The following is a 55,928-nucleotide window of genomic DNA, read 5'->3' on the forward strand; positions in this document are numbered from 1 at the left end:
CTTGCCACGGGAATACCCGCCTTCGCGGCCCGTCAGCTCGGCCATCACGCCGTCCGGGTTCATCCCGCAAGCCAACATGTGCCCGTGGTCGCGGTAGGTGGTGATGCGGCTGTCGCCGTCCTTGGCCGAGGCTTCAAGCCCGACAACCACGGCTTCTTGCCCGATATAAAGGTGACAGAAGCCCCCGATCAGGCCCATGCCGTAGAGCTGGCCGGCTTTTTCCTCGAAGCGCCGGATCAACAGCATATCGCGGTAATAGGCCTTGAGCTCTTCAGCGCTGGCGTTTGTCTTCTTGGTCGGTTTCTGGGCAGCCATGGGGCAATTCCTCCGTACAGTTGTCCCGCGCACGCGCAAAGTAGTTTAGTGTTAAACTATCTCTTATCGGATTCGACGATTGTTGGCGAGAGACATTTGCCGCGTATGGAAAAGCCCTGCCGAAAAGGGGGCAAATCTAACGTATCGCGTAGGGGGGCCATTGAAGGTCGCGCCGCTATTAACGGATGACAATCTCGTCTGCGCGGATCATCCCCAGCACCTTGCGGGTTTGTTCATCCAGCAAATCTAGATCAAGATAATCGTCAGACAAGCGATGGGTCAGGTTTTCCATCCGCGCTACGTCAATCTGGACCTGAGCAAGCTGCACGCGCAGGTCCTGCGTCTCGGCTACGATCTCAGCACGACGGAACAGGCCAAAGTTGCCCTGAATCGCAGCGAAGGCGAAATAGAGGCTTAGCGCGAAGGCGATCGCGAAAAACAAAAGTGTGCCGAATGCGGGCTTGCTGCTGCGGTTCATGTCTCTGCCTTTAATCGTCTCTTAATGGACGTTTCCCCAGTATGACACAGGTGATTCGCAAAGGGAATCCCTTGTCTTCTGATTGGTAGAAAACTGCTTAATTTTTTAGGTGGGGCTTATGCGTTATATCTAGCCCCCGGCAGCTGGCAGTATCACTGCCACCGCCGGGGAAGAACATTAGGCGTCCAATGCCGCGACGCCGGGTAGGGTCTTGCCCTCCATCCACTCAAGGAAGGCCCCGCCCGCGGTAGAGATATAGGTGAAGCTATCGGCAGCACCCGCCTGGTTCAAAGCCGCGACAGTATCGCCGCCCCCTGCGACAGAGATCAACGCCCCGTCCTGTGTCAACGCGGCTGCGGCTTTGGCGGCGGCGACCGTTGCGGTGTCAAAAGGGGCAATTTCGAATGCACCCATGGGGCCATTCCAGATGAGCGTCTTCAACCCGCTAAAGGCGTCCTTGATCAGGTCGACCGTCTTGGGGCCTGCATCCAGAACCATCTGGTCAGGTTCCAGTACAGTTTCCGCCCCAAGGGCAATCGTATCATGCGCGGCACCGGCGGCGAATTCACGCGCGACAAGCCCATCGACGGGCAGTAGCACGCGGCAACCGGCCTTTTCAGCTTGGGCCATGATATCCTTGGCAGTGTCGTAAAAATCGGGCTCTGACAGGGACTTGCCCAAATCTGCCCCCTGCGCGCCCAAAAACGTATTGGCCATGCCGCCGCCGATCACCAAAAGATCCAGCCGGTTGACGAGGTTTTCCAGCAGCTCGATCTTGGTTGATACCTTCGCACCGCCAACCACCGCGCCTACGGGGCGTTTGGGCGTCGCCAAAGCGGCCTCGAGCGCGGAAAGCTCGGCCTGCATCAAGCGGCCTGCGCAGGATGGCAACAGCCTTGCCACGCCTTCGGTGGACGCATGGGCACGGTGCGCAGCGGAAAACGCGTCGTTGCAATAGATGTCACCCAAAGCGGCGAGCCGTTTGGCGAATTCAGGATCGTTCTCTGTCTCGCCAGGGTAGAAGCGAATGTTTTCAAGCAACAAAACATCGGCGGCGTTAATTTCTTCGGTGCCGGTTTCGGCTGCTTCCAGTGTTTCGGCCAGCACAACCTTGCGCCCCAACGCGGCCTCGAGCGCGGGGAGCACGACACGTAGGCTTAGATCTTGCACGCGCTTGCCTTTGGGGCGGCCAAAATGTGCGAGCAAAACGGGCGTGCCGCCTTTGGCCAGAATATCGCGCAGGGTGGGCACGATCCGCTGGATGCGGGTGTCGTCCGTGACCTTGCCGTTTTCAACCGGCACGTTGATATCCACGCGCACCAGAACCCGCTTGCCGCGCAGGTCCATGTCGTCCAATGCTTTCCAGCCCATCTTGTCCCTCGTGTAGATCCACAATTCCCGTCGTGTTTTGCCGTTATTGCCGTCAGGGTCAATGGACCCGCTTGGCAATTGCGCTTGCACGCCCTAGGTAATTGCCAACGAAATTCTTAAAGGAGACCGGCATGGCCGAGATCAAAGACCCCGAAAACACGATCCTCATGGAGCTTAAGGGCGGGACTGTCACCATTCAGCTTTTGCCCGACATTGCCCCCAAGCATGTCGAGCGTATGAAAGAACTGGCCCGTGCTGGTAAATACGACAACGTGGCCTTTCACCGCGTGATCGAAGGGTTCATGGCGCAGACCGGCGACGTGGCAAACGGCAACATGGAAGAGAACTTTAACCTGCGCGCAGCAGGGACGGGCGGGTCCGACTTGCCTAACCTGCCGGCAGAGTTCTCGAAAGTGCCGCACGCCCGTGGCAGCATTGGTGCCGCACGGTCCGCGAGTCCGGACAGCGCCAACAGCCAGTTTTTCATCAACTTCAAGGACAACGACTTCCTGAACGGTCAATACACCGTTTACGGTCAGGTCATTTCCGGGATGGAACATGTCGATGCGATCACCCGTGGTGAACCCGCCGCGAACCCTGACCGCATGATCAGCGTCAAGGTTGCTGCAGATGCGTAATCTGGTCGCAGCAGGCGTCGCCTCGGCCTTGATGGCTGGGACTGCCTTTGCCGATGGGCTGGCAATCACCGTCGACGGTGAGGCACAAGGCACGATCAAGATCGATCTGGCCGAAGACGTCGCCCCCGCGCATGTGGCCCGCTTGAAAGAGCTGGCCACATCGGGTGCCTATGATGGCGTGGTGTTCCACCGCGTGATCGACGGGTTCATGGCGCAGACTGGTGATGTTGAATTCGGCAAGGCTGGCGGCGACACAGGCCGTGCGGGTATGGGCGGTTCAGATCTGCCAGACCTGCCTGCCGAATTCTCGGACATCGCGTTTGACCGGGGCGTTGTTGGCATGGCGCGCAGCCAAAGCCCTGACTCTGCGAACTCGCAATTTTTCATCATGTTTGACCAAGGGCACTTCCTGAACGGGCAATATACCGTTGTGGGCAAAGTGACCGAAGGGCTGGACGTGCTGGACGCGATCAAGCGCGGAACCGGCGGCAACGGAGCCGTGAGCGGCACACCTGACCGTATGGTCGAGGTCAAAGTCACCGAATAATCATGGCGTCGGGCAGGGGCGTTTGCGCCTTTGCCCCGCTTTGCCCGCTTCGTGCTGGGGCAGTCAAAGGCTTTGAGTTCAAAACGAAAAGGGCGTCGCACTACTACGACGCCCTTTTTAATTCATCACCCTTTGTCCGATCAGGAGGCGGGGTTTGGCTTTTGAGCTGGTGCGGATTTCGCGCCGGGGGTTAGCGGGTCGTCCTGTCGCTGAACCGAGCCTTCGAAATGGGCGCCAGATTCGATCGCGATTGTTTTGTGGATGATGTCACCTTCGACGCGGGCGGTCGATGTCAGGCGCACTTTCAGGCCACGCACGCGGCCCACGATACGGCCGTTGATGACAACGTCATCGGCAATCACTTCGCCTTTGATGGTCGCTGTTTCGCCGATGGTCAGCAGGTGGGCGCGAATATCGCCTTCCACGGTGCCTTCGACTTGGATGTCGCCGGTCGTCTTTAGGTTGCCGGTGATGTGCAGATCAGAGGAAAGCACGGAGGCAGGTGGTTTTGCCTTGGGCGCGCTCGCCTTGAATTCGCTTTGCTTTGGGGCAGCCGGTGCAGAGTGTGACGGTGCAGCAGTGCTGGACGTGTCTGCGTCGGACTTATGAGCGGGATCATTGATTTTGCTTTTAGAAAACATCGTTTGCAGCCTTGATAAAGATCATTGGATTTACAGCATTGCCACCGACACGGACTTCGTAATGCAGGTGGACGCCAGTAGACCGTCCTGATGTTCCCATATCACCTATCCGCTGTCCGCGCGATACCCTTTGGCCGACTTTTACGCGCAATTTGGATTGGTGCGCGTAACGTGTCTCGACCCCGAATTCATGTTGAATTTTAACCAACCGCCCATATCCCGAGCTCCAGCCGGCGTGGGTGACGACGCCCTCGGCTGTTGCGTAAATGGGCGTGCCCATACCCGCGGCAAAGTCGGTTCCGCTGTGCATTCTGCGCCCGCCCGTCTTTGGGTCCCGGCGATAGCCATAGGGGCTGCTGAACCGGAACGACGACTTGAGCGGGCTCGCAAAAGGCGCCTTTTGCGCGGCAATGCGGTACATATTCAGCTTGTCCATCTGGCTTAGCAGCCGGTTGGCACGCAGCGTATCAGGAGAGGGAGCCTCCCCCCGTGTGGAGAAGCTGAGGGGCATCAACGGGCCGCCTTGACCGGAATAACCGCGTCGCACCGTCGCCAGCATCCGGTCGGTGGGCATGCCCGCGCTGCGGAACATCTTGTCGAGCGGGGCAACAGAGACAGTCATTGCTTCTTCGAGTTGGCGGAAAATCGCGTCGTTCTGATCGCGCATCAAAGCCAATTTTTGGGTCAGCTCGTCGGCCTGAATCAAGGCGTCCTGTGCGTCGATGACCACCTGATCCCGTTGCGCGGCCGTGCGCTCAAGCGCCTCTGCGAGCAGCGAAATAGGGGCCGAAGATACACTGGCCTTTGTGGTCGTCTTACCTTCGCCGGCAGCGGCCCCTTCCAGTTCGGCCACCTGACTGCGCGCGGCTTCGCGGTCTTTCATAGTGTCACGCAGGGTGCTCTGGATCACTTCGATGCCGGTTTCCAGCTCGCGGCGGCGGGTTTCGGATTGAAGCAGTTCTGATTGCATGACCGAAATCTGTTTGAGCGCGGCGTTGAACCGTTCCTGCGCCGCCACGGCCTCTTCTGCGCGGCCGTTACGCTGTGCCGAAAGATCGCTGAGCCGCGCCTGATAGGTACGCTGGTCACGCTTTGCTTGCTCGCGGAAGTTGCCCGACCCGATGCTGTCCATCAAAATCACCGCGGTCGCCACGATGGACCAGGCCACAAAGAGTGAGGCTGCGGAAAACACGAAAAGCTGGGTAACGGGGCGCAACCGGATAAAACGTGTGTCGGCGTCGGATTTCAGAAAGACGCGGCGTTCCGGAAAGAAGCTTTCGAGCGTCGCATTAAATTTGATTGCCAACCTTGTTCGCACGCGTGGTATCCTTGTTTCGTCCCAGTCACAGCACACCGGGCCCCCGCCGCGCGCTGATAGTCACCGGTAGTGCTTAGCCATCGGGTGCCCCTCGGGCAACCCTTCAGGCTTTTTGACCGGCGGTTAATGAAACTTTAACGTTAAATTTGGCGATAAATTGCCGAAACAAAGGTTTAGCGCACGGCGTCAATCAAAGATTCTCGGTCAGGGGCCAATAGAAATCTGGCGGAATTCCCGCCTCGGCACGCTTTTCTTCGTTAAAGGGCGGCTTGAGCGCACCATGAAAATATTTACGAACCAAGCCGTGAAATGCTTCTTTTGGGTCCAGTTCATGGCGACCGCAGAGGAAATGGAACCACTTTGATCCATAAGCCACATGCGCAACCTCTTCAGCATAGATCGTCTCAAGCGCTTCAACGGCCTGCTTGGCCTTCGCACTTTTGAACACCTGGATCATATTGGGGGTCACATCCAGCCCGCGCGCCTCTAGGACCATGGGCACAACGGCAAGGCGACCCATGAAGTCATCCATCGTATCCTCGGCCGCGCGCCACATTCCAGCATGGGCAGGCAGGGCTCCATAGTGGCTGCCCAATGCTTCAAGACAATCGCACATCAGGTTGAAATGTTTGGATTCATCATCCGCGGCGCTGACCCAGTCATCATAGAATCCCATCGGCATTTTGATGTCGGTAAATCGCGCAATGATGTCCCAATGCAGATCGACCGCGTTCAGCTCTATGTGCGCCACGGCATGAAGTAAAGCTATCCGGCCCTCGGGCGAGCCGGGCTTGCGATGGGGCACATCGCGGGGCGATAAAAGCTCGGGCCTGTCGGGGCGGGCGGGACGCAGAGGCGGGTTTGATGTGCCAATCTCCGGCGTTTCTCCGGCAGCGCGCGCGGCACGCCATTCGGCAGCATATTGATGCGACAGCGCGGTTTTCTCGCGGCCATCGGCGGTACGCAGCACATTCTCTGCCATTTGGGCCAGCGCAATCATAGCGCGCGCACCGCGTCCAGTACCTCTTCTACGTGGCCGGCGACTTTCACCTTGCGCCAGATGCGAGCGATATTTCCATTTGCATCAATCAGATAGGTCGCGCGTTCGATCCCCATGGATTTCTTGCCATACATGTTTTTCTCGACCCAGACGCCATAGGCTTCGGTCACGGCACCGTCGATATCCGCCAGCAACGGAACGGTCAGCCCGTGTTTGGCTGCAAAATGGTCGTGCTTTGCCATCGTATCGCGCGAAACGCCCAAAACAACGGTACCCGCATCCTCAAACGCTTGCAGATATTCCGAAAAGCCGATCGCTTCCTTGGTGCAGCCCGGTGTGTCGTCGCGCGGATAAAAATACAAAACCACAGCCTTGCCCCGCAGATCGGAGAGCGAAATTTCGCCGCCGCCTGTAACAGGAAGCTTAAAGTCTGGTGCTGGTTGAGAAATCTCTGGCATTGGTTACTTTCTTATGTATTGGAAGCTTTTGTCTGCGCTGTCATACTAGTCGGGCTTGGCGAAACTTAAACCCCAAGACGCCCCAAAATCCGGACGCTCATGCCAAACACCAGCGCAGCCCCCCGCCACCCCAAGCGGAGACGACTTTGGCAGGCGACCAAATGGTCGCTGCTGGTTATTACGCTGATCGTCGCGGCCATCGCCGGCACCGCTATCTATCTGATCCGTAGCCCCATTGTGGTGCCAGAGTGGCTGGAGACCCGTATCGAGGAGCGCTTTGCCCAAGATATGCCACGGGCGCGGGTCGGATTCGGCGAGATGGTTCTGATCGTCGACAAAGGCTGGCGCCCACGCATCAGGCTTAGGGATGTAAATATCTCCAATCCGGACGGCGTCAGCTTTGCCGCGTTTCGTGAAGTGCAGGCCAGTTTTTCCGTTCAGGGGCTTTTGGCCGGCGAGCTGCAGCCCCGGGACATTTCAATGTTCGGTGTGGTCGCAAACCTGCGGCGTGACCTTGACGGCCGGGTCGCGTTGAGCGCGAGCAAGGGGGATGCGCCAGCCGAGCGGCGCGCGGCGACCATGCCTCAGCTGATTGGCCAACTGGATGCGGTGTTCGAGGCCAAGGCAATGCGCCGGCTGCGGTCGATCGAGCTGCGCGCACTGACGCTGCGCTACACCGATCTGCAGTCTGAAAGGATGTGGACCGTGGATGGCGGGCGCATGTTGCTGGATCGGGACGGGACGCGTTTGGACATCACGGCGGAGCTTGCAGTTTTGGGCGGTGGTGCCGATGTGGCGACGCTTTCGGCCAATTACACCAGCAAGCTTGGCGATACCGCGTCGCAGTTTGGTGTGAATTTCGACGGGGTGAGCGCCGCCGACATCGCGATCCAAAGTCCCGCTTTCGCTTGGCTGAATATATTGCGCGCACCCATCTCGGGTGCGGTGCGCAGCAGCCTTGACGAAGATGGAACCTTCGAGCCGCTGAATGCCGCGTTGCAAATTGGCGCGGGGGTCGTGCAGCCGAGCGAAAGCGCGACGCCCATTCCCTTTGACGGTGCACGTAGCTATTTCAGTTACGATCCGGACCAACGCCTGCTGCGTTTTGATGAACTGTCTGTCGAAAGTAAGTGGGTGTCGGGACGGATCGAAGGTGACGCAACGTTGGGCATCGACGCAAGCGGGAAGCTGGGACAGTTGGTGGCGCAAGTCCGCTTGCGGGATCTGGTCGCTGATCCTGCGGATCTCTACGTTACCCCTGTGTCGATTGAGGGTGCTGACGTCGATGCCAAAATAACGTTCAATCCGTTTCACATGTCTGTCGGACGCATGGATATCATCGACGGGGATACGACCCTGAACCTGTCGGGAGATTTGCGCGCCGGTACGCAAGGGTGGCAGGTGGCGTTGGATGCAGGATTGAACGCGTTGAAACCCGATCGCCTGCTGGAGCTTTGGCCGGAGAACGTCAAGCCAAAGACGCGCAAATGGGTAGCCGAGAACGTCTATGCCGGCGCGCTGAGCGACGTCGATCTTGCCTTTCGCCTGAAGCCGGGTGAGACGCCCCAAACCTATCTCGACTTTGATTTTCAGGGTGCAGAGGTACGCTTTTTGCGTACGATGCCAAACATTACGTCGGGCAGCGGTCATGCGAGCCTGTCGGCAAACCGCTTTGTGGTGAGTGTGGACAACGGCACCATCACGCCGCCTGACGCGACGCCAGTATCGGTTAACGGAACGTCGTTCATTATGCCCGATGTCACCGTCAAGGATGGCCCCCCCGGCATTGTCAGACTTCAGGCGGAGGCTAAAATCACCTCTATCCTGTCGCTGCTGAACCGGCCGCCGCTGCACGCAATGGACAAGGCGAACCTGCCCGTCGATATCGTTGATGCCGTGGCTGACGTGTCCGGGACCCTGTCGTTTCCGATGAAAAAAGGGTCTGACCCGAAGCTCACGATCTTTGACATTAGCGGGACGCTGGCCGACTTTAAAAGCGATCGCTTAGTCAAAGGTCGGTCGCTGCGTGCAGACGTGCTGACCTTGAATGTGTCCAACAGGGGCCTTGATATCAGGGGGCAAGGGCAGCTGGACGGGGTGCGCTTTGACGGGGAATGGGCCCAACCTTTTGGCAAACCGGGGGCTGCCAGCACTGTAAGGGCGGATATCGCGCTGAACGCACAGACGCTGGAAAGCTTCAACATCGCACTGCCCCCTGATACCGTGAGGGGCGAAGGTCGGGCTTGGTTCGCGATGGACTTGGTCAAAGGCAAGACGCCCAAATTTTCTGTCTCCTCCGACCTGAGCGGCCTACGTCTTTCGGTGCCGCAGATCGGCTGGACCAAGTCCCAATCGCAAACTGGCAAGCTTGAAATATCGGGGCGGCTCGGGCCGATTCCCGACATCGATACGTTGAAAATCAACGCACCGGGTCTGTCTGCGCATGGTGATGTGACGCTCAAACCAAGCGGTGGGCTGGATCGGTTGCGCTTGCACAGATTGTCTGTTGGTAATTGGTTGGACGTGCCCGTCGATTTGATAGGGCAGGGTGCCGGGCGACCCGTTCAGGTCATGGTGAAAGGCGGAAGCCTCGATCTGCGGAGGGCGAGCTTTGGCAAGACCAAGCCCAGCGGTGTCGCCAGCCCCCCCATGCGGGTGGCGTTGGACCGCCTGCAGGTGACGGACAAGATCGCGCTTACCGATATGAAGGGTGAATTTGACGTCGCTCGTGGCTTGGATGGGCAATTTATTGCAGCATTGAATGGTGGTACTGCGGTCTCGGGGCGCGTTGTGCCCAAGAATGGCCGTAGTGCAGTTCAGTTGACCGCAACCGATGCGGGCGGGGTTTTGCGCTCCGCTAATATAGCGAAACAGGTACATGGCGGCGCATTGTCGCTGACGCTGGTGCCGGTCGGTTCGGATGGTGCATTTGATGGGCATGCAGAGATAAAAGACGTGCGGATTAAAGATGCACCAACCATTGCTGCCCTTGTAAACGCTGTATCTGTCGTGGGATTGATCAACGAATTGAACGGCGATGGGATCTATTTTGATACGGTCGAGGCTGATTTCCGCCTCTCCTCCAATCGGGTGAATTTGACGCAAGCCAGCGCGACGGGCGCGTCGCTTGGCATTTCCATGGACGGGATTTTTGCCACTGATACCGGGCAGATGGCATTGCAGGGGGTGATCTCGCCGGTCTATCTGCTGAATGGAATTGCGAGCTTTTTGACCCGCAAGGGAGAGGGCCTGCTGGGCTTTAACTATACAATCGGGGGGACGGTACAGTCGCCGTCTGTCTCTGTTAATCCCTTGTCGGGTTTCCTGCCGGGCGCGCTTCGCGATATTTTTCGGACTGCGCCGAGGACGACGCCAAGTCAGCCAGGGGGCCTGCAAGCTGCACCTGTCGCACCCGCTACGCAAAAACCTGTTGCTGAACGCTTTGAGGGGCGCTAACCGGCGAGGATGAAACTCAGTGACTTTGACTTCGACCTGCCTGAACGCCTGATCGCCACGCGGCCCGCGGTTCCACGGACTGCGGCCAAAATGTTGGTTGCACAAGGCGATATCATTGTAGACAGCACCGTATCCCAGATCGCGGATTGGCTGCGCCCCGGCGATCGGCTTGTGGTGAACGACACCCGTGTGATTCCCGCGCGATTGACCGGGTATCGCAGCCGCGACAGCGCCCAAGGGCGCGTGCAGGCCCGTATTGAAGTGACCTTGTTGGAGCCGCGTGGCGATTCCGACTGGACAGCATTGATCAAACCTCTGAAAAAGCTGAAGCTTTCTGAAACGGTTGTCTTTAGCAGCGATCTTTCTGCGCGACTGGAGGGGATAGAGAACGGACAAGGCGTGTTGCGTTTTAACTGTTCTGGCCCAGATTTCGATGCGGCGCTCAATAGCGCGGGCGCGATGCCATTGCCGCCTTATATCGCGGGCAAAAGACCTGCCGACGCTCAGGATTTGACGGATTATCAAACCGTGTTCGCCAAGAATGCCGGGGCCGTCGCGGCACCGACGGCCTCGCTTCACTTTGATCAACCGTTGCTTGATCAGCTGGCCGCCATGGGGGTCAGTTTCAGCCATGTCACGCTGCACGTGGGGGCGGGTACCTTTCTCCCGGTTAAGGTCGACGATATTGCCGACCACAAGATGCATAGCGAATGGGGGCAGGTGAGCGCGCAAGCGGCTGCCGAGATTGTCGAGACCAAAGCCGCTGGTGGGCGGGTCATACCCGTCGGCACAACCGCGTTGCGGCTGGTCGAGACCGCGGCGCGATCGGGAATTATCCAACCGTGGGAAGGTGATACAGATATTTTCATCACCCCGGGGTTTGAATTTAACGTGGCTGACGCTTTGATGACGAATTTCCATCTTCCCAAATCAACTCTTATGATGCTCGTGTCGGCCTTAATGGGGCAGAAAACTTTACAAAACATTTACAAGCATGCGATTGAATCGAATTATCGGTTTTTCTCCTATGGCGATGCGTCCTTGCTGTTCCCTAAGACGTAAATAAGCGCCTGAACGTCGTTGAGGGGGGTGACACCTACCGTGATCGTCGTCAGGGAGGGATCACGTGGTGTTAAAGGATTCGTAAGATGCTTCAGGTACTGACCAGCGCATGGGCGCTTTTGTTGGGCATGTGTTTGCTGATGGTGGGCAACGGCATGCAGGGCACGCTTTTGGGTATTCGAGGCGGGATCGAAGCATTTTCGACGTTTGAAATGTCGATCGTAATGTCGGCTTATTTTGTGGGCTTTCTGGGGGGCTCGCGTATGGCACCGGGCATGATCCGTCGGGTTGGTCACGTACGCGTTTTTGCCGCGCTCGCGTCAATGATTTCTGCCGTCATGATTCTATATCCGACGTTCCCGAACGTCTTGGTCTGGTCAGCCGGGCGCGTACTGATCGGATTTTGTTTCTCTGCCGTCTACGTCACGGCGGAAAGTTGGCTAAATAACGCCGCGACCAACGAAAATCGCGGTCAGGCGTTGTCTTTGTATATGATCGTGCAGACGTTTGGCATCGTAATCGCCCAGGCATTGCTGCTCACGGCGGACCCGTCGGGCTTTGTGCTTTTTGTGATTCCGTCCGTTCTGGTAAGCGTCGCTGTTACGCCGATTTTGCTGTCGATCAGCCCCACGCCTGCGTTTGATACGACCAAACCGATGAGCCTACGTGAACTGGCCGGGTTTTCGCCGCTTGGCTGCGTTGGGATGTTCCTATTGGGCGGGGTCTTCTCGGCGCAGTTCGGCATGGCATCTGTTTACGGCGCTGAGGCGGGGCTGACGGTCGCGCAGATTTCGATTTTTGTAGCGACGTTTTTTGTTGGGTCGGTCATCCTGCAATATCCAATCGGATGGATGTCCGATCGCATGGATCGTCGCCTCCTGATTGTGATTACATCGGTGATCGGCGGTATCGGATCCATCGTCGGGATGCTGCTGGGGCATAACTTTACGATTCTTTTACTGACAGCCTTTGTTGTTGGTGGCATGTCTAACCCCCTGTATTCCTTGCTTATTGCGCATACGAATGATTTTCTTGAACCAGAGGATATGGCCGCGGCGTCTGGCGGGATGATCTTTATTAACGGGCTGGGGGCGATCTTGGGGCCTGTGATTACCGGTTGGATGATGGGTACTGCGCTTGGACCGGGGGGGTTCTATCTCTTTACGGCGGTCTTGTTTTTCGCCTTGTCCGTGTATGCATCCTATCGTGCGACCGTGCGACCGGCGATTCCTACAGATGAAACGGGCAACTACATTCCCATTTATCCCGCTGCGACGACCGTCGCGGTGGAGCTTGCGCAAGAATATGCCATCGAGAGCGAACAGGCTGCTGACGCCGAGGTGCCCTAGACGTTCTGCGAGGTCGCTATAGTTTGTACGTAGAACAGACCGAAGTGATCATCGCAGAAATAAATGAAAGGGTGCTAAAGTATGAAAACGGCAAAAGAGGTCCGAGAGTTCTGGATTGACCAGGTCGGACCGGAAGGCTGGTATGCCGTCCGGGATGAATTGGACGACACAATTCGCGCGCAGTTCTTAGATACGTGGGGGCTCATTGGGACAGGGCAATTGGACAGCTGGTTGACCGGTGCGGAAGGGGCCTTGGCCTACCTCATTCTGGCGGACCAGTTTCCCCGCAATATGTTTAGAGGGAGCGAACGCGCGTTTTCGACGGATGTGCGTGCCCTAAGAGCAGCGCAAACGTCTGTTCGTAAGGAATGGGACCAACTGATTGACGCGCCAGCACGGCAGTTCTTTTACCTTCCGTTCATGCATTCGGAAAGTTTGACTGATCAAGATCACTGTGTTCGCTTGATCTGTGAGCGGATGCCGGATGCTGGCGACACATTGCTGCATGCACAGGCCCATCGACAGGTGATCCGAAAATTCGGCAGGTTTCCCTATCGCAATGATGCCTTAGGGCGGCGATCGACCCCAGCCGAGTCCTCTTATCTGGACGCAGGCGGGTATGCGCACACTTTGCGCTCTATGGCGTGAATGCTGCGTTTACAAAGGCTGACCAATTCTCCGAGTTGCCGCCAATCGCAAGATAGTTTACCACTAAACTAAATTTCAATACGTGCTGCGAGGTTGCATAATGGCTGCTAAATCCTTTGATTTGATTGTGATCGGTGCGGGCCCTGGGGGCTATGTTGCGGCCATCCGTGGTGCCCAGCTTGGGCTCTCCGTCGCGATTGTCGAGCGGGAGCATCTAGGCGGCATTTGTCTTAATTGGGGCTGTATCCCGACCAAAGCGCTTTTGCGTTCATCCGAGGTGTTCCATCTGATGCAGCGTGCCAGCGAGTTTGGGCTTAAGGCGGATAATATCGGCTATGATCTGGATGCGGTGGTCAAGCGGTCGCGCAAGGTCGCGGGGCAGCTGTCGGGCGGTATCGGCCATTTGATGAAAAAGAACAAAGTCGCGGTGTTCATGGGCAGTGCGAGTCTGGCTGGCAAAGGCAAAGTCACTGTTAAGGCGAAAGAGGGCGAAGAGACGCTGATCGCCAAGAATATCGTTCTTGCGACGGGGGCACGGGCGCGGAACCTCCCCGGACTGGAGGCGGACGGTAAACGTGTATGGATGTATAAAGACGCACTCCAGCCGCCCCACATGCCGAAAAAGCTGCTTGTGATCGGCTCTGGCGCGATTGGCATCGAATTCGCGAGTTTCTACAACACTTTGGGCGCAGACACGACCGTGGTCGAAGTGATGGACCGCATTCTGCCTGTAGAGGACGAAGAGATCAGCAAATTCGCGAAAAAGCAGTTTGAAAAGCAGGGCATGAAAATCATGCAGAAATCTGTTGTCAAAAAGCTGGACCGTGCCGACGACAAGGTGACAGCGCATATTGAAACGGGCGGCAAAGTGACCAAGCACGATTTCGATACAGTGATTTCCGCTGTAGGTATCGTTGGAAACGTTGAAGATTTGGGGCTCGAAGATCTGGGTGTAAAGATCGACCGCACACATGTTGTGACGGATGAATATTGTCGCACCGGTGTCGACGGGCTGTACGCCATTGGCGATATCGCAGGCGCTCCTTGGCTGGCGCATAAGGCGTCTCACGAGGGTGTGATGGTCGCAGAGCTCATCGCCGGTCAGCACCCGCATCCGGTCAAGCCAGAATCCATCGCTGGATGTACCTATTGTCATCCGCAAGTTGCGTCGGTCGGCTATACAGAAGCGAAAGCCAAGGAGCTTGGCTTTGATGTTAAGGTCGGACGTTTTCCTTTTATCGGTAACGGCAAAGCGATTGCCCTAGGCGAACCGGAAGGCATGATCAAAACCGTCTTTGACGCCAACACCGGAGAGTTGCTAGGGGCGCATATGGTTGGTGCGGAAGTGACCGAACTGATCCAAGGCTATGTTGTGGGGCGTCAGCTGGAAACCACCGAAGAAGACTTGATGAACACGGTCTTCCCTCATCCGACCCTTTCAGAGATGATGCATGAATCCGTGCTAGACGCGTATGGGCGCGTTATTCACATGTAGGTGACGCTAGCGCATATGTGGTAGTCTCTTTTTGCAACGCCCGGTGACATCTTCAATGTTATCGGGCGTTTGGCGTTAAAAGGACGCATGAAAATGGACTGGGATACAGATGTTCCTCTTGTGTTCTTATTTTTCCGTTGGAGAATCCGTATCACGCACCTATGTACTAAGCGTTAACGGGGGTCCGATATGGCTGAGCTAAAGAACATCGAAGTGCGCGGCGCGCGCGAGCACAATCTTAAAAACATCGATGTGGATATTCCGCGCGATAAATTGGTCGTGATCACTGGCCTTTCAGGGTCAGGTAAATCGAGCTTGGCCTTCGATACGATTTATGCGGAAGGCCAGCGGCGCTATGTCGAGTCGCTGAGCGCCTATGCCCGCCAGTTCCTTGATATGATGCAGAAACCTGATGTGGATCATATCAGCGGCCTGTCTCCCGCGATTTCGATCGAACAAAAGACAACGTCGAAGAACCCGCGGTCGACCGTGGGGACGGTGACTGAAATCTATGACTATATGCGTTTGCTTTTTGCGCGCGTTGGCACGCCTTATTCCCCCGCGACCGGCAAGCCGATCGAGGCGCAGCAGGTGCAGGATATGGTCGACCGGATCATGACCATGCCAGAGGGTACGCGGGCCTTCCTGCTGGCCCCGATTATTCGTGACCGTAAAGGCGAGTACCGCAAGGAGTTCCTTGATCTGCGCAAACAGGGTTTCCAGCGCGTTAAGGTGAACGGTGAATTTTACGAGTTGGACGAACCGCCCACGTTGGATAAGAAATTCCGTCATGACATCGACGTTGTTGTCGACCGTATTGTCGTGCGCGAGGGGCTAGAGACACGGTTGGCAGACTCCCTGCGTACCGCGCTTGATCTGGCGGATGGCATTGCTGTGCTGGAAACCGCCCCGGCCGAGGGCGAGCCCGAGCGCCATACATTTAGCGAAAAATTCGCCTGTCCCGTCAGCGGCTTTACGATCCCCGAGATCGAGCCGCGGCTGTTTTCATTCAACGCCCCCTTTGGTGCCTGTCCGTCTTGTGATGGTCTGGGCAAAGAGTTGTTTTTTGATGAACGCCTTGTCGTTCCAGATCAAAACCTCAAGGTGTATGACGGCGCGCTGGCCCCGTGGCGCAAGGGTAAGTCCCCGTATTTCCTGCAAACTATCGAAGCTATCGCGAAACACTATAAATTTAGTGAAAATACGCGGTGGAAAGACCTGCCTGAAAACGTCCAGCAGGTTTTCCTGCGCGGTTCCGGCAAGGAAGAGATCAAGTTCCGCTATGACGAAGGCGGCCGCGTTTACGAGGTGAGCCGTGTGTTTGAAGGGGTGATCCCCAACATGGAGCGCCGCTACCGCGAGACCGACAGCAACTGGATCCGCGAAGAGTTTGAACGCTACCAGAACAACCGTCCCTGTGGCACCTGCAGTGGGTACCGTTTGCGACCCGAAGCGCTGGCGGTCAAGATCGGACCGTCCGAGGGAAAGCCCGAGACGCTGCTCCATGCGGGCCAGGTCGTGCAAATGTCGATCCGCGAGGCTTTCGATTGGTGCACCAACGTGCCCGATTATTTGACCGTGCAAAAGAACGAAATTGCGCGTGCGATCCTCAAGGAAATCCGCGAGCGGCTAGGATTTTTGAACAACGTAGGGCTGGAATATCTGACCCTTGCGCGGTCAAGCGGCACATTGAGCGGCGGGGAAAGCCAACGTATCCGTCTTGCCTCGCAGATCGGGTCGGGGCTCACGGGGGTGCTTTATGTGCTCGACGAACCGTCCATCGGCCTGCATCAGCGCGACAACGACCGTCTGTTGCAAACGCTGAAAAACTTGCGCGATCAAGGCAACACAGTGATTGTTGTCGAACATGACGAAGAAGCGATCCGCGAGGCGGATTATGTCTTTGATATCGGTCCGGGTGCCGGGGTGCATGGCGGGCGGGTCGTTAGCCATGGGACAGCCGAAGAGGTGGCGAATGACCCGAATTCACTTACGGGTCAGTATCTTACCGGCAAGCGGCAAATTGCGGTGCCTGCCAAACGGCGTAAAGGGAACAAAAAGAAAATCCGCGTGGTCAAGGCCACGGGGAATAACCTTCAGAACGTGACGGTGGACTATCCGTTGGGCAAGTTCGTCTGTGTGACGGGCGTGTCGGGCGGCGGTAAATCGACGCTGACCATCGAGACGCTGTTCAAGACCGCGTCAATGAACCTGAACGGTGCCCGCCAGACGCCCGCGCCCTGCGAAACCATCAAAGGCCTAGAGCATCTGGATAAGGTGATCGACATCGACCAGCGTGCGATTGGCCGTACGCCGCGGTCGAACCCTGCGACCTATACCGGTGCCTTCACCCCGATCCGCGACTGGTTCGCCGGTCTGCCCGAATCCAAGGCGCGCGGGTACAAGCCGGGTCGTTTCAGCTTTAACGTCAAGGGCGGGCGCTGCGAGGCTTGTCAGGGCGACGGTGTTATCAAGATCGAGATGCACTTTTTGCCGGACGTCTATGTCGAATGTGAAACCTGTAAGGGGCAGCGTTATAACCGCGAAACGCTTGAGGTGAAGTTCAAGGGCAAATCCATTGCCGACGTGCTGGATATGACCGTCGAAGATGCGCAGGGTTTCTTTCAGGCGGTGCCAAGCATCCGCGAGAAGATGGATGCCCTGATGCGCGTGGGCCTTGGGTACATCAAGGTGGGCCAGCAGGCGACCACGCTGTCAGGCGGCGAAGCGCAACGCGTCAAACTGTCAAAAGAGCTCAGCAAACGATCTACGGGCCGGACCCTGTATATTCTGGATGAACCCACCACAGGTCTGCATTTCGAAGACGTACGTAAGCTGCTTGAGGTGCTGCACGAGCTGGTGGATCAGGGGAATTCGGTGGTCGTCATTGAACACAACCTCGATGTGATCAAGACCGCCGATTACATCATCGACATTGGGCCCGAAGGCGGGGACGGTGGCGGTCAGGTGGTCGCCACTGGTACGCCAGAGCAGGTGGCAGAGGTAGAGGGAAGCTATACTGGGTATTACCTCAAGCAGATGCTGGCCCAACGCAAGGTTGCGGCTGAATAGTCGGCTTGTCGCGCCCATCATAGGTACGAGAAAAAATGCCCCGTCCTTCACAGGCGGGGCATTTTTATGGGTTATTTATGATCTTAGGCTCAGTTCAAAAGCCGAGAGGCAACGCCGATCAGCGCGAGAACGTCGTTGGTCCGGGGGTCGACGGCGTAGATATAACCGTTGTCCTGGACATAGCGATCATACCGCGTGAGGCCGTGGGTGTGGGGGCGTTCAACCACAACATAGTGGGTCAGCCTGTCGCCTTTGGCGTGCTTGTGCTTACTATGGCCTTTCGCCAGATGGCGCCCGTTGTCGCTGTAGGTCTTTTCGTGCTTTTTGACGGCTTTCTTATATTCTTTGACAGCCTTCTTATGCTGCTTGTCGTGCTTGTCATGACTGATCAGCGTCGCCTGTGGGGCAGCACCGATAAAATGCCCCTGCGAGCCATAGGTGGCAGCGCCAGCCTGTACAGCAGGGCTGAATGCCATCACGGCAAAGGCGCTTGCAGCTAGGGTAAGGGTTTTCATACTCGTTCTCCGTTCACTGTGTCGATACAGTAACGAACGAACGGGCATCGGGTTTCCGTCGCTTATTCTTGCAGCAGAAACCCGTTTGTCATGACGCGTGGTCAGCCGTTGCGGCCGCGTGTTTCAAAGCGCGGCAGCATGGCCGAGAAATCCTTGCCGTGGCCGTCTTCATTCTCGACAAACTGAGCGTAAAGCGCACGGGCCAGCTCCCCCATTGGGGTATCCGCGTTTGCCATCTCTGCGGCCTGCTGGGACAGACCAAGGTCTTTGAGCATCAGTTCGGCAGCAAATCCGGGCGTATAGCCGTTATCGGCAGGCGAGGTGGGGCCAACACCGGGCGCAGGGCAATAGGCGTTCATTGACCAGCTATACCCCGACGACGTGCTGACGACGTCGAACATTTTTTGACGGTCCAGCCCCAGTTTGTCGGCCAGCGCAAAGGCCTCGCAGGTGGCGATCATCGTAACACCAAGGATCATGTTGTTGCAGATTTTCGCGGCCTGACCAGCACCGGCATCGCCGCAATGCACGGCCTTTTGTCCCATGATGTCGAACAGGGGCTTGGCGTTGGCGAACGCCTCTTCGGATCCGCCAGCCATGAAGGTCAACGTGCCGCCAGAGGCCCCGCCAATACCACCGGAGACAGGTGCGTCAACGGCCATGATACCTTTGTCTTCAGCTGCTTGCGCGGTGTTCTTCGCGCTTTCTACATCCACGGTGGAGCAGTCGATAAACAGGGTACCTTGCGCCATATGCGGGATCGCCTGCGCTGCCACCTGCCGCAAGATCGACCCGTTGGGAAGCATGGTGATGACCGCGTCCATGCCAGCGACAGCGGCTTCAAGGCTGTCTGCAACGCGCACGCCTTCCGCAGTGGTGCCCGCGACATCAAAGCCCGCCACATCATGCCCCGCTTTGGCGAGGTTGGCGGCCATCGGTGCGCCCATATTGCCCAGTCCGATAAATCCGATCTTCATGCTCATGTCGTTTTCTCCAGTGTCAGGGCGTCTTCGGCCAGCGGGCGCAGCATCTTGGCTGTCGCGGCAAGCGGGACGTTCATATCGGCGAATTGCCAGCTTGGGTTACGGTCCTTGTCGATGATCGCGGCGCGGATGCCTTCCAGAAAATCGCCATGCTCCATTGCGCGGAAGGTAAAGCGGTATTCCATATCCAGCGCCTTTTCTATGCTTAGCGACGGACCGCGCAGACGGTGAATGATCTCTATTGTGCAGGCCATTGCGAGGGGGCTGCTGCGTTGCATTTTCTTGAGCGTGTCAGTGGCAAAGGCGCTGTCTGATACGCGCAGGGCATTAAGGATATCGGCCAATGTCTCGCCCGCGAAGAAGCTGTCAATCTCTTCGGCCTGCGCCGCCAGAGCGGAGGCGGGGGGCGTCGTGCTCGCGGTTGCCAGAATAGCGACATCGCCAGAGTTCTCTAGTGCGGCGATCACATCAGGCCAGTTTAGCTCTGCAATGTAAGTATCGGCAAAGCCTGCATAAATCGCGTCTTCACCCTTCATTCGTGACGCCGTCGTGCCCAGATATTCACCCACCCGTCCGGGGGCCAGCGCCAGCATCAGGCTGCCGCCTACATCGGGCACCAGACCAATGCCGCATTCCGGCATCGCGATCTGGCTGCTTTCCCCCACGATCCGGTGCGACCCATGGCATCCGATACCGACACCGCCGCCCATCGTGAACCCCTGCAGAAAGGACACAACCGGCTTAGGGTAGGCGAAAATTTTGGCGTTCAGACGATATTCATCGGCCCAGAACGTGCGCCCGTAGGCATAGTCGCCCTTGGTGCCTGTGGCATAGAGTTCGGCAATATCGCCGCCCGAGCAAAAGGCACGATCCCCTTCAGCATCTAGGATAATCAGATCAACATTCGGGTCATGTTGCCATGCGTCGAAAGCGTCTTCGATGGCGAGACACATGTCGTAGGTCATGGCGTTCAGCGCCTGAGGGCGGGTCAGGGTGATCCGACCCGCGCGGCCTGAGATACGGATGGAAATATCGGTCATCGGTTTTTCAACATGTCGCGCGCGACAATGACCCGCATGATTTCGTTGGTGCCCTCAAGGATCTGGTGCACCCGTAGATCGCGCACCAGCTTTTCGATGCCGTAATCTGCCAGATAGCCATAGCCGCCATGCAGTTGCAGGCATTGATCCACGACTTTGCTACCGGCTTCGGTCACGAACTTCTTGGCCATGGCGCAGAACTTCGTTGCATCGGGTGCGCCGGTGTCCAGCTTCCACGCGGCCTGCCGCAAGAACACGCGGGCGGCCTGAAGTTCGATCTCCATCTCGGCAAGGCGAAACTGTAGCCCTTGGAACTGGTCGATAGGTTTGCCAAAGGCCTTGCGGTCGCCCATATAGTTCAGTGTTGCGGTCAGCGCGGTCTGCGCAGCCCCCAAGGAACAGGCGGCGATGTTCAAACGGCCCCCATCCAGCCCCATCATCGCATATTTGAAACCTTTGCCTTCTTCACCCACCAGATTTCCGGCAGGAATGTTGCAATTGTCAAACTGGACCTGCGACGTCGGCTGGCTGCGCCAGCCCATTTTATCCTCTAGCCCGCCAAATGACAGCCCTTCGGTTCCCTCTTCGACATAGACAGTGGACACACCCGCCGCACCGTCATCCGACGTGCGTACCATCGCGACATAAGCGTCGGAATACCCGCCGCCCGAGATGAACGCTTTGGTCCCGTTCAGCCTGTAGCCGTCGTTCGTGCGTTCGCATTTCGTCTTGAGCGCCGCCGCATCAGAGCCGGATCCGGGCTCTGTCAGGCAGTAGCTTAGCACCGTGTTCATACTTAGGATGTTAGGCATGATCCGCGCCTTGAGCTCATCACTGGCAAAGCTGTCCAGCATTTTGGCGCACATGTTGTGGATCGACAGGAACGCCGCGACCGACGGGCAGGCCATGCTGAGCGCCTCGAACACCAGCGTCGCGTCCAGCCGCGTCAATCCGGAGCCGCCGACGTCCTCGGACACGTAAAGCCCGCCAAAGCCAAGCTCTGCAATTTTGGGCCAAAGGTTTTTGGGGATCGTTTCGTCTTTCTCCCACTTCCGGGCGAAAGGGGCGATATGGTCCTGGCCAAAGCCATAAGCCATGTCGAAAATCGCGGTTTGCTCTTCTGAAAGTGCGAAATCCATAAACGGTGTCCCTCCCAAGACCTGTCGAATTGAACGTATGTTAAATTGTAAGCACGACCAAGGCGATCACGCAAGCTCCCTCCGGCGGGGAAACCGCCGAAGGGTAGGGATAGGGCTTATTCCATCGGTTTGAAGTTGAACTCGCCACCTTCTTTGATGCCCGAGGGCCAGCGCGAGGTCACGGTTTTAGTGCGTGTGTAGAATTTGAACGCGTCCGGACCGTGCTGGTTAAGATCGCCAAAGACCGATTTTTTCCAGCCGCCAAAGGTGTGGTAGGCCAGCGGCACGGGGATTGGCACGTTGATGCCGATCATGCCGACGTTCACGCGGGCGGCAAAATCACGGGCCGCATCGCCGTCGCGGGTAAAGATCGCGGTGCCGTTGCCCATCTCGTGATCCATCGCGAGGCCAAGCGCCTCTTCGTAGGTCTTTGCACGTACGGTGGACAGAACTGGCCCGAAAATCTCGTGCTTGTAGATGTCCATGTCGGGGGTGACATTGTCAAAGAGGTGCGGGCCAACAAAGAAGCCGTCTTCATACCCTTGCAGTTTGAAGTCGCGGCCGTCTACGACCAGCGTGGCACCCTGATCAACACCAGTTTGCACCAGCCGTTCGATGTTTGCCTTGGCAGCCGCGGTGACCACGGGGCCGTAATCGACGTCCTTGCCCGAAGTATAGGGCCCGACTTTCAGCTTTTCGATACGTGGCACCAGCTTTTCAATCAGACGGTCGGCGGTTTCGTCGCCCACAGGCACGGCGACCGAGATCGCCATGCAGCGTTCGCCCGCAGCACCATAGCCCGCGCCGATCAGCGCATCGGCGGCTTGGTCCAGATCGGCGTCTGGCATGATGATCATGTGGTTCTTGGCACCGCCAAAGCACTGAACCCGCTTACCATTCGCACAGCCCGTGCCATAGATGTATTCGGCGATCGGGGTGGAGCCGACAAAGCCGACGGACTGAATGACTGGATGATGCAGGATCGCGTCAACCGCTTCTTTGTCGCCGTTGACGACCTGAATGATGCCCTTGGGCAGGCCTGCTTCTTCCAGCAGTTCTGCCAGCATCAACGGCACGGATGGATCACGCTCGGACGGTTTGAGGATGAATGCGTTGCCGCAGACGATGGCGGGGGCAAACATCCACATCGGGATCATGGCCGGGAAGTTGAACGGGGTGATGCCCGCCGACACGCCCAAAGGCTGGCGCATGGAGTACATGTCGATGCCAGGGCCGGCGCTGTCGGTATAGTCGCCCTTCAGCAGCTCTGGCGCGCCGATGCAGTATTCCACGACTTCAAGGCCGCGCTGAACGTCACCGGCAGCGTCGGGCAGGGTTTTGCCGTGTTCGCGGCTCAGTGCTTCGGCCAGCTTATCCATATCGCGGTTCAGAAGGTCCACGAATTTCATCATGACCCGCGCGCGACGCTGGGGGTTCACCGCGGCCCAAGCAGGCTGTGCTGCCATAGCGTATTGTACGGCCTGATCCATTTCGGATTCGTTGGCCAGCGGGCATTGGGCCTGCACTTCACCCGTGGCGGGGTTGTACACGTCTGCGAAGCGGCCTGAGGTGCCTTTGACGTGGGCGCCGTTCATGTAGTGGGTCAATTCTTGCATTGAATGCTCCTTTACTGCGTTTGGCGGCAGGTTAGCCTTGCAAAAAACAAAGGAAAAGGGGCATCAGGTCAAAATCGTTTTGCATTATTGCAAAGCCCTGTTGTGGCTGAAAGAGTGGAGGCGGGGCGCTGCCCCCGTCCTTTGGACGTCCCCGGAGTTTAAGGGCAAAATGAAGAGCGTGAGGGAGCGTGACAAATGATGGGAAACTGGGACGATCTGCGATTGTTTCTGGCAGTCGCCCGCGAACAGAGCCTGTCAGGGGCGGGTAAACTGCTGCGGCTTGATCCGGCGACCCTGGGGCGGCGTATGGCGCGGTTGGAAAAGGCCATGCAAGCGGTGCTATTTGTGAAATCTCCGTCGGGGTATGCCTTGACCGAGGCGGGGACGCAGTTACTGGCCCGGGCCGAGGCCGCAGAGCAGGCGATGCGACAGGCCACGGCGGATGTTGCCGTGCCGTCAGATCAGTTGGCAGGGCAGATCAGGATCGGGGCCCCGGACGGGTGTGCCAACTATCTGTTGCCACAGGTCTGCGCCCGGTTGGTGGCCGAAAATCCGGGGCTTGATATCCAGATCGTCGCCTTGCCGCGCGTGTTCAACCTGTCGCGACGCGAGGCAGATATGGCGATCGGGGTCAGCGCGCCGACGGCGGGCAGGCTGGTCGTGCAGAAAATTGCCGACTATCAACTGCATCTTGCCGCTGCCGATAGCTATCTTGCGGAGCGTCCCGCGATACAATCGGTGGCCGATCTGCAGGGGCACCGCTTGGTGGGCTATATCCCTGATATGATTTTTGACCGCGAGCTTGATTATCTGGCAGCGCTTGGCATGACCCGGGTGCCCTTGGCCTCAAATTCGGTGTCAGTGCAGGTCAATATGATCCGTCAGGGTGGCGGGGTAGGAATCGTGCATGATTTTTCGCTTGCGGCGACGCCGGGGGTGACGCGCATTTTGACGAAGGATGTCAGCCTAAGCCGCGCGTTTTATTTAATTCGCCACGAGGACGACCGCCGCAATCTGCGTCTGAGCCGTTTTGCAGAAGCATTGGCGCAAGGTGTCCGTGCCGAAGTCGCAAAACTGGAGGCAATTACTTGACACGCAACAGTATTAAAGGGAACCTGACTTAAAGGTAATATTCTTGCGAAGGGGCCGATCATGCTAGTTTCCCAAATCCTCAAAACCAAGGCAGACGATAGTGTTACGACGGTCAAACCGGGGACACGCATCGCCCAAGCAGCGGCCATGTTGTCGGAAAAGCGGATCGGGACCCTGGTCGTGTCGGCGGATGGCAAAACCCCTGACGGTATCTTGTCAGAGCGTGACATCGTACGCACCCTTGGCCGCGAGGGCAGCGGCTGTCTGGACGACACCGTAGAGGCGCTGATGACGCGCGATCTGGTGACCTGTGCCATGAATGAAACCGCTGATGATATCCTTGCCAAGATGACCCAAGGCCGGTTCCGCCACATGCCCGTGGTGAAGGACGGCGAACTGATCGGGCTGATATCGCTCGGCGATGTCGTCAAGGCGCGCCTGATGGAGCTTTCGATGGAGAAAGACGCGCTGGAAGGAATGATCCGGGGGCACTAGCCCCGGCGAATTTGGCGTTGCATCTTTGTGGTGTAAATGCTTGCTTACACTTAGAATAACGACTTGAAATGACTGGACTCTCCCATGCGCGTTGGCCTTTACCCCGGCACCTTTGACCCGATTACTTTGGGCCATATCGACATCATCCGGCGGGCGGCGACGCTTGTTGACAAACTGGTGATCGGGGTCGCGATCAACCGTGACAAGGGACCCTTGTTCGAGCTGGAAGAACGCGTCGCCCAAATCGAAGAGGAATGCCGCAAGCTGAATGCGGAAACCGGTACAGAGATCGTTGTCCACCCGTTTGAAAACCTGCTGATCAATTGCGCCCATGATGTGGGTGCCCAAATGATTATTCGCGGGCTGCGTGCTGTGGCTGATTTTGAATATGAATATCAAATGGTCGGAATGAACCGGAAGCTCGATGATAGCGTCGAGACGGTATTCCTCATGGCCGAGGCCGAACATCAGGCGATTGCCAGCCGGTTGGTCAAGGAGATTGCCCGGCTTGGCGGGGACGTCAGTAAATTTGTGACGCCCGCCGTCAATGCCGAGCTGTTAAAGCGGTTTAATCAATAACGTTCAGAGGGTTTTCGCAACCTCGCGCGAGGTGTCGAGCATACGGTTCGAGAACCCCCATTCGTTGTCGTACCAAGCCAAAACCCGCAGTTGCGTCCCGCTTTGGACCGACGTCTGATCAAGGGCGACAACACACGAATGTGTATCGTGGTTCAGGTCGATCGACACCAGCGGACGCTCTACCAGACCCAGAATTCCCTTCAGTGGGCCTTCTTGAGCGGCGGAGCGCAGGGTGTCGTTGACCTGATCCACAGTGACCTCTTTGGACAATTCGACCACCAGATCGACGCAGGACACGTTGGGCGTGGGCACACGGATAGCGGTACCGCCGATCAGCCCGTCCAGCTCCGGCAATACCTTGCCCAGCGTTTTCGCCGCACCGGTGGTTGTGGGGATCATCGACAGGGCCGCGGCGCGGGCGCGGTACAGGTCGCTGTGAGCCGTGTCGTGCACCGGTTGGTCGCCCGTGTAACTGTGAATTGTGGTCATGTGCCCGTGCTTGATGCCAAAGGCGTCATGCAGGGTTTTGGCCAGTGGGGCCATGCAGTTGGTGGTGCAGGACGCGTTGCTTAGCACGGTGTCCTCGGCAGTGATGAGATCGTGGTTCACACCGTAGACGATTGTTTTCATCGCGTCTTTACCCGGTGCAGAGATCACAACCCGCTTTGACCCGTTCGCCAGATGCTTGGCGGCGGCGTCGCGGGTGGTGAAGATGCCAGTACATTCCAACACGATGTCCACGTCGCCCCAAGGCAGCGCTGCAGGGTCGCGTTCGGCGGTCACGCGGATCGGGCCTTGGCCCACATCCATTGTGTTTTCACCCAAGGTTACGGGGCGGCCAAAGCGACCGTGCACAGAGTCGAATTCGAACAGATGCGCATTGGTTTCCAGCGGGGCAAGATCGTTGATTGCCACCACCTGCAAATCATTGTCGCCACGCTCAATCAATGCGCGCAAGACATTACGACCGATGCGGCCAAAGCCGTTGATTGCCAATTTGGTTGCCATGGGGCGTCCTCCTGAATGTGATAGCGCTAACATCGGCATTTATGACAAAGTGTCAAGCTGTGCGGGGTAATATTGCGTCAGGGGGAAGTTAAGAAGGGCAGGGCAAGCGCACGGATCAGCGCCAGAATGCCAGCCAATCAATCAGGTCGACAAATTTTTTGGTCAGAAAAATCAGGTGCTCGCTGCCATAGACCAGCGCATCAATTCCCAGTGCGGTTAGCAGTACAACAGCGAGGGAGATGGCGATGGGGGTGTCCATGGGGCGGTGGTCCTTGCCTGCGGGTGGCCCAGATATGACAGGGCAACCCGCGCGTCGCAAGTCTTAGCCAAGTTTGCCCATGGCGACGGCCACATCGGCCATACGGACAGAGAAGGCCCATTCATTATCGTACCACGCCAGAACGCGCACCAGACGCTTGCCGACAACCTTGGTTTGGTCCGGGGCGAAGATCGATGAATGTTCGGTATGGTTGAAATCAACCGATACCTTTTGTTCGGCGTCATAGGCCAAGACACCCGACATTGGGCCGTTCGCCGCGACGCGCATCGCGTCATTGACCTCTTCGACCGTTACATCGCGACCCGCGGTAAAGGTCAGATCGACGGCACTGACGTTGGGGGTCGGGATGCGCATCGCAGTCCCGTCAAGTTTGCCCTTCAGCGCAGGCAGTACTTCACCCAACGCCTTGGCCGCGCCGGTAGAGGTCGGGATGATCGCCATAGCAGCCGCGCGGGCGCGGTACAGATCGTCATGACGGCGGTCGAGCGTGGGCTGGTCACCGGTATAGCTGTGCACTGTGGTCATGATGCCGCTTTCGATGCCGAATGCGTCATGCAGTGCCTTGGCCAGCGGGGCGAGACAGTTGGTCGTGCAGGACCCGTTGGAAATCATCGTATCAGAGGCTTGCATCTCGTGGTCATTCACACCGTAAACGACTGTGCGATCAACGTTTTTGCCCGGTGCAGACAACAGCACGCGCTTGGCCCCCTGATCCAGATGCACCTTGGCCAGCAGGCCGTCGTTGAACTTGCCAGTACATTCCAGCACGACGTCGCAGCCTTCCCAGTTCAGGTCGTTCATCTGATAGGTCGACATGACCTCCATCTCGCCGCGGCCCAGATCAAGCGTGCCGTTGCCGACCTTAACCTCGTTGGGAAAGCGCCCATGCACTGAATCGTATTTGATCAGATGGGCCGCAGTCTCCAGAGGACCGGTCGCGTTGATCCGGACCACCTCGATATCATCCCGGCCCGATGCCGCAATATGAGACAGGGTGCAGCGGCCGATGCGGCCAAATCCGTTGATACCGACTTTGATGGTCATGGGGACGTCCTTTGGCAAAGATCTGGAACTTTCCGGTTCTATATCTGGTGGCCGTGAAGGGGGGGAAGGGCCAAAACCCTCTAATTTCCGTATGTTAGCGATAAATGTTAGTGTTAGCGATAACCCTTTGATTGGCTTTGCCTTCCGCCTGCGCTGCGCTACCCTTAGCGCAACAAAGATGGAGAGATTAAATGAGCGGCCTATTAGCCCTGTTGGATGATGTTGCAGCAATTGCAAAGGTGGCCGCGGCCAGTGTGGATGATGTGTTCGGGCAGGCGGCCAAGGCCAGTGCCAAGGCTGCGGGTGCCGTGATCGACGATGCTGCCGTGACCCCCAAATACGTGAGCGGTTTCGAGGCCGACCGCGAGTTGCCCATCATCTGGCGCATCACCAAAGGGTCGCTGAAAAACAAGCTGGTGTTCTTGCTGCCCGCAGGTTTGCTGCTGTCGAATTTCGCCCCGTGGCTCATTGCGCCTTTGTTGATGTTGGGCGGGGCTTACCTGTGTTTTGAGGGGGCTGAAAAGATCGCCCATGCGCTTGGGGTGGGGGGCAAGGGCCACGAAGAGCATCCCCCCGGTGCCGATGAAAATGTAATCAAAGACCCCGCCAAGCTCGAAGAGCAAAAGGCAAAAGGCGCGATCAAGACCGACTTTATCCTGTCCGCCGAAATCATGACAATCGTTCTGTCCAACCTAGAGGTGTCGAACTTCTGGATGGAGGCCGGTGCCCTAGCCGCCGCGGCTGTGATTATCACGGTCGCCGTCTATGGCTCGGTCGCGCTGATCGTAAAAATGGACGACGTTGGCCTCTATATGGCGAAGAACGGCAATCTGGGTCTGACCCGGGGTCTCGGGCGTGGGATCGTGCGCGGTATGCCGTGGTTCCTCAAGGCGCTGACCATTATCGGCACAGCCGCCATGCTTTGGGTCGGCGGATCAATCATTGTACACGGTATGGAAGAGCTCGGCTTTGCTGGCCTCGGCCATCTGATCCACGACTACGCTGTCGCCTTTGGCCATCTGGTCCCCGCTGCTTATGTTGGGGCCGCTGAATGGATCGCCAAGGCTGCAATGGACGGTGTGTTCGGTCTGGCCCTTGGGCTGGTGCTGATCCCGGTGGGTGAAAAGATCATTACCCCGCTGTGGCGCGCTATCTTCAACCGCAAGGATGCTGACGCTCACGCTTGATTGGCGTAGGTGAGAAGAAGGGAAAGGGGGCGCAGGTTGCGTCCCCTTTTTTAATGGCTGGATGAGGTCGGACGTTGGGGGGCTGCTGCGTGCCCTCTATAAGCGTCGCTTCAGTATGTGGGGGAACGCCGCGGCGACCTTACAGCAAGACCTATCAGCGAACGTCAAGATATATCCTTGGTTCCGATAGGAGCTGCGGCTGGAAAAAACCTGGAGCCCACGGTGCATTGGAACCTTTGTCACGCCTCGTCGGTTAAGCGGTAAGGCATGGGACGCCATAACGTTCACCCCGACATGTCATCTTTTGAAATTCAGTGCAGGATGCTTGATCCGCCACTTTGATATGGAGGTCTTTTTATGAAATTCACCCCCCTCGCTTGTGCAACCATACTGGCTTGCGCCGTAGCACCCGTTCTTAACGCAGGTGTCGCGTTGCCCAGTGCGACAATTTCTTCCCTGACCGTGCCAATGGCGCAGGATTTCCAGATCGTGAAGATCAAGAACGACAAGGAAAAGGGCCCTAAAAAGGCTAAAAAAGAAAAGCCTAAAAAGGAAAAACATAAGAAGGAAAAACACGCGAAAAAAGAGAAAAAACACGAGAAGCAGGCCAAGAAGCTAGAGAAGAAGCTTGAAAAGCACGATAAGGTAAAAGTGAAAGTCAAACGGTCGAAAGAGGACCGTTCACGCATTTCAAGCGAGATTCTGGAAGTGCGCGCACCTGAAGGTCGTGACATGAGCGTGCTACTTGGTGCCGTGCCACTGGCGCTTTTGGGCTCTCAGATCGCCTTTGCTGACGTCCCCGAAGAAAAACTGCTGACCTATCGCAACTGCCCACCGGGCCTGGCAAAAATGGACCCACCTTGCGTACCCCCTGGTCTTGCCAAAAAGGGCGTGAGCTATGAGGAATGGGTGGCATACGACGATAAGCAGCTTGACGACATCTATCTTGATCAGCGTGAGTATTTTCTGGATCGGGACATTGTTGTCGATGGCGGAAAAGATATGGATCGGGACATCGCCCGTGACGAAAATCTGGATCGGGACGTCTTCCTTGACGACGATACCCTGCTGCTGAGCTCGGACCAGATTGCATCGCTTTACGATCTTCGTCCCGCACCGGCAGACAAGCGCTATGCGTTGATCGATGGCCAGCCTGTGTTGCTCACCCACGAAGATTACACATCGCTGCTGCGGATCAATGAACTGGCGCGGGTAGAAAACCTGCCAGAGGGCGTGCGCATTGCACCCACAGCAGCGTTGACGCAGAACGAACTGCGCCAGACCTACAAGCTGCCACAGCTAGAGACGGGCAATAACTATGCTGTTGTGAATGGTGAGCTGGTGACGTTGCAGGACAGCGCATTCGAGACACTACAGCTCATCCGGATCGCACGCGCCATTTTTTAAAGCCGCGCTGAATCTAGAGAGGGAGCGTGTACCACGCCTCTCGAAGCTTCTGCCAGCTTCAGACGGCCAGCAATACCGAATAATAAAAATAAAAAGGGGGAGCAAAATGCTCCCCCTTTTTCGTGTTGATCGTGTCCGTTCAGATCAAAGCAGCGCTTTGGCTTTATCGGCGACATTTTGGGGCGTAATACCGAACTTTTCGAACAGCTCTTCGGCAGGGGCGGAGGCACCGAAGCGGTCCATGCCAACGAAATCGGCTTTGTTCCACTTACCACGCTCGCCGGTGAGCCAGCGATCCCAGCCTTGGCTCACAGCGGCTTCCACGCCGACACGCACGGGGCCAGCGGGGAGGACACGGCGACGGTAGGCTTCGTCTTGCTCGGCAAAGAGCTCCATGCAGGGCATGGAAACAACGCGTGTGCCGATGCCTTCGGCCTGCAGCAGGTCACGGGCTTTCAGCGCGATCTCGACCTCGGAACCGGTGGCGATCAGGATGACCTGACGTTTGCCTTCGGCGTCGGCCAGAACATAGGCCCCCTGTTCGGTCAGGTTTTTGTTCTTGTGCTCAAGCCGGACAGTGGGCAGGCCCTGACGGGTCAGTGACAGCACGGACGGTGTTTTCTTGCTGCTCAACGCGATTTCCCACGCCTCGGCTGTTTCGACCGTATCGGCGGGGCGGAACACATAGGTGTTGGGTGTCGCGCGGCTGATTGCCAAGTGTTCGACCGGCTGGTGCGTTGGGCCGTCTTCGCCCAAGCCGATGCTGTCGTGCGTCATAACGAATACGGTCGGTACCTGCATCAACGCTGCAAGTCGCATCGCAGGGCGGGCGTAGTCGGTAAAGCACATGAACGTACCGCCGTAGGGGCGGACGCCGCCGTGCAGCGCCATGCCGTTCATCGCAGCGGCCATACCGTGTTCGCGGATGCCCCAATAGACATAGCGCCCGCCACGGTTGTCTACATCGAACACGCCCAGATCAGCGGTCTTGGTGTTGTTCGAGCCGGTCAAATCAGCAGAGCCACCAACGGTTTCCGTGTACAGCGGGTTCAACACCTCAAGCGTTTTTTCGCTGCTGGCGCGGGTGGCCAGTTTCGGCGCGTTTTCAGAGGTTTGCTTTTTGAACGCCTTGATTGTCGCGCTCAGTTTCTTAGGAGCGTCACCGGCCAATGCGCGGTTGAACTCTTCGCGTTTGCTGCGCGACATGGCATCGAAACGCTCTTCCCAGGCACGGCGGTCGTCTGCACCGCGTTTGCCAATCTCTTCCCATGCGGATTTCACATCGGCGGGGACTTCGAACGGGCCGGTTGTCCAGCCATAGGCGGCTTTGGCGGCGGCCATTTGGTCGGCGTCGGTCAGCGCGCCGTGGCCTTTGGACGTGTCCTGTGCGGCGTGACCTAGGGCGATATGCGTTTTGCAGGCGATCATCGTGGGCAGATCGGATTTGCGCGCTTCAGTCAGGGCGGCGTCGATTTCATCAGGATTGTGGCCGTCGATCTCGATCACGTGCCAGTCTGCGGCTTTGAAACGCGCAACCTGATCGACCTTGTCGGACAGCGATACCGGACCGTCGATAGTGATGTCGTTGTTGTCCCACATTACGATCAGCTTGCTTAGCTTGTGACGGCCTGCAAGGGCGATCGCCTCGTGGCTGATGCCTTCCATCAGGCAGCCGTCACCCGCGATCACGTAGGTAAAGTGGTCCACGATCTTCTTGCCGTATTGCGCGCGCTGAATTTCTTCGGCCATGGCAAAGCCGACGGAATTTGCGATCCCCTGACCCAGCGGGCCGGTGGTGGTCTCAATCGCATCGGCAAGGAAGTTTTCAGGGTGGCCCGCCGTGCGAGCGCCCATCTGGCGGAAGTTCTTGATCTCTTCGAGCGGGAATTGCTCGTAACCGGTGAGGTGCAGCAGCGAATAGATCAGCATGGACCCGTGGCCCGCGGACAGAATGAACCGGTCGCGGTCAGGCCACAGTGGGTTGGCGGCATCGAACTTCAGGTGCTTTTCGAACAACACGGTGGCGACGTCCGCCATGCCCATCGGCATGCCCGAGTGGCCGGAATTGGCGGCGGCGACGGCGTCCAGTGTCAGGGCGCGAATGGCGGTCGCTTTGGACCAATGGGCGGGATGGGCTTTGGCGAGGGCGTTCAGATCCACGGTGCAAGCTTCCTTATAAAGGGGGAAAGGGTTTGCGCGGATCAATACCAGCCAACCCACAAAGATCAAGGGCCACAGGACTCCGCCAGTGGTATCGCTTTTCCGCCCTGCCAAGGCATTGTTCTTAAAGGGGCAGTATTCCGCCTTTGGTTTGGGTAGGATTGGCTGAAACCACATTGACCAGCGATTCGATGGTTGGCAAACTGTGATATACGACTGACATACGACGTTTTACGAGGAACCCTGCGATGAGCGACATAGAACACTTGCAAGGCCGTATTCTGGCGGCGCTTGAAAGGGCGTCGCGCGGAGCGGACAAACTGGCGGTCGCCAAAGACGAGATCCCCGATCTATCTCAAGATCTGGCGCAAGAGCGCGCTGTCAACGTCGAGCTGGCGGAACAGGTCGACGCTCTGAAAAAGCGCCTTGCGGATGAAACGTCTCATCTGCGTGCGGAACTGGCGACAGCGCAGGCGCAAAACAACAGCGCTGACGCAGCACGGACCCAGACCGAAAAGCTTGATATGGAGTTGCAACGGGTGCGCCGCGCCAATGCGCAACTGGCCGATGCTTGCGCCGCGCTGCGCGAGGCCAATGCCGAAGGGGTCGGTGACGCCGGGCTTATCAATGCCGCTTTGCAAGCCGAGCTTGATGCCGTGCACGCCGCCCGCCGCGCTGATGTGGCAGAGGCTGACGCGATCCTGTCTGTTCTAACGCCGCTTGTCCCCACTGCCGAGGAGTCTGCCTGATGCCCGAAGTTTCCATTTCTATCGGCGGTCGCCAGTTCGAAGTATCCTGCCAAGAGGGCGAGGAGGATTACCTGCACTCTGCCGCCAAGATGCTGGATGACGAGGCACAGGTGCTGTCAGATCAGGTCGGTCGGATGCCCGAAGCGCGGATGCTGTTGATGGCGGGTCTGTTGCTTGCCGATAAGACCGCCTCCGTCGAGGACAAGATAAAGGAAGCCCGCGCCCAATTGGCAGAGCGGGACGCTGAACTTGCCAGTCTGCGCAACGTTGTGGTCGAGCCAGAGCGGATCGAAGTCGCCGTTATTCCCCAAGGCGTGACCGATAGTCTTGCCGAAATGGCTGCCCGCGCGGAAGCCTTGGCAGACGAAATCGAAGACAAGGCCAGATGATGCCGCGCGCGGCACTCGCGATGGCTGCCGTGATTTGCACGTCAGGGAGCCAAGCCGTCGCGCAAGAACTGCCCTTTTCGGCGACCTATATCTGCGAGCGGGGCGTCGAGGTTCCGGTGTCATATTCAAGCCCGGACCAGGCCAATTCGACTGCGGTGCTTTATGTCGAAAACCGCATGATCACGCTGGTACAATCGCGCGCAGCTTCAGGCGCGCGGTACGAATGGCCCTCGGACGGTTCTGGTTATATCTGGTGGAACAAGGGGAACGCTGCAACGCTCGTCTGGCATGACGCGGTGGCGGACAACGACACGACAATCTATGCGGAGTGTCGCACGCAATAACGCGAGCGCCCGACGATAGGGTATCCCGTTCAAAGCGTATGTCGGGTGCACCTTGCTACAAGGCGCACCCGTTTTTCGTTGGGCCGCTGATCTGGCCCGATTGCTTAGCCATTAGCTTCGCGGATCTTGTCGGCAGCATCCTTGTCAAAGCCAACGCCATTTTCTTCCAGCAGTGTGTCCAGCTCGCCCGACAGCATCATTTCGGTAATGATGTCACAGCCGCCGACGAATTCGCCTTTGACATAGAGCTGCGGAATGGTGGGCCAGTCAGAGAATTCCTTGATCCCTTGGCGCAGGCCTTCGTCTGCCAGCACGTTCACGTCGGTATAATCGACGTTCATATAGTTCAGAACCCCTGCCACACGGGAAGAGAACCCGCATTGCGGCATCGTCTTGTTGCCCTTCATGAACAGCACAACGGTATGGGCTGTGATGGTTTCCTGAATTTGCGTCTTTGCATCGGTCATTTCGATTTGTCCTTTGGTATAAAGCGTTTCGCGTATTCTTGGGGGTCGCGGGGGATGCGGTAGTTGGTCTGGTGCCCGCCGCCGCCGCCGCCCGAATGATAGGTCGCGTCGATTTCGTGATAACCCTTGCCCGGCTTTGATCCGCGTTCGGTGTCGCGTGTGTGTTTCAGCGACTGAAGGCCGCGCAAAACGGCCACGATCAACACCAGAACGCTGAGGATCACAATCAGGATCGGGTCCACCGGATCAGTCCGGCGCTTTGGTGGTCAGTGCCAGTGCGTGCAGTTCACCATTCGACCCGTCCATCCGGCCCTTGAGCGCGGCATAGACGGCACGTTGTTGTTGCACGCGGTTCTGGCCGCGAAAACTTTCGTCGATGATCATCGCGGCCATGTGAACGCCGTCATTTCCTTCGACGGTGATCTTGGCGTTGGGAAAGGTTTCACGCAGCAGGTCTTCGATTTCGCGGGCTTGCATGGGCATGTGTGGGGTGCTCCGTCTGGCATGTCATTGGCCAAGATGTAGTAGTGTGAACGGCGGCGTGCAAGTTATCTCCCCGTTATCTGATTGAGCGGGGGGCTGGGAGGCCCTACATAAGAACAGTCGCCGCCGCGACAAGGTTAAGGAGGCCAGCCGCCATGGAAATTTTCGAGAACGCGCCCGAACGCGCCTATGCATGGGCGCAAGCGGGCCGTGGGGCTGCGCTGGCGACGGTCGTAGAGACATGGGGCTCAGCCCCGCGGCGCGTCGGGGCACAGCTTGCTATCGCGACTGATGGCGAGATGCAGGGATCTGTCTCGGGCGGTTGCGTCGAGGGGGCCGTGGTGGTCGAAGCGCTTGAGGCAATCGAGGACGGCACCCCGCGGTTGTTGGAATATGGCGTCAGTGATGGTGATGCGTTTGCAGTAGGGTTGGCCTGTGGCGGGCGCATCCGCGTGTTGGTCGAACCGATTGGCGCAGGCGCTATGCCGTTTGACGTCTTGTCTGATCTGGTGCGCGCCCGCGCCGCACGTCAGCCCGTTGCCTATCAGGTACCGCTGTCTGGCGGGGCCGGCCGGCTGGTAGACGACGGCTATGCGGATCGCTTCCGGATGGACCGGTCCGGTGTAAAGGAAGACGGCGATACATTTGTGGCGATCCATAATCCGCCGCTGCGGCTGGTCATCGTCGGGGCGGTGCATATCGCCCAAGCGCTGGTGCCCATGGCGCAGGTCGCGGGGTTCGACGCCGTGGTGATTGACCCGCGCGAGGCGTTTGGGTCGCAAGCGCGTTTCCCCGATGCACAAGTGGTGAATGACTGGCCCGACGCGGCGATGAATACCGTCGGCGTCGATACCCGCAGCGCCGTCGTGCTGTTGACCCATGACCCCAAACTGGACGACCCCGCGCTGCACATCGCCTTGCGCTCGGACGCGTTCTATATCGGGGCGCTCGGGTCAAAGCGGACCCACGCCGCCCGCGTGTCGCGTCTGGAAGAAGCAGGCTTTACCGCCGCCGAGATCGCGCGGATCAAAGGGCCCATCGGGCTGGATATCGGCGCCGCCGGTCCGCCCGAGATCGCGGTGTCGATCCTGTCGCAGATGATCCAAACCTTGAGAAAACCGTGAGGTTCGGACCCGTCGAGACCGCGCAGGCCGGGGGCGCAGTGCTGGCCCACTCTATCGCGCTGCCGTCTGGCCGGTTGCGCAAAGGCTTGCGGCTGGAGCCCTCGCATCTGGCCGAGCTTCTGGCAGAGGGGATCGAGCAGATCATCGTTGCGCAGCTTTCGGCGGGCGATGTGGATGAAAATACCGCCGCGGCACAGGTCGCGCGGGCCGTGCTTGCAGATCATCCGCATCTGACAATGACCAAAGCCTTTACCGGCCGCGTGAACCTGCTGGCCGATGGGCCGGGCATCGTGCATCTGGATGTGGCCGCGCTTGAGGCGCTGAATGCGGTGCATCCGATGATCACGCTGGCCACGGTGCCGCCGTTTCAACAGATGGCAGCGGGGGGGATGGTCGCCACGATCAAGATTATCTCCTACGCTGTGGCAGATCATGACTTGGACGCCGCTTGCGTGGCAGGTCGCGGCGCGATCCGGATGCTGCCGCCACAGATCAAGGACGCCACGTTGATCATCACCGAAATCGACGGCGGCGCAGGGGACAAGGGCAAAAAGGCGATAGCGGATCGGCTTTCAGCACTGGATGTCACCCTGAAAGACATCGTGATTGTGCCGCATAAAATTTCCGCGTTGCGGGATGCGATCGCAAAGGCGGATACGGCGCTGACGTTGGTCCTGACCGGCTCTGCTACCTCCGACATAGATGATGTGGCCCCACAAGCCTTGCGCGCCGCGGGCGGCGAGGTTTCGCGCTTTGGTATGCCGGTTGATCCGGGCAATCTGCTGTTTCTCGGGCACAGGGGCGATACCCCTGTGATCGGGCTGCCGGGCTGTGCGCGGTCCCCTGCGTTGAATGGTGCGGATTGGGTGCTGTCGCGCGTGATCTGCGGTGTCGATGTGACCCCCCGCGACATCGCGGGCATGGGCGTCGGCGGTCTGCTGAAAGAGATCGCAACCCGCCCGCAGCCAAGACGCGGTTGACCCCCTATGCACGGGTGATGAGCGGCGCGATATACCGGCGAAGTTCAACCGCGCCGAAAATTTCTGTTCTCAAGGCCTCTTTGGCGTGCTTAACTCTGCCTAACACATGACATAAAACGGGAGGAACATCATGACCGAGGTCAAAATGACCGTGAACGGCAAACCTGCATCTGGTGCCGTCGAAGGGCGCACGTTGCTGGCGTCATTCCTGCGCGACAACCTGAGCCTCACTGGCACGCACATCGGCTGCGATACCAGCCAGTGCGGGGCCTGCGTGGTCCATGTGAACGGCGAAGCGGTCAAGGCCTGCACCATGCTCGCGGTCGAGGCCGAAGGCGCAGACGTCAAGACCATCGAATCCGTGGCAAATCCCGACGGGTCGCTGACCGTGATCCAGCAGGCGTTTCAGGATCACCACGGGCTGCAATGCGGCTTTTGCACGCCGGGCATGATCATGTCTGCGTCGTCGCTTCTGAAAGACAACCCCAAGCCGACCGAAGCCGAGGTTCGCCACTATCTTGACGGCAATATCTGCCGCTGCACCGGCTATCACAACATCGTCAAAGCGATCATGGCCGCATCTGGTCAAGACGTCAGCGCGCTGGCCGCCGAATAAACGCCGGTGTGCCGTGTGGCCCTGTTTGCGCAGGGTCGGGAGGACACGGCGCACCCCTTTCGAAAACCGCGCTTCCCCACGTGGACGGGGGACCCGCATCACCTAAAGATTGAAGACATAAGAATACAGCTAATCGCATAAGCCACATACGATGGTGCGGACCTGATCCGTACCCCATAGGGAGGAATTTACCATGCCAAAGGACGGCGGAATTGGTGCCAGCAGCAAGCGGCGCGAGGATATCCGGTTTTTGACCGGTGAGGGGAATTATACCGACGATATCAATCTACGCGGACAGGCATACGTGTTCTTTCTGCGCTCGGATATCGCCCATGGGGTGCTGAATTCGGTCGATACATCGGCAGCCGAAGGGATGCCGGGGGTCGTAAAAATCTTTACCGGTGCCGATTTTACCGAAGTGGGCTCTATCCCCTGTGGCTGGCAAATCACCGACAAACACGGGCAACCGATGCAGGAACCGCGCCACCCCGTGCTGGCGGAGGGCAAGGTGCGACATGTGGGCGAACCCATCGCCGCCGTTGTTGCCGAAACCCTGTCCCAAGCCCGCGATGCGGCAGAAGCGATTGTCGTTGATATCACCGACCTGCCCGCCGTGGTGGACATGAAGCAAGCGGTACAGGACGGCGCACCCAAGGTGCATGACGATCTGACCTCTAACCTGTGTTACGACTGGGGTTTTGTTGAGGAAAATAAAGGTGCCGTGGATAAAGCGTTTGAAGACGCCGCACATGTCACCACGCTTGAACTCATTAACAACCGCCTGGTCGCCAACCCGATGGAACCGCGTGTGGCTGTCGGCGATTACGCCCGCGGTACAGGCGATCACACACTTTATACGACGTCGCAGAATCCTCATGTCATCCGTCTGTTGATGGGGGCCTTTGTTCTGGGCATCCCTGAACACAAGCTGCGTGTCGTTGCCCCTGATGTCGGTGGCGGGTTCGGCACCAAGATTTTCCACTATCAAGAAGAGGCGTTTTGCACCTTTGCGGCCAAAGCGTGCAACCGTCCGGTGAAGTGGACGTCCAGCCGGTCAGAGGCCTTCATGTCCGACGCGCACGGGCGCGACCATGTGACCAAGATCCAGATGGCGCTGGATGCAGACAATAACTTTACCGCGCTGCGCACTGATACCTACGCCAACATGGGCGCGTATTTGTCCACATTTGCGCCGTCGGTCCCCACATGGCTGCACGGCACCTTGATGGCGGGCAACTATAAGACGCCGCTCATATATGTGAACGTAAAGGCCGTGTTTACCAATACCGTGCCCGTCGATGCATACCGTGGCGCGGGCCGGCCAGAGGCCACATACCAGCTGGAACGGCTGGTTGATAAATGCGCCCACGAACTGGGCGTCGATCCGATTGCCCTGCGGCGGCAGAACTTTATCACCGAATTCCCCTATGCCACGCCTGTCGCGGTTGAATACGACACGGGCGACTATGTGGCGACGATGGACAAGCTGGAAGAGATCGCCGATTTCGCCGGTTTTGATGCCCGCCGCAAAGCGTCAGAGGCCAAGGGCAAGCTGCGCGGCTTTGGGGTGAACTGTTACATCGAGGCATGCGGCATCGCGCCGTCGAACCTCGTAGGCCAGCTTGGCGCGCGGGCGGGTCTGTATGAATCCGCCACCGTGCGGGTCAATGCGACCGGCGGTCTAGTGGTGATGACGGGCAGCCACAGCCACGGCCAAGGCCACGAGACATCGTTCCCTCAGGTGATCGCCGAAATGATCGGTATTCCCGAGGATATGATCGAGATCGTGCACGGTGATACCGCGAATACGCCAATGGGTATGGGGACTTACGGGTCTCGGTCCCTTGCGGTTGGCGGCTCGGCGATGGTGCGCGCCACGGAAAAAATTATCGCCAAGGCCAAAAAGATCGCCTCGCATCTGCTGGAAGCCTCGGAAGGGGATATCGAGCTGAAGGATGGGGCGTTCAGTGTGGCTGGTACCGATAAATCTGTCGCTTGGGGTGATGTGACTTTGGCGGCCTATGTACCGCATAACTACCCGTTGGAGGATATCGAACCCGGTCTGGAAGAAACCGCGTTCTATGATCCGTCGAACTTTACCTATCCCTCGGGGGCCTATGCCTGCGAGGTCGAACTAGACCCCGAAACCGGTCACGTCACGATCGACCGTTTCGCGGCGGCGGATGACTTTGGCAACATCGTGAACCCGATGATCGTCAGCGGTCAGGTCCATGGCGGGATCGCGCAGGGCATCGGACAAGCATTGATGGAGAACTGCGCCTACGACAGCGACGGCCAGCTGCTGAGCGCATCCTACATGGATTACGCGATGCCACGGGCCAGTGATCTGCCGTTCTATACGGTGGACCATTCGTGCCAGACGCCCTGCACTCATAACCCCTTGGGCGTGAAAGGCTGCGGCGAGGCGGGGGCCATCGGGTCTCCTCCGGCTGTGGTGAATGCGGTCTTGGACGCCATGCGTTCGGGCGGTAAGGATGTCGGGCATATCGACATGCCCGTCACACCGGCGCGGGTTTGGGCGGCGATGAACGGATAAGGGAATAGGGCAGGAGCGGGGCCAGCCCCCTCTGCGCCCCTAGCGCTGAAAGTAAGGGAAAGCGGGGACCAGCCCCCTCAGCGCCCCTGGCGCAGAAAGTAAGGGAAAGCGGGGGCCAGCCCCCGCGCCCCCGGAGTTTATTGGCAAAATGAAGAGCGGCGTAAAGGCCAAGGCCCGCTCTGTGATTGGAAGGACGCAAGATGTATGATTTCGACGTAGTGAAGCCCGCGACGGTCGCCGAGGCGATCACGGCACTGGGGCAGGATGAGGCACAACCACTGAGCGGCGGGCAAACCTTGATCCCTACGCTCAAGGCACGGCTGGCGATGCCGTCGGTTCTGGTGTCGTTGAGCGGGATCGAAGAGATGCGCGGTGTGCGTATGGGCGATGATGGCCAATTGTGCATTGGTGGCGGGACTGTGCACGCGGTTGTCGCCAAGGAAGCACAGGCGCATTACCCTGGGCTGGCTGGTCTTGCCGCACGGATCGGTGATCCGGCGGTGCGTAATCGCGGCACGATCGGCGGGTCCGTTGCCAACAACGACCCTTCAGCCTGTTATCCGGCAGCCGTTCTAGGGAGCGGCGCGATTGTGGTTACTAACGCGCGCGAGATTGCGGCCGACGATTTCTTTGAGGGGATGTTCGCCACGGCGCTGGACGAGGGCGAGATTGTTACAGAAGTGCGCTTTCCAATCCCTGAAAAGGCGCATTACGAAAAGTTCATCCAGCCTGCTTCGCGCTTCCCGTTGGTCGCCGTTTTCGTGGCCAAGTTTGCGGATGGGGTGCGTGTCGCCGTGACCGGTGCCTCGGAAGAGGGGGTGTTCCGTTGGTCAGAGGCAGAAACCGCGCTAAGCGGCAATTTCACCGCCGAGGCGTTGTCGGGGTTGAGCGTGTCTGGCGATGGCATGATCAGCGACCTGCACGGCAGCGGCGATTACCGCGCCCATCTGGTTGCAGTCATGACCAAGCGCGCTGTCGGCGCATTGGTCTAACCATAGTATACATCGCGGTGGAACCGTCCCTTGGGAAACCTCGGGGCGGTTTTTTGCCAACTATATGATTGTTGCTTGCGCGTAGAGCGGAACGAATTCGCAGCATCGGCGTTGTGTCGTAACGCTGCCCGAACGGCGTCCATAATACCGTGAGGAATAGAATGTACAAACTTTTGAAATCCACGACATCACTGACCATGTGTCTGGCGCTTGCTTTGCCCGCAGGTGGTTTTGCCCAAACAACTGAAAGCTGCGTGAGCGAGGGGGAACAGACTGTTTTTCCATGCGTCTTGCCTGACGGCAGCGTCGTGGCTGATCAAGATCAGATGATGACTTTGCGCGCTGACGGTGGTCTGGCCGAGGCGCTCGGTCTGGAAGCAGAAGCCCAGTCTGAGGCTGAGGCCCAGCCCAATGCAGAAGCCGCTGCTGAAACTGTAGATGCCGCAGAAGAGCAAGCTGCCGCCGCAGCCGAAGCTGAAGCTGACGCGACCGCTGAAGCTCAACAGGCTGCTGAAGAGCAAGCCGCCGCTGACGCAGAGGCCGCTGACGCGCAAGCCGAAGCAGAAGCCGCTGAAGCCCAGGCCGCTGCTGACGCCCAAGCCGCAGCTGCTGCACAAGCCGCTGAACAAGAGGCCGCTGAAGCTCAGGCTGCTGCTGACGCCCAAGCTGCGCAAGCACAAGAAGCCGCCGCAGCCGAAGCCCAAGCTGAGGCCGAGCGTGAAGACGCGGTAGCCGCACAAATTGCGGCTGATGCCGAGGCAAATGCTGCCGCCGAAGCGGAGGCCGAGCAAGCCGCTGCTGACGCAGTCGAGCCCACATCGACCTCCGATGCGGACACCGCCCAGCAAAGCGATGCAGGCGTAGAAGCCCAAGCTGAAACCGAGGTTCCAGCCGGCACATCTTCGGCAACCGCGACACAAGCCGACGCCGAGACTGAACAGCGGACGGAAGAACAGATCGCCGCTGATCTGGCAGCTGAGCAAGCCGCCGAAGACGCACGCGAAGAACAGCGCGCTGCCGATGCAGCCGCCGCTGCCGAAGCCGCAGCTGCTGCAGATTCCGGTGAGACGGAAGCTGAAGTTGTCGTAGAAGAAATCACCGAAGAAGACACACGCGCGTCGAACGAAGAGTTCTCGACCAACGTGTCCGGCGATACTGCTGCGCAAGCGAACACCGAAGCTAAAAAAGATGATGACGGCCTGAGCAAGTTTGAAAAAGCGCTGCTGGTCGGCATCGGTGCTGTTGCAGTCGGGGCCATCTTGAAGAACGGCTCCAAAGTGGTCAGCAACTCTGGTGACCGTCTGGTTGTCCAAGACACGAATGGTGATCTGCGCGTGCTGAAAGACGACGACGCGCTGGTGCGTCAGGCCGGCGATGAAGTGCGCCGCGAGACCTTTAACGATGGGTCTTCGCGTACCACAGTGATCAAGCCGAACGGCAGCCAGATCGTGACCATTCTGGGCCGTGACGGTACCGTTCTGCGTCGGATCAATGTCGACCCACAGGGCAATGAATATGTGCTGTTCGACGATACACGTGCAGAAGAACGCATCATCGTAAACGAGCTGCCGCAGATTGAGACACAGACCAACACCTTTGCCAGCCAGCATGACGAAGAGGCGTTGCGTGCCGCGCTGCAAACCCAGCTTCGTGGCGAGCAGGCCCAGCGGTATTCGCTGCGTCAGGTCCGTGATGTGCGTCAGGTCCGTGCCTTGGCACCTGAAATCGAGCTGGATGCCGTGCGCTTTGCGACAGGCTCTGCTGCGATCCAGCCTGAGCAAGCGCGCGCGCTGTCCAAAATCGGGACTGTCATCAGTAATGCGATCAAAGAAGATCCACGTACTGTAATCTTGATCGAAGGGCATACGGATGCTGTTGGCGACGCGGGCTACAACCTTGCCCTGTCCGACCGCCGTGCCGAGACCGTGGCCTTGGCCTTGACGGAATACTTTGACGTACCACCAGCCAACCTAATTACGCAGGGGTATGGCGAAAGCGCGCTGAAGGTGTCGACGCCGACAGCCGAGCCGGCCAACCGCCGTGCGGTTGTGCGTAATATCACCGGTTTGCTGCGCCAGTAACGCCATCGGTATAAACAAAGAAAAGCCCCCGCAGGAAACTGCGGGGGCTTTTTACGTCTCAGACTGTTGATTGTCTGGAATTATTTAGGCAGCGGTCCGATCAGCATAACCATCTGACGGCCTTCCATTTTCGGAAAGTTTTCAACGCGGCCCATCTCTTTGGTGTCTTCGGCGACACGTTCCAGCAGCTCGCGGCCGAGATTCTGGTGCGCCATCTCACGACCACGGAAACGCAGTGTGACCTTCACCTTGTCGCCGTTCTCGAGGAACTTGAACACGTTACGCATTTTGACGTCATAATCATTGGTATCAGTGTTGGGCCGGAACTTGACCTCTTTGATCTCAATGATCTTTTGCTTCTTACGCGCTTCGGCTTCACGCTTTTGCGTCTCATACTTGAATTTGCCAAAGTCCATGATCTTGCACACGGGCGGGTTGGCATTGGGCGAAATCTCGACCAAATCAAGTCCGGCATCAACAGCCATTTCCATGGCGCGATCCGGTGTCACGACGCCAACGTTTTCGCCATCCGCGCCGATGAGCCGGATTTCGTTGGAGCGGATATTTTCGTTGATGCGCGGGCCGGTATCTCTTTGCGGCGGCGCGTTATGCGGTCTGCGAGCGATGATGATCGTCCTTTGATTGTTATAGTGATGTCGAGAACGGAAGGTAAACCTGCTCATGGTCTTCTTCAAGCCGCAAAATGGCGCATATACAGGGTAAAATAGCTGTTTTGCTGGTGATTTCCCCAAGGTGAAGCGGCGTATCGCGCATTTGACGCTGTGCATGGGCATATAGTATGTGCTGCAGGGGATTAACAAAGTTCAAAGGAACAACAGCATCATGAAAAACCTCATCTGGATTGTCATCGCAGGGGTGATCGCGCTTGGCGCGTACATGTTGTATTCGGGCCGGTCCGTCCAAGAGATCGCGACCGATGCGTCTGATGCGGTCAATGCGCCCGAAGCGTTGGAAAGCGCTACCGCAGCAGTGGGCGACGCTGTCGAGGCAACAGAGGGTGCCGTGACCGACGCGGTCGAGGCGACAACGCAAGCTGCAAACACTGCAGCCGATGCGCTGGCCGAAGCTGCCGAAGACGTGGCGGATGCTGCTGCCGCGGCAGGTGAAAGCGCCGTAGATGCGACCAAGAAGCTGGCCGATGATGCAACGCAGGCTGCCAATGAGACTGCTGATGCTAGCGTTGAAGCGGACAGTCGCGCCGAGGCCGATGCAATGGCAACCAGCGACGAGGGCGACAACGACGCTGCCAGCACCACCCGGTCCGACACCGCATCCGAAGGGGCCAGCGCTGATACGCAACCAGAAGCAACCGCAGATGTTCAGGCCGATGTCACCGCCGACGCCGACACGCCAGAGCAGCTGACCACCGTTGACGGGTTCGATTTGGAGAAGGTGCAGACCCTGATCGACACGTCTGACCTGCCGGCAACGCAGAAAACGCTGTTGAAAAACGGTCTGGCGACTGCGGCTGAAAACCCGGACACGTTGCGTGTGATCCTTGCGCAAATCCGCGAGGCGCTGGCGCTATAAGCACAGGCCGCTACCAGTGCCTGACGACAAGCCAAGAAAAAGCCGCGCCCCTGACAAGGGCACGGCTTTTTCATTTCTGATAGAGAGCCCACGGGGGGCACCGCTACATCGGATCAGCCGACAAAAGCCTTTTCAACGACATAGTGTTTGGGGTCGGAATTCGCACCTTCCTCAAGCCCGAACCCTTCCAGCACTTCCTTGATATCCTTGTTGAATTCCAGGCTGCCGCAGACCATACCGCGATCGGTCTCGGCGGTGATGCCATCAATGCCAAGGTCTTTGAACACAGTGCCATCTTGCAGCAGGTTGGTGATGCGGCCCATCTTGGGGCTCTGCTCGCGGGTGGTTGTGGGGTAGTACACCAGTTTGTCGCCGATCATCTCGCCAATCAGCGGATCGTCGGCAAGACCTTCAACCAGCGTGCGCCCATACTCAAGCTCGGCCACATCGCGGGTGGTGTGGGTCATAATGATCTGATCGAATTTCTCGTAGGTTTCGGGTTCGCGCAGCAGGGATGCGAAAGGCGCGAAACCTGTGCCGGTCGCAAAAAGCCACAGCCGTTTGCCGGGCAGCAGTGCATCATGGACCAGCGTGCCCACGGGCTTGGGGCGCAGGATGATTTCGTCGCCGGGCTGGATGTGCTGCAACTTCGAGGTCAGCGGACCGTCCTGCACTTTGATCGAATAGAACTCCAGCTCTTCGTCCCACGACGGCGAGGCGATGGAATAAGCCCGCAGCAGGGGCTTTTGCTTGCCTGTCTCGGGGTGCGGGTCGCCCATCAGGCCAATCATCACGAATTCGCCTGACCGAAAGCGCAAGGACGCCGGACGGGTCACGCGGAATGAAAATAGCCGGTCCGTCCAGTGTTTAACGGAGGTCACGGTCTGCGCGTCAGGTAGGGTCGGCACGGGTTTGGCGTCGGTTTGGGTCACTACTTTTTGCTCGGTCATAATTTCATCTGCGCGCAGGTCGCGGTGCGCAGCCTTTCTCTAGGGGAAGGAAGAGGACAGGGAAAGCATCGAAGGCCAGAAAGCCCGATCAGCCGCGCAGTCGCGCCTGATAATTATGCTCCTGCCAGTTTGCGCGGGCCAGCCATTGGTCCTGCGGTTGACGGGCGGCTAGATCATCGGGGATCTCTACCTCGTCAAAGCCGGACCGGCGGGCCATAGCGTATTGGTCCGCAATCACATGGCCATGGGCCCGCAGCCGCCCGGTATAGCCGCGCAGACGCAGCTGGCGTGCAATGGTGAAACCGCGCCCGTCAGCCGAACTGGGAAATGCCACGCGGATCATCGACACCGACCCGTCAACCGGAATCGTTTCAGGTTGCGCGTCAGAGGGCACATCAAGCGCTGTCGAATCCGCATCTGCGCCGTCTGTGGCATCGAAGGGGGCATAGGTCGCGGTAAAATCATCCGCGACGAACCCTTGATCGTTGATCAACTGTGTCATGTCTTTGCTCCTACACGGACCATCTTGCCATCGACAAAATGAATACCGCATTCTTCTTTTTCAATGTTTCTCCAGCGTCCGGCGCGGGGGTCTTCGCCCGGTTTCACCTTGGAGGTGCAGGGCGCGCAGCCGATGCTGGGATAGCCTTGGGAGACCAGCGGGTGCCGGGGCAGGCGGTTCTCGTCGATGTAGTCAGATACATCAGAGGCCTGCCAATGGGCCAGCGGGTTTACCTTGATCCGTGCGGGCGCATCAGCTGGGGCTTCGACCTCAAAGAACGGCAGACTGGCGCGCGTGCCCGACTGAAAGCGTTTGCGCCCCGTAATCCAGCCGTCAAACCCTTGCAACGCATGTTGCAGCGGCACGGTTTTGCGGAAGGCGCAGCAGGCGTCGGGGTCGCGCAGGTGCAACGTCCCGTCGGGGTCTTTCTCTGCCACGTCTTGCGCACGGATCGTCTGCACATTGCGCAGGCCCAACCGCTCGCTCAGCTCTTGCTGGTAAACCAGAGTCTCGGCGAAAAGCATTTCCGTGTCGATGAACAACACCGGCAAATCGCGTTTAACCATAGACGCAAGGTGCAACAGCGCGACGGATTCCGCCCCGAAGCTGGAAACAAGCGCCAGATTGGGCACATTGTCGATTGCAGCACGCAGCACGTCAGTGGCGCTGTGATGGCGCAGGCCATCGTTCAGCGCCTCCATCTGACGGGTCAGCGCCGCGACGCGGTCCGGCCCTTCGGGGAGGATTTGTTCCCCATTTGGAAGTGTCAGTTGATCACGCGGCATTGGCTTGTGCTTCCGGGTAGAGGGCGGCCTTGAACGGGGCAAGACCAAGGCGGCGGTAGGCTTGCAAGAAGGTTTCGGTCGCGTCGGTGCGCAGATCAAGGTAGCCTATTACCAGCCGCTCAATCGCCGGGATGATCTCGTCGGCGGAAAAGCCCGGGCCAGCCCGTTCGCCGATGGCAGCGTTTTCAGTGCCGTCACCGCCCAAGGTAACCTGATAGTTTTCCACACCCGCACGGTCGAGACCGAGGATCCCGATGTGGCCCACATGGTGGTGACCACAAGCGTTGATGCAGCCCGAGATCTTGATCTTGAGCGGGCCAACATCGTGTTCCAGCTTGAGCTCGTCAAAGCGGGTCGCGATTTCTTGTGCGATCGGGATCGACCGCGCTGTGGCCAACGCGCAGTAATCCATACCGGGGCAGGCGATGATGTCGCTGATCAGGCCGATATTGGCCGTGGCAAGGCCGACTTGCTTGAGCGACGCGTGCAGAGCAGGCAGATCGCTGCGGTGCACATGGGGCAAGATCACGTTTTGCTCGTGGCTGATGCGCAGTTCGTCGTGTCCGTATTCGGCGGCCAGTTCCGCCATGCGGTGCATCTGTTCGGCGGTGGCGTCGCCCGGTGTTTCGCCATGCGCCTTGAGGCTGATCGACACGATGGCATAGCCGTCTTCGCGGTGATCGGTCAGGTTGGTGTCGGCCCAGCTTTTGAACACCGGATCGCTGTTATAGGCGGCGGTAAACGTGTCGATGGGGGCCGTTTTAAACGTCGGGCTGGCGAAATCCGCCTCGATGCGCGACAGCATCTGCTGGTCGACGCCCGTGAACTGCGGACGGATCAGCGCATAACGGGCGTCCACCCGTGCGCGGATGTCGTCGATGCCGTTCTCATGCACGGTGATCTTGATCCGCGCCTTGTACTTATTATCGCGCCGGCCCAACAGGTTGTAGACCGAGACGATCGCCTCTAGTGTGGGCAGCAGGTCTTCGGAGCTGACGAAATCATACAGCACCTTGCCGATCATCGGGGTCCGGCCAAGGCCGCCACCGACGATGACCTGATAGCCGACTTCGCCATCTTTCTCGACGATTTGTAGCCCGATATCATGGGCTTTGATGACCGCACGGTCGTGCGCCGCACCAGAGACGGCGACCTTGAACTTGCGCGGCAGGAACTGGAATTCCGGATGATCAGTGGACCATTGGCGGATCAGTTCGGCCACCGGGCGCGGATCAGCGATTTCATCCGCTGCGGCACCGGCAAAATGATCGGCGGTCACGTTTCGGATGGTGTTGCCGCTGGTCTGGATGGCGTGCATGTTCACATCGGCCAGCGCGTCCAGCATATCGGGGACATCACGCAGCTGGGGCCAGTTGTACTGGATGTTCTGGCGCGTGGTAAAATGGCCGTAGCCCTTGTCCCATTTAGCGGCGATCTCCGCTAGCTTGTGCATCTGGCGGCTGCTGAGCGTGCCATAGGGAATGGCCACCCGCAGCATATAGGCGTGCAGTTGCAGGTAGAGCCCGTTCATCAGGCGCAGCGGCTTGAACTCGTCCTCGGTGAGGGAGCCGTCAATGCGGCGTTCAACCTGCCCGCGGAATTGCGCGTTGCGTTCGGCGATAAAGGCGTCATCGAATTCGGTGTAGCTGTACATTATTGAACCTCCTCCTGCTTGCCATGGGTATAGTTGCTTGGGCCCTTGGCGCGGAATGCTTCGCGGAAATGCGTTGGTTTGGGTGCGGCAGAGCTGGTGTCGACATCGGCCAGATAGGCCCCGACAGTCAGGTCGGCCTGCTGGATCGCATCGATCAGGCGCAGGTCCGCATCGGCCTCGTCGGTCAGCACTTCGGCTTCTTCAAGCTTGCGGGTCCAGCCGGTCGCGGTCTGGTAGATCACGTCGCCTTCAAGCAAGGCATTGGCTGTGACGACTTTGGGGGTAAAGGGCTTGGCCATTATGCCATCTCCTCTTGGAAAAATTCGGTTGTGGCACGGGCTGCAGCACGCGGGGCAAGGCCGTAAAAGGTAAGGGCGGGGCCAGCGAGGTCAGCCGCGGCAAGGTCAGTGGGCAAGCGGTCCAGCGTGGTTTCGACGATACGCTGGTTGGCGCGGGAGGCGTTTTCAACCAAGGTGACAGGCGTGGTGCGGTCCGCGCCATGCATCAGCAGGCGGCCTTGGATGAAGCGCGCGGATTTCTTGCCCATATAGATCGCGGCGACTTCACCCGGGCGCGCTAGCGCGGCCCAGTCATGGTCAGCAAACCCCTTCATATCGTGACCCGTCAGGAACCGGACCGAAGCGTTGCGCCCGCGTTTCGTCAGGCTTTGCCCGATGGTGGCCACGGCGGCAGAAGCAGAGGTGATCCCCGGCACGATGTGCCAGCCGATGCCATGGGCGTCCACCGCGTCGATCTCTTCGTCCAGACGGCCAAAGACCGTCGCATCGCCTGACTTCAGGCGCACAACCTGCGCGCCGGATTGGCCATGTTCAACCAACAGGTCATTGATGGTTTCCTGCGCGGTGGAGGGGCCGAAGCCTTCCTTGCCCACGTCGATCATCAGGGCCTCGCGGCGGGCCAGTTCAAGGATTTCGGGGGAAATCAGCCGGTCATAGATCACCACATCGGCCTCATCCAACGCGCGGCGGGCCTTGAGGGTCAGCAATTCTGGGTCACCCGGGCCACCGCCCACAAAGGCAATGTGACCGGCGCGTGCGGCGCGGGACTGGTGGTCGGCGAGCAGCGTGCTCAGCGCGTTTTCAACCGCCGTCTTGCCATCCGCCACGGCGCGGGGGCCTGCAGCAAAGTAATAGTCCCGCCAGAAGTCGCGGCGCGGACGGCCAAAGGGCAGGGCATCGGCCATCTTGCGGAAACCTTTGCCAATGCGTGCCAGCGTGCCAAGGGTCGCGGGCAGGCGTTCTTCCAGATCAGCCTTGATCGCGCGGGCGAGCACCGGGGCCGCGCCTTCGGTGCCGATGGCGATGGTCACGGGGTCACGGTCCACGATCGCAGGCGTGATAAAGGCGCTGTCGTGAAGATTGTCGACGATATTGACCAAAGCACCCTCGGCGCGCGCAATGGCGGCGGTGCGGGCGTCTTCGGCGTCGTCCTCATCGGCGGCATAGAACAATTTCGCGCACAGCACATCGCCATGGCGCAGGGCACGGGTGTGCAGCGTCAGACGGTCTGCATCGGCCCAGGCGGTGATCTCGGGCGCGGGGGTCGGGGCGAAGACGCTGATCTTGGCTTGGGTCTTGAGCAGCAGGCGCAGTTTGGCCAGTGCCGCTTCGCCACCGCCCGAAAGAACGATGCGCTGGCCCTTGGTGGAGAGAAAGATTGGGAAGTGATCCATAAGGTTCGGTCCTTGCGCTTAGCTTGACCTCTATATAGGAAATAATTCCGATATGGCGCTAGGTGCTTGCGGATATAAGAACGTGCGTTCTATTCTGCGCAGCAGACAGAACAGCAGACCACAGACTGAAGGGAAAACAGAATGGATGTTCGGATCGACGACGTAGACCGGAAAATTCTAGCGCAGTTACAGCGTGATGCGAGCCAGTCCCTGGACGATATTGCCCGCGAGGTAGGCAGTTCCAAGACCCCTGTGTGGAACCGGATTCGCAAACTGCGCGAGGCAGGGGTGATCGGGCAGCATACGGTTGTGCTGGATGCAGAGGCGCTTGGCTTCGAGGCGTGTTTCTTTGTGTTGATCCGCACCTCGTCCCACGAGGCCGATTGGCAGGCCGCGTTCCTCAAGGCGTTGAAAAACCGCCCCGAAGTGCAAGAGGCGCACCGGTTGGCGGGGGACATCGACTATATTCTCAAGGTCCGCGTCAAGAACGCGCGCGCCTATGATGCGTTTTATCAGGCGCTGATTTCAGAGGTGCGCGTGCACAACGTCACAGCGCTGCTGTCGATGGAAGAGATCAAATCTACCACCATGCTGCCGCTGTAACGCCGTGGTGCGGGGCGGCGCGAATTAGACCGTCACCATCAACCGTTCCAGCTTGTGAAAGTGGTAGGTGTTGGCAAAGCGCGGTGCTTCGGCAAGTTGCAGGTTCGGCGCATGATCAAAAAGCGCACGCAGCGCGATCTGCATTTCCAGCCGTGCCAGCGGCGCGCCGACGCAGAAATGCAAGCCGCCGCCAAAGGCCGCATGTGCCTTGGCCGGACGGGCAGGGTCGAACACATCGGGCTGGTCGTATAGCGCGGGATCGCGGCCCGCGGCCCCCAGCACCAGTGCGATTTTCTTGCCTTGTTCAAGCGTGACATCGCCCAGTTCGATATCCTCGTAGGCGAAACGTTCGAACACATGCAGCGGCGGGTCGTAGCGCAGGATCTCTTCGACCGTGGCATTGATCGTATCGGGTGCAAGCGCGCTGACAGGGGTGTTGTGTGCCAATAGACAGGCGATCCCATTGCCAAGCGCATGCACCGTCGCCTCGTGGCCCGCATTCAGCAGCAGAATGCAGGTGCCGATCAGCGCATCGGTGCTCAGCTTTTCGCCATCCTCTTCAGCGGCGATCAACTGGGTGATCAGGTCGTCACGCGGGTCTTGGCGACGCTCGTCGACATAGCGCCGCAGAAAGGCGGTGAAATCGGCGGCGGCGGTATTGGCAGCCTCTTCGGTCGCCCGGGTGCGGCCAATCTGATAGACCGCAACCATATCGTTGGACCAGCGCAGGAGGTCGGGCCACATCTCTTCGGGCACGCCAAGCAGCCGCGCGATGATACGCACGGGAAGCTGGGTGCAGAATGCGGGGATCAGATCAAACGGTTCTCCCTTGGGCAGATCGTCCAGTAAGCCTTGCGCGATCTCTTCGATCTCGGGGGCGAGGCCGGCGATCCGGCGCGAGGTAAAGGCGCGCAGCACCAGACCGCGCAGACGGGTGTGGGTCGGCGGCTCCAGCTCGAGCATCGACTGGTTTTCTACCGCGTAAAAGTCGCGCATGTGGTCAGGTGTCGGCTGGCGCTGGTCGGCGGGGACCTCGCGGCCCAAACGTCGGTCGCGCAGCAGCGCCTGCACCGTGGCTGCGTCAAAGGCAGCCAACATGCCATAGTCCTGCCAGAACAGCACAGGGCCATCCGCACGGGCCTGCGCATAGGCGACATAGGGGTTTTGGACGAATTCGGTATCAAGCGGGGAAAGGTTCAGCATTTTCATGGGGCCTAGCAATAGCTGCGGCTCTGGTCTTTGCAAGCGGGTCTGTGCCAAATAACGCTATGACCTCCGGAATGCGCCGCCGCATCGCCACCTTTGTGCTGTTTCTGATCACCGTGCTGGCGCTGTCCGGCGGGGTCTGGCGCTATGCCTATTTGCAAGGGCTGGACCAGCTGCATGCACGCGGGCAGGCCGATTTGTCGCTGGTCAGTGACCGGCTGGTCGGGCAGCTGCAACGCTATCGTGATTTGGCGGTGTTTCTGGCGGATCACCCGCAGGTGGCGCAAGTGCTGGACCGTCGGCCCGTGGTCGAGGCCCAAGCGTTCCTGCAAGAGGTTGCTGACAAGACCACGGCGCTGGATGTGCAGGTGTTGGACCGGTCAGGCGATGTGATTGTATCCGCGCTTGGGCCAGACGGGGCGCAGGTGCCGCGGGCGGATCAGGGCTTTGTCCAGCGCGCATTGCGTGGCGCGCTTGGCTGGGGGCACGGCCCGGCCGCGCCGTTGACCGACCGGGCCTATTTCCACGCGGCCCCCGTTTTTGCACCGGACGGTCAGGTGCGCGGCGCGGTGGTGGTGTCGACCGATCTGAACGGCATCGATTATGACTGGCGCGGCAGCAATCCGGCTGCGTTTTTTACCGATACCAATGGCGTTGTCCAAATTGCCAACCGATCAGAGCTGCTATTTTGGGCGCGGCCCAAGGGCGCACAAAGGCTGGTACCGCCTGATGGTGCGCAACTAGAGTTCGCCGTGTCAGAGGTCCGCACCCATGAAATCTGGCGCATGGGCTGGGGGCCGTATCTGCCCGACGCCGCGCTGCACCTGACGCGTGCATTGCCGGTGGTGGGCATGACGGGCGAAGTCTTGCTGGACATCGAGGGCGCGCAGCGGCTGGCCCTGTCACAGGCGGCAGCGGTGGCAGCGCTCTGCCTTGCCTTTGGCGCGCTGCTGTTTCTGGCCACCGAAAGGCGTCGCGCACTGTCGGATGCAAATGCGGCCCTTGAACGTCAGGTTGCCAAACGGACCGCCGCACTAAACGCCAGCAACACCGAATTGCGCCGCGAGGCCACCGAGCGCGAAGAGGCACAAGCCGCGCTGCGCCGTGCGCAGGCGGATCTGGTGCAGGCGGGCAAGCTGTCTGCGCTTGGGCAGATGTCGGCGGGCATCAGTCACGAACTGAACCAGCCGCTGATGGCGATCCGGTCTTTTGCGGAAAACGCGGTGCAGTTCCTTGAGCGTGACCGCCCGGACCGGACGGCTGAAAACCTGACCCGTATCTCGCAGATGGCCGACCGTATGGCGCGGATCATTCAGAACCTGCGGGCCTTTGCACGGCAGGAGAGTGTGCCGCAGACCCGTGTGGATGTGACCCGCGTGGTGGCAAGCGCACTCGAGCTGACCCAAACCTATGTACGCGATGCGGGGGTCACGCTTGAATACGGGCCCGCCAATGCGCCTGTTTGGGTGCGGGGCGGCGAGGTGCGGCTGGGGCAGGTGTTTGTGAACCTCATCACCAATGCCGTCGACGCAATGGGCGGCAGCGAGTGCAAACGGCTGACCATCACCGTCGATCCCTCGGATCCCGTGCGCGTGACGTTTTGCGACACCGGTCCGGGAATCGAAATGCCGGACAAGGTGTTCGACCCGTTCTATACGACCAAGTCGGTGGGCAACGATACCGAAGGCACCATGAGCGGCATGGGACTGGGGTTGTCGATCAGCTATGGCATCGTGCAAAGCTTTGGCGGGGACATTCGCGGCTCAAATCTTGACGCGGGCGGTGCGATGTTTTCTGTGACGTTGGAAAGCGCAGATACGGGTGAGGAGGGGCAGGCATGAGCAGAACCGTTCTTTTGATCGATGACGATGCCTCTGTCCGCGAGGCGCTGGCGCAGACGCTTGAGCTTGCGGATATCGAAGTGGTCGCAGCAGGGTCATTCGTCGCCGCCAAGGATCGTATCACAGAACGGTTTGACGGGATCATCCTGTCAGACATGCGCATGCCCGGGCGCGACGGGTTTCACCTGCTGTCCTACGCCCATGAACAGGACCCCGATCTGCCGGTGATCTTGCTGACGGGCGAGGGCGATATCCCTATGGCTGTACGCGCGATGGAGGCGGGGGCCTTTGATTTTTTGGAAAAGCCCTGTGCGCCTGCCGCGCTTTTGACGGTGATTGAACGCGCGCTGAAGACGCGGGCACTGGTGCTGGAAAATCGCCGCTTGCTGCATATCGTGGAAACTGGTGACCCGGCCGCACGGATGATCTTTGGGTCTTCCGATCTGTCGGAACGGCTGCGCGATAAAGTGCGGCGCGTGGCGCAGGCGAATGCCGAGGTGCTGGTCACCGGTCCGTCGGGGTCTGGTATTTCAAAGGTGGCCGAAGTGATCCACCTGTCCTCGCAGCGATCAAAGGGTCCTTTCGTGAAACGCGCCGCCGCGGGGCTAAGCCCCGATGACGTGAGCGATGCGCTGCATGCGGCATCAGGGGGCAGTCTGTTTCTGGATGAGGTAGCGCAACTGCCCGCGCAGACCCAGCTGAGCCTGATCGAAGCGCTGGATCAGGTCCACGATGTGCGCCTGATCGCAGGCAGTGCGCGCGAGTTGCAAGCCTTGGTGACCGAGGGGCAGTTCCACGCTGACCTCTATTACCGGCTTGAAGTGATGACCGTGCGCATCCCGTCTTTGTCAGAGCGGCCCGAGGATATTGCCACGATGTTTCGCCGCTATGTCGATCAGGCGGCCGAGCAATCCGGCGTCCAGCCACCCGAGGTGACACCGCAGATGATCGCGGGTCTGATGGCGCGGGACTGGCCGGGCAATGCGCGTGCGCTGATGTCAGAGGCGATGCGCTTTGTCATGGGCGTGTCGGACGAGGTCACGCCGGATGCGACCCTTGGCCTGTCGGATCAAATGGCACAAGTCGAACAGTCGCTGCTACGCGCTGCGTTACGCCGTGCGCAGGGGCAGGCGAGTTCGGCGGCAGCGGCGCTCAAGCTGCCGCGCAAGACTTTCTATGACAAGCTGGCCCGCTACGGGATTCGGCCAGAGGACTTTCGCGGCTAGGATGTGCGGTTTTTCGCACAAGGGCCGTGCTCGGTGTGCGGTTTTCCGCACAGGTCAGGTGGGTGCGGTCTCTTTATACCTTAATGACGGCATTTAAGCTTCTGATATTGAATATATTTAACGTCTCCTTCATCTTTCAAGGCCTCTGTCTTGTGAGGTCGGCAAAATAACGCTCTAGTATCGCCACCGCATTTGGAACGACCAGATGCCGAGACTTGAAAAACAGTTCTCTGGGAGGAGACATCACATGAAATTCCTGACAACCACTCTGGTGGCAATGACGCTGTCCGTAAGCGCTGGTGCTGTTGCTGCGGCCTGTGATGATGGCGAAGTCGTCATCAAGCTGAGCCACGTGACCAACAGCGACCGCCACCCAAAAGGTATCGCTGCATCCCTGCTGGAACAGCGCGTCAATGACGAGATGAACGGCAAGGCCTGCATGGAGGTTTTCCCGAACTCCACGCTGTACAACGATGACCAGGTTCTAGAAGCGCTGCTGCAAGGCGACGTTCAGATGGCGGCACCATCGCTGTCGAAATTCGAACAGTTCACCAAACAGTTCCGCATTTTCGATCTGCCCTTCATGTTCAAAGACATCAACGCTGTAGACGAGTTCCAGAACTCCGACACCGGTGTGGCGATGAAAGAATCCATGACGCGCCGTGGCCTGCGGGGGCTGGCATTCTGGCACAATGGCATGAAGCAGATGTCGGCAAACAAAGCACTGAACGTGCCGTCGGAT

At 58.8% G+C, this 55,928-nt stretch carries 54 protein-coding genes (2 of these 54 cut by a window edge); 27 read left to right on the forward strand and 27 right to left on the reverse strand.

Annotated elements, in window-relative coordinates; translation table 11 throughout:
- The 3 genes from pdhA to ACVBAU_RS08335 all read right to left on the reverse strand — a co-directional run.
- Window positions 1-315: the 5' portion of a pyruvate dehydrogenase (acetyl-transferring) E1 component subunit alpha gene (gene pdhA / locus ACVBAU_RS08325; protein ID WP_093733072.1), read on the reverse strand. It extends 696 nt beyond the left edge of the window; only the first 315 of its 1,011 coding nucleotides appear in the window; its start codon is at window positions 313-315; its stop codon lies beyond the left edge, outside the window.
- Between the two features lie 178 nt (window positions 316-493).
- The gene (locus ACVBAU_RS08330; RefSeq protein ID WP_093733071.1) at window positions 494-793 is read right to left on the reverse strand and encodes an FtsB family cell division protein; all 300 of its coding nucleotides are present in this window, start codon (window positions 791-793) and stop codon (window positions 494-496) included.
- 177 nt (window positions 794-970) lie between these two features.
- Entirely contained in the window at window positions 971-2,164 is a 1,194-nt protein-coding gene (locus ACVBAU_RS08335) for a phosphoglycerate kinase (protein ID WP_335745303.1), read from the reverse strand.
- A gap of 131 nt (window positions 2,165-2,295) precedes the next feature.
- Between ACVBAU_RS08335 and ACVBAU_RS08340 the strand changes: the two genes are divergently transcribed.
- Window positions 2,296-2,802 carry a peptidylprolyl isomerase gene (locus ACVBAU_RS08340; RefSeq protein ID WP_138923568.1) on the forward strand — a complete coding sequence of 169 codons (507 nt, stop codon included), beginning with the start codon at window positions 2,296-2,298 and terminating at the stop codon, window positions 2,800-2,802.
- Window positions 2,795-3,349, forward strand: a complete 555-nt coding sequence (locus ACVBAU_RS08345; protein ID WP_138923567.1) for a peptidylprolyl isomerase — start codon at window positions 2,795-2,797, stop codon at window positions 3,347-3,349. Before ACVBAU_RS08340 ends, ACVBAU_RS08345 begins: the two co-directional genes overlap by 8 nt.
- Before the next feature lie 140 nt (window positions 3,350-3,489).
- On the opposite strand, the gene ACVBAU_RS08350 is transcribed toward ACVBAU_RS08345, so the two are convergent.
- The 4 genes from ACVBAU_RS08350 to ACVBAU_RS08365 form a co-directional block, all read right to left on the reverse strand.
- Entirely contained in the window at window positions 3,490-3,990 is a 501-nt protein-coding gene (locus ACVBAU_RS08350; RefSeq protein ID WP_138923566.1) for a bactofilin family protein, read from the reverse strand.
- Window positions 3,980-5,308, reverse strand: a complete 1,329-nt coding sequence (locus ACVBAU_RS08355; RefSeq protein ID WP_138923565.1) for a M23 family metallopeptidase — start codon at window positions 5,306-5,308, stop codon at window positions 3,980-3,982. The genes ACVBAU_RS08350 and ACVBAU_RS08355 overlap by 11 nt, the downstream gene beginning before the upstream one ends.
- A gap of 190 nt (window positions 5,309-5,498) precedes the next feature.
- Window positions 5,499-6,308: a ferritin-like domain-containing protein gene (locus ACVBAU_RS08360; RefSeq protein ID WP_448325659.1), complete on the reverse strand. Its 810-nt coding sequence runs from the start codon at window positions 6,306-6,308 to the stop codon at window positions 5,499-5,501.
- Window positions 6,305-6,766 carry a peroxiredoxin gene (locus tag ACVBAU_RS08365; RefSeq protein WP_448325661.1) on the reverse strand — a complete coding sequence of 154 codons (462 nt, stop codon included), beginning with the start codon at window positions 6,764-6,766 and terminating at the stop codon, window positions 6,305-6,307. The genes ACVBAU_RS08360 and ACVBAU_RS08365 overlap by 4 nt, the downstream gene beginning before the upstream one ends.
- Before the next feature lie 99 nt (window positions 6,767-6,865).
- Here ACVBAU_RS08365 and ACVBAU_RS08370 point away from each other — a divergent pair, with 99 nt between their 5' ends.
- The 6 genes from ACVBAU_RS08370 to uvrA all read left to right on the forward strand — a co-directional run bounded on the left by ACVBAU_RS08370 (window position 6,866) and on the right by uvrA (window position 17,848).
- Window positions 6,866-10,222 (forward strand): DUF3971 domain-containing protein, encoded by a 3,357-nt coding sequence (locus ACVBAU_RS08370; protein ID WP_448325663.1) that lies wholly within the window; start codon window positions 6,866-6,868, stop codon window positions 10,220-10,222.
- A gap of 9 nt (window positions 10,223-10,231) precedes the next feature.
- A complete protein-coding gene (gene queA, locus ACVBAU_RS08375; protein WP_448325665.1) occupies window positions 10,232-11,284 on the forward strand; it encodes a tRNA preQ1(34) S-adenosylmethionine ribosyltransferase-isomerase QueA in 1,053 nt (350 codons plus the stop codon).
- 86 nt (window positions 11,285-11,370) lie between these two features.
- A complete protein-coding gene (locus tag ACVBAU_RS08380) occupies window positions 11,371-12,633 on the forward strand; it encodes an MFS transporter (protein ID WP_138923560.1) in 1,263 nt (420 codons plus the stop codon).
- 81 nt (window positions 12,634-12,714) lie between these two features.
- A complete protein-coding gene (locus ACVBAU_RS08385) occupies window positions 12,715-13,281 on the forward strand; it encodes a DUF924 family protein (RefSeq protein WP_448325667.1) in 567 nt (188 codons plus the stop codon).
- Between the two features lie 100 nt (window positions 13,282-13,381).
- Entirely contained in the window at window positions 13,382-14,776 is a 1,395-nt protein-coding gene (gene lpdA / locus ACVBAU_RS08390; RefSeq protein WP_335745297.1) for a dihydrolipoyl dehydrogenase, read from the forward strand.
- Between the two features lie 189 nt (window positions 14,777-14,965).
- Window positions 14,966-17,848, forward strand: coding sequence for an excinuclease ABC subunit UvrA (gene uvrA, locus ACVBAU_RS08395; RefSeq protein WP_448325669.1), 2,883 nt, complete (start codon window positions 14,966-14,968; stop codon window positions 17,846-17,848).
- A gap of 89 nt (window positions 17,849-17,937) precedes the next feature.
- Here uvrA and ACVBAU_RS08400 read toward each other — a convergent pair whose 3' ends face one another.
- From ACVBAU_RS08400 to ACVBAU_RS08420, 5 genes are all read right to left on the reverse strand, one after another.
- On the reverse strand, window positions 17,938-18,363 hold the full coding sequence (locus ACVBAU_RS08400; RefSeq protein ID WP_448325671.1) for a hypothetical protein: 426 nt from the start codon (window positions 18,361-18,363) through the stop codon (window positions 17,938-17,940).
- Window positions 18,364-18,464: 101 nt separating this feature from the next.
- Window positions 18,465-19,340: a 3-hydroxyisobutyrate dehydrogenase gene (gene mmsB, locus ACVBAU_RS08405; RefSeq protein ID WP_448328941.1), complete on the reverse strand. Its 876-nt coding sequence runs from the start codon at window positions 19,338-19,340 to the stop codon at window positions 18,465-18,467.
- Between the two features lie 2 nt (window positions 19,341-19,342).
- Window positions 19,343-20,386 (reverse strand): enoyl-CoA hydratase/isomerase family protein, encoded by a 1,044-nt coding sequence (locus ACVBAU_RS08410; RefSeq protein ID WP_448325672.1) that lies wholly within the window; start codon window positions 20,384-20,386, stop codon window positions 19,343-19,345.
- On the reverse strand, window positions 20,383-21,525 hold the full coding sequence (locus tag ACVBAU_RS08415) for an acyl-CoA dehydrogenase family protein (RefSeq protein WP_448325674.1): 1,143 nt from the start codon (window positions 21,523-21,525) through the stop codon (window positions 20,383-20,385). Before ACVBAU_RS08415 ends, ACVBAU_RS08410 begins: the two co-directional genes overlap by 4 nt.
- Before the next feature lie 116 nt (window positions 21,526-21,641).
- On the reverse strand, window positions 21,642-23,141 hold the full coding sequence (locus ACVBAU_RS08420; RefSeq protein ID WP_138923553.1) for a CoA-acylating methylmalonate-semialdehyde dehydrogenase: 1,500 nt from the start codon (window positions 23,139-23,141) through the stop codon (window positions 21,642-21,644).
- Between the two features lie 195 nt (window positions 23,142-23,336).
- Here ACVBAU_RS08420 and ACVBAU_RS08425 point away from each other — a divergent pair, with 195 nt between their 5' ends.
- From ACVBAU_RS08425 to coaD, 3 genes are all read left to right on the forward strand, one after another.
- Complete coding sequence (locus tag ACVBAU_RS08425; RefSeq protein WP_448325676.1) at window positions 23,337-24,233, forward strand: LysR family transcriptional regulator; 897 nt, start codon at window positions 23,337-23,339, stop codon at window positions 24,231-24,233.
- A 60-nt stretch (window positions 24,234-24,293) separates the two neighbouring features.
- A complete protein-coding gene (locus ACVBAU_RS08430; RefSeq protein WP_093733051.1) occupies window positions 24,294-24,728 on the forward strand; it encodes a CBS domain-containing protein in 435 nt (144 codons plus the stop codon).
- 84 nt (window positions 24,729-24,812) lie between these two features.
- Complete coding sequence (gene coaD / locus ACVBAU_RS08435) at window positions 24,813-25,307, forward strand: pantetheine-phosphate adenylyltransferase (RefSeq protein ID WP_138923551.1); 495 nt, start codon at window positions 24,813-24,815, stop codon at window positions 25,305-25,307.
- A 3-nt stretch (window positions 25,308-25,310) separates the two neighbouring features.
- On the opposite strand, the gene gap (ACVBAU_RS08440) is transcribed toward coaD, so the two are convergent.
- The 3 genes from gap (ACVBAU_RS08440) to gap (ACVBAU_RS08450) form a co-directional block, all read right to left on the reverse strand.
- The gene (gene gap, locus ACVBAU_RS08440; RefSeq protein WP_448325679.1) at window positions 25,311-26,315 is read right to left on the reverse strand and encodes a type I glyceraldehyde-3-phosphate dehydrogenase; all 1,005 of its coding nucleotides are present in this window, start codon (window positions 26,313-26,315) and stop codon (window positions 25,311-25,313) included.
- Between the two features lie 115 nt (window positions 26,316-26,430).
- Window positions 26,431-26,574, reverse strand: coding sequence for a hypothetical protein (locus ACVBAU_RS08445; RefSeq protein WP_167354526.1), 144 nt, complete (start codon window positions 26,572-26,574; stop codon window positions 26,431-26,433).
- 63 nt (window positions 26,575-26,637) lie between these two features.
- Window positions 26,638-27,639, reverse strand: coding sequence for a type I glyceraldehyde-3-phosphate dehydrogenase (gap, locus tag ACVBAU_RS08450; protein ID WP_448325681.1), 1,002 nt, complete (start codon window positions 27,637-27,639; stop codon window positions 26,638-26,640).
- Between the two features lie 191 nt (window positions 27,640-27,830).
- Here gap (ACVBAU_RS08450) and ACVBAU_RS08455 point away from each other — a divergent pair, with 191 nt between their 5' ends.
- Both ACVBAU_RS08455 and ACVBAU_RS08460 read left to right on the forward strand, forming a co-directional pair.
- Window positions 27,831-28,826, forward strand: coding sequence for a DUF808 domain-containing protein (locus tag ACVBAU_RS08455; protein WP_138923548.1), 996 nt, complete (start codon window positions 27,831-27,833; stop codon window positions 28,824-28,826).
- 357 nt (window positions 28,827-29,183) lie between these two features.
- Entirely contained in the window at window positions 29,184-30,233 is a 1,050-nt protein-coding gene (locus ACVBAU_RS08460; RefSeq protein ID WP_448325684.1) for a transketolase, read from the forward strand.
- Window positions 30,234-30,377: 144 nt separating this feature from the next.
- Here the strand turns inward: ACVBAU_RS08460 and tkt are convergent, their stop codons facing one another.
- Window positions 30,378-32,393, reverse strand: coding sequence for a transketolase (gene tkt / locus ACVBAU_RS08465; protein WP_138925124.1), 2,016 nt, complete (start codon window positions 32,391-32,393; stop codon window positions 30,378-30,380).
- A gap of 248 nt (window positions 32,394-32,641) precedes the next feature.
- Between tkt and ACVBAU_RS08470 the strand changes: the two genes are divergently transcribed.
- The 3 genes from ACVBAU_RS08470 to ACVBAU_RS08480 are packed head-to-tail and all read left to right on the forward strand — an operon-like array spanning window position 32,642 to window position 33,875.
- A complete protein-coding gene (locus ACVBAU_RS08470) occupies window positions 32,642-33,142 on the forward strand; it encodes a hypothetical protein (RefSeq protein ID WP_448325686.1) in 501 nt (166 codons plus the stop codon).
- The gene (locus ACVBAU_RS08475; protein ID WP_093733044.1) at window positions 33,142-33,531 is read left to right on the forward strand and encodes a cell division protein ZapA; all 390 of its coding nucleotides are present in this window, start codon (window positions 33,142-33,144) and stop codon (window positions 33,529-33,531) included. Before ACVBAU_RS08470 ends, ACVBAU_RS08475 begins: the two co-directional genes overlap by 1 nt.
- Window positions 33,528-33,875: an MliC family protein gene (locus tag ACVBAU_RS08480; protein WP_138923546.1), complete on the forward strand. Its 348-nt coding sequence runs from the start codon at window positions 33,528-33,530 to the stop codon at window positions 33,873-33,875. The genes ACVBAU_RS08475 and ACVBAU_RS08480 overlap by 4 nt, the downstream gene beginning before the upstream one ends.
- Window positions 33,876-33,979: 104 nt before the next feature.
- On the opposite strand, the gene grxD is transcribed toward ACVBAU_RS08480, so the two are convergent.
- The 3 genes from grxD to ACVBAU_RS08495 are packed head-to-tail and all read right to left on the reverse strand — an operon-like array spanning window position 33,980 to window position 34,825.
- Window positions 33,980-34,342: a Grx4 family monothiol glutaredoxin gene (grxD, locus tag ACVBAU_RS08485; RefSeq protein WP_138923545.1), complete on the reverse strand. Its 363-nt coding sequence runs from the start codon at window positions 34,340-34,342 to the stop codon at window positions 33,980-33,982.
- Complete coding sequence (locus ACVBAU_RS08490; RefSeq protein WP_138923544.1) at window positions 34,339-34,584, reverse strand: hypothetical protein; 246 nt, start codon at window positions 34,582-34,584, stop codon at window positions 34,339-34,341. Before ACVBAU_RS08490 ends, grxD begins: the two co-directional genes overlap by 4 nt.
- Before the next feature lie 4 nt (window positions 34,585-34,588).
- Complete coding sequence (locus ACVBAU_RS08495; RefSeq protein WP_074635070.1) at window positions 34,589-34,825, reverse strand: BolA/IbaG family iron-sulfur metabolism protein; 237 nt, start codon at window positions 34,823-34,825, stop codon at window positions 34,589-34,591.
- A 155-nt stretch (window positions 34,826-34,980) separates the two neighbouring features.
- On the opposite strand from ACVBAU_RS08495, the gene ACVBAU_RS08500 reads away from it, so the two are divergent.
- The 6 genes from ACVBAU_RS08500 (at window position 34,981) to ACVBAU_RS08525 (ending at window position 43,175) form a co-directional block, all read left to right on the forward strand.
- Window positions 34,981-35,949 (forward strand): XdhC family protein, encoded by a 969-nt coding sequence (locus ACVBAU_RS08500; RefSeq protein ID WP_448325690.1) that lies wholly within the window; start codon window positions 34,981-34,983, stop codon window positions 35,947-35,949.
- Window positions 35,946-36,929: a molybdopterin-binding protein gene (locus ACVBAU_RS08505; RefSeq protein ID WP_448325692.1), complete on the forward strand. Its 984-nt coding sequence runs from the start codon at window positions 35,946-35,948 to the stop codon at window positions 36,927-36,929. Before ACVBAU_RS08500 ends, ACVBAU_RS08505 begins: the two co-directional genes overlap by 4 nt.
- A 130-nt stretch (window positions 36,930-37,059) precedes the next feature.
- Window positions 37,060-37,545: a (2Fe-2S)-binding protein gene (locus tag ACVBAU_RS08510; RefSeq protein ID WP_138923541.1), complete on the forward strand. Its 486-nt coding sequence runs from the start codon at window positions 37,060-37,062 to the stop codon at window positions 37,543-37,545.
- Between the two features lie 193 nt (window positions 37,546-37,738).
- Complete coding sequence (locus ACVBAU_RS08515; RefSeq protein WP_138923540.1) at window positions 37,739-40,102, forward strand: xanthine dehydrogenase family protein molybdopterin-binding subunit; 2,364 nt, start codon at window positions 37,739-37,741, stop codon at window positions 40,100-40,102.
- Between the two features lie 200 nt (window positions 40,103-40,302).
- On the forward strand, window positions 40,303-41,094 hold the full coding sequence (locus ACVBAU_RS08520; protein ID WP_448325694.1) for an FAD binding domain-containing protein: 792 nt from the start codon (window positions 40,303-40,305) through the stop codon (window positions 41,092-41,094).
- A 161-nt stretch (window positions 41,095-41,255) separates the two neighbouring features.
- Complete coding sequence (locus tag ACVBAU_RS08525; protein ID WP_448325696.1) at window positions 41,256-43,175, forward strand: OmpA family protein; 1,920 nt, start codon at window positions 41,256-41,258, stop codon at window positions 43,173-43,175.
- An 80-nt stretch (window positions 43,176-43,255) separates the two neighbouring features.
- On the opposite strand, the gene infC is transcribed toward ACVBAU_RS08525, so the two are convergent.
- Entirely contained in the window at window positions 43,256-43,858 is a 603-nt protein-coding gene (gene infC / locus ACVBAU_RS08530) for a translation initiation factor IF-3 (RefSeq protein ID WP_138923537.1), read from the reverse strand.
- A gap of 160 nt (window positions 43,859-44,018) precedes the next feature.
- Here infC and ACVBAU_RS08535 point away from each other — a divergent pair, with 160 nt between their 5' ends.
- Entirely contained in the window at window positions 44,019-44,726 is a 708-nt protein-coding gene (locus tag ACVBAU_RS08535; protein WP_138923536.1) for a hypothetical protein, read from the forward strand.
- A gap of 113 nt (window positions 44,727-44,839) precedes the next feature.
- On the opposite strand, the gene ACVBAU_RS08540 is transcribed toward ACVBAU_RS08535, so the two are convergent.
- From ACVBAU_RS08540 to cysG, 6 genes are all read right to left on the reverse strand, one after another.
- Window positions 44,840-45,676, reverse strand: coding sequence for a ferredoxin--NADP reductase (locus tag ACVBAU_RS08540; protein WP_335745284.1), 837 nt, complete (start codon window positions 45,674-45,676; stop codon window positions 44,840-44,842).
- 88 nt (window positions 45,677-45,764) lie between these two features.
- Window positions 45,765-46,178 (reverse strand): DUF934 domain-containing protein, encoded by a 414-nt coding sequence (locus ACVBAU_RS08545; RefSeq protein ID WP_448325699.1) that lies wholly within the window; start codon window positions 46,176-46,178, stop codon window positions 45,765-45,767.
- Window positions 46,175-46,963, reverse strand: a complete 789-nt coding sequence (locus tag ACVBAU_RS08550) for a phosphoadenylyl-sulfate reductase (protein ID WP_335745282.1) — start codon at window positions 46,961-46,963, stop codon at window positions 46,175-46,177. The genes ACVBAU_RS08545 and ACVBAU_RS08550 overlap by 4 nt, the downstream gene beginning before the upstream one ends.
- On the reverse strand, window positions 46,953-48,617 hold the full coding sequence (locus tag ACVBAU_RS08555) for a nitrite/sulfite reductase (protein ID WP_448325701.1): 1,665 nt from the start codon (window positions 48,615-48,617) through the stop codon (window positions 46,953-46,955). Before ACVBAU_RS08555 ends, ACVBAU_RS08550 begins: the two co-directional genes overlap by 11 nt.
- Complete coding sequence (locus tag ACVBAU_RS08560) at window positions 48,617-48,916, reverse strand: DUF2849 domain-containing protein (RefSeq protein WP_138923531.1); 300 nt, start codon at window positions 48,914-48,916, stop codon at window positions 48,617-48,619. Before ACVBAU_RS08560 ends, ACVBAU_RS08555 begins: the two co-directional genes overlap by 1 nt.
- On the reverse strand, window positions 48,916-50,310 hold the full coding sequence (cysG, locus tag ACVBAU_RS08565; RefSeq protein ID WP_448325703.1) for a siroheme synthase CysG: 1,395 nt from the start codon (window positions 50,308-50,310) through the stop codon (window positions 48,916-48,918). The genes ACVBAU_RS08560 and cysG overlap by 1 nt, the downstream gene beginning before the upstream one ends.
- Window positions 50,311-50,451: 141 nt before the next feature.
- Between cysG and ACVBAU_RS08570 the strand changes: the two genes are divergently transcribed.
- Window positions 50,452-50,913 (forward strand): Lrp/AsnC family transcriptional regulator, encoded by a 462-nt coding sequence (locus tag ACVBAU_RS08570; protein ID WP_005853026.1) that lies wholly within the window; start codon window positions 50,452-50,454, stop codon window positions 50,911-50,913.
- Between the two features lie 24 nt (window positions 50,914-50,937).
- Here the strand turns inward: ACVBAU_RS08570 and ACVBAU_RS08575 are convergent, their stop codons facing one another.
- Window positions 50,938-52,122, reverse strand: coding sequence for a cytochrome P450 (locus ACVBAU_RS08575; protein WP_448325705.1), 1,185 nt, complete (start codon window positions 52,120-52,122; stop codon window positions 50,938-50,940).
- A 71-nt stretch (window positions 52,123-52,193) separates the two neighbouring features.
- Between ACVBAU_RS08575 and ACVBAU_RS08580 the strand changes: the two genes are divergently transcribed.
- The 3 genes from ACVBAU_RS08580 to ACVBAU_RS08590 all read left to right on the forward strand — a co-directional run.
- Entirely contained in the window at window positions 52,194-53,960 is a 1,767-nt protein-coding gene (locus tag ACVBAU_RS08580; protein WP_448328943.1) for an ATP-binding protein, read from the forward strand.
- The gene (locus ACVBAU_RS08585) at window positions 53,957-55,186 is read left to right on the forward strand and encodes a sigma-54-dependent transcriptional regulator (RefSeq protein WP_138923528.1); all 1,230 of its coding nucleotides are present in this window, start codon (window positions 53,957-53,959) and stop codon (window positions 55,184-55,186) included. Before ACVBAU_RS08580 ends, ACVBAU_RS08585 begins: the two co-directional genes overlap by 4 nt.
- Before the next feature lie 247 nt (window positions 55,187-55,433).
- On the forward strand, window positions 55,434-55,928 hold the start of the coding sequence (locus tag ACVBAU_RS08590; protein WP_138923527.1) for a DctP family TRAP transporter solute-binding subunit. 507 nt of this gene lie beyond the right edge of the window; the window shows 495 of its 1,002 coding nt (coding positions 1-495); its start codon is at window positions 55,434-55,436; its stop codon lies off the right edge, out of view.

The organism is Sulfitobacter sp. M13 (assembly GCF_053474885.1).

What these genes read in the sequence shown, in the direction of transcription:
- ACVBAU_RS08345 (WP_138923567.1), top strand. Translation starts at nt 2,795, where the DNA reads ATGCGTAATCTGGTCGCAGCAGGCGTCGCCTCGGCCTTGATGGCTGGG.
- ACVBAU_RS08515 (WP_138923540.1), top strand. Translation starts at nt 37,739, where the DNA reads ATGCCAAAGGACGGCGGAATTGGTGCCAGCAGCAAGCGGCGCGAGGAT.
- coaD (WP_138923551.1), top strand. Translation starts at nt 24,813, where the DNA reads ATGCGCGTTGGCCTTTACCCCGGCACCTTTGACCCGATTACTTTGGGC.
- ACVBAU_RS08340 (WP_138923568.1), top strand. Translation starts at nt 2,296, where the DNA reads ATGGCCGAGATCAAAGACCCCGAAAACACGATCCTCATGGAGCTTAAG.
- ACVBAU_RS08555 (WP_448325701.1), bottom strand. Translation starts at nt 48,617, where the DNA reads ATGTACAGCTACACCGAATTCGATGACGCCTTTATCGCCGAACGCAAC.
- ACVBAU_RS08430 (WP_093733051.1), top strand. Translation starts at nt 24,294, where the DNA reads ATGCTAGTTTCCCAAATCCTCAAAACCAAGGCAGACGATAGTGTTACG.
- ACVBAU_RS08495 (WP_074635070.1), bottom strand. Translation starts at nt 34,825, where the DNA reads ATGCCCATGCAAGCCCGCGAAATCGAAGACCTGCTGCGTGAAACCTTT.
- ACVBAU_RS08445 (WP_167354526.1), bottom strand. Translation starts at nt 26,574, where the DNA reads ATGGACACCCCCATCGCCATCTCCCTCGCTGTTGTACTGCTAACCGCA.
- gap (WP_448325679.1), bottom strand. Translation starts at nt 26,315, where the DNA reads ATGGCAACCAAATTGGCAATCAACGGCTTTGGCCGCATCGGTCGTAAT.
- ACVBAU_RS08330 (WP_093733071.1), bottom strand. Translation starts at nt 793, where the DNA reads ATGAACCGCAGCAGCAAGCCCGCATTCGGCACACTTTTGTTTTTCGCG.
- ACVBAU_RS08525 (WP_448325696.1), top strand. Translation starts at nt 41,256, where the DNA reads ATGTACAAACTTTTGAAATCCACGACATCACTGACCATGTGTCTGGCG.
- ACVBAU_RS08420 (WP_138923553.1), bottom strand. Translation starts at nt 23,141, where the DNA reads ATGCAAGAATTGACCCACTACATGAACGGCGCCCACGTCAAAGGCACC.
- ACVBAU_RS08560 (WP_138923531.1), bottom strand. Translation starts at nt 48,916, where the DNA reads ATGGCCAAGCCCTTTACCCCCAAAGTCGTCACAGCCAATGCCTTGCTT.
- ACVBAU_RS08535 (WP_138923536.1), top strand. Translation starts at nt 44,019, where the DNA reads ATGAAAAACCTCATCTGGATTGTCATCGCAGGGGTGATCGCGCTTGGC.
- ACVBAU_RS08380 (WP_138923560.1), top strand. Translation starts at nt 11,371, where the DNA reads ATGCTTCAGGTACTGACCAGCGCATGGGCGCTTTTGTTGGGCATGTGT.
- mmsB (WP_448328941.1), bottom strand. Translation starts at nt 19,340, where the DNA reads ATGAAGATCGGATTTATCGGACTGGGCAATATGGGCGCACCGATGGCC.
- ACVBAU_RS08455 (WP_138923548.1), top strand. Translation starts at nt 27,831, where the DNA reads ATGAGCGGCCTATTAGCCCTGTTGGATGATGTTGCAGCAATTGCAAAG.
- ACVBAU_RS08370 (WP_448325663.1), top strand. Translation starts at nt 6,866, where the DNA reads ATGCCAAACACCAGCGCAGCCCCCCGCCACCCCAAGCGGAGACGACTT.
- ACVBAU_RS08365 (WP_448325661.1), bottom strand. Translation starts at nt 6,766, where the DNA reads ATGCCAGAGATTTCTCAACCAGCACCAGACTTTAAGCTTCCTGTTACA.
- ACVBAU_RS08335 (WP_335745303.1), bottom strand. Translation starts at nt 2,164, where the DNA reads ATGGGCTGGAAAGCATTGGACGACATGGACCTGCGCGGCAAGCGGGTT.
- ACVBAU_RS08585 (WP_138923528.1), top strand. Translation starts at nt 53,957, where the DNA reads ATGAGCAGAACCGTTCTTTTGATCGATGACGATGCCTCTGTCCGCGAG.
- uvrA (WP_448325669.1), top strand. Translation starts at nt 14,966, where the DNA reads ATGGCTGAGCTAAAGAACATCGAAGTGCGCGGCGCGCGCGAGCACAAT.
- ACVBAU_RS08580 (WP_448328943.1), top strand. Translation starts at nt 52,194, where the DNA reads ATGCGCCGCCGCATCGCCACCTTTGTGCTGTTTCTGATCACCGTGCTG.
- ACVBAU_RS08550 (WP_335745282.1), bottom strand. Translation starts at nt 46,963, where the DNA reads ATGCCGCGTGATCAACTGACACTTCCAAATGGGGAACAAATCCTCCCC.
- infC (WP_138923537.1), bottom strand. Translation starts at nt 43,858, where the DNA reads ATGAGCAGGTTTACCTTCCGTTCTCGACATCACTATAACAATCAAAGG.
- queA (WP_448325665.1), top strand. Translation starts at nt 10,232, where the DNA reads ATGAAACTCAGTGACTTTGACTTCGACCTGCCTGAACGCCTGATCGCC.
- cysG (WP_448325703.1), bottom strand. Translation starts at nt 50,310, where the DNA reads ATGGATCACTTCCCAATCTTTCTCTCCACCAAGGGCCAGCGCATCGTT.
- ACVBAU_RS08510 (WP_138923541.1), top strand. Translation starts at nt 37,060, where the DNA reads ATGACCGAGGTCAAAATGACCGTGAACGGCAAACCTGCATCTGGTGCC.
- ACVBAU_RS08415 (WP_448325674.1), bottom strand. Translation starts at nt 21,525, where the DNA reads ATGGATTTCGCACTTTCAGAAGAGCAAACCGCGATTTTCGACATGGCT.
- ACVBAU_RS08570 (WP_005853026.1), top strand. Translation starts at nt 50,452, where the DNA reads ATGGATGTTCGGATCGACGACGTAGACCGGAAAATTCTAGCGCAGTTA.
- ACVBAU_RS08460 (WP_448325684.1), top strand. Translation starts at nt 29,184, where the DNA reads ATGAAATTCACCCCCCTCGCTTGTGCAACCATACTGGCTTGCGCCGTA.
- ACVBAU_RS08410 (WP_448325672.1), bottom strand. Translation starts at nt 20,386, where the DNA reads ATGACCGATATTTCCATCCGTATCTCAGGCCGCGCGGGTCGGATCACC.
- ACVBAU_RS08520 (WP_448325694.1), top strand. Translation starts at nt 40,303, where the DNA reads ATGTATGATTTCGACGTAGTGAAGCCCGCGACGGTCGCCGAGGCGATC.
- ACVBAU_RS08385 (WP_448325667.1), top strand. Translation starts at nt 12,715, where the DNA reads ATGAAAACGGCAAAAGAGGTCCGAGAGTTCTGGATTGACCAGGTCGGA.
- lpdA (WP_335745297.1), top strand. Translation starts at nt 13,382, where the DNA reads ATGGCTGCTAAATCCTTTGATTTGATTGTGATCGGTGCGGGCCCTGGG.
- ACVBAU_RS08425 (WP_448325676.1), top strand. Translation starts at nt 23,337, where the DNA reads ATGATGGGAAACTGGGACGATCTGCGATTGTTTCTGGCAGTCGCCCGC.
- gap (WP_448325681.1), bottom strand. Translation starts at nt 27,639, where the DNA reads ATGACCATCAAAGTCGGTATCAACGGATTTGGCCGCATCGGCCGCTGC.
- ACVBAU_RS08400 (WP_448325671.1), bottom strand. Translation starts at nt 18,363, where the DNA reads ATGAAAACCCTTACCCTAGCTGCAAGCGCCTTTGCCGTGATGGCATTC.
- ACVBAU_RS08480 (WP_138923546.1), top strand. Translation starts at nt 33,528, where the DNA reads ATGATGCCGCGCGCGGCACTCGCGATGGCTGCCGTGATTTGCACGTCA.
- ACVBAU_RS08470 (WP_448325686.1), top strand. Translation starts at nt 32,642, where the DNA reads ATGAGCGACATAGAACACTTGCAAGGCCGTATTCTGGCGGCGCTTGAA.
- ACVBAU_RS08475 (WP_093733044.1), top strand. Translation starts at nt 33,142, where the DNA reads ATGCCCGAAGTTTCCATTTCTATCGGCGGTCGCCAGTTCGAAGTATCC.
- ACVBAU_RS08545 (WP_448325699.1), bottom strand. Translation starts at nt 46,178, where the DNA reads ATGACACAGTTGATCAACGATCAAGGGTTCGTCGCGGATGATTTTACC.
- ACVBAU_RS08540 (WP_335745284.1), bottom strand. Translation starts at nt 45,676, where the DNA reads ATGACCGAGCAAAAAGTAGTGACCCAAACCGACGCCAAACCCGTGCCG.
- ACVBAU_RS08350 (WP_138923566.1), bottom strand. Translation starts at nt 3,990, where the DNA reads ATGTTTTCTAAAAGCAAAATCAATGATCCCGCTCATAAGTCCGACGCA.
- ACVBAU_RS08500 (WP_448325690.1), top strand. Translation starts at nt 34,981, where the DNA reads ATGGAAATTTTCGAGAACGCGCCCGAACGCGCCTATGCATGGGCGCAA.
- ACVBAU_RS08360 (WP_448325659.1), bottom strand. Translation starts at nt 6,308, where the DNA reads ATGATTGCGCTGGCCCAAATGGCAGAGAATGTGCTGCGTACCGCCGAT.
- grxD (WP_138923545.1), bottom strand. Translation starts at nt 34,342, where the DNA reads ATGACCGATGCAAAGACGCAAATTCAGGAAACCATCACAGCCCATACC.
- ACVBAU_RS08575 (WP_448325705.1), bottom strand. Translation starts at nt 52,122, where the DNA reads ATGAAAATGCTGAACCTTTCCCCGCTTGATACCGAATTCGTCCAAAAC.